This is a genomic window from Calditrichota bacterium, assembly GCA_013112635.1.
Taxonomy (GTDB): domain Bacteria; phylum Calditrichota; class Calditrichia; order Calditrichales; family J004; genus JABFGF01.
In genome coordinates, this window is sequence record JABFGF010000008.1 from 1 (window position 1) to 57,671 (window position 57,671).

45 protein-coding genes (1 of these 45 running past the window's edge) are annotated in these 57,671 nt (G+C 36.2%); 22 read left to right on the forward strand and 23 right to left on the reverse strand.

Features of this window, described 5'->3' with window-relative positions; translation table 11 throughout:
* Positions 1-118: 118 nt before the first annotated feature.
* The 3 genes from HND50_17930 to HND50_17940 form a co-directional block, all read right to left on the reverse strand.
* Entirely contained in the window at positions 119-1,054 is a 936-nt protein-coding gene (locus HND50_17930; protein NOG47126.1) for a TIGR01212 family radical SAM protein, read from the reverse strand.
* A 64-nt stretch (positions 1,055-1,118) separates the two neighbouring features.
* Positions 1,119-1,802, reverse strand: a complete 684-nt coding sequence (locus tag HND50_17935) for a response regulator transcription factor (GenBank protein NOG47127.1) — start codon at positions 1,800-1,802, stop codon at positions 1,119-1,121.
* A 7-nt stretch (positions 1,803-1,809) separates the two neighbouring features.
* Positions 1,810-3,630: a HAMP domain-containing histidine kinase gene (locus HND50_17940; GenBank protein NOG47128.1), complete on the reverse strand. Its 1,821-nt coding sequence runs from the start codon at positions 3,628-3,630 to the stop codon at positions 1,810-1,812.
* A gap of 273 nt (positions 3,631-3,903) precedes the next feature.
* On the opposite strand from HND50_17940, the gene HND50_17945 reads away from it, so the two are divergent.
* From HND50_17945 to HND50_17980, 8 genes are all read left to right on the forward strand, one after another.
* Positions 3,904-4,437, forward strand: coding sequence for a PDZ domain-containing protein (locus HND50_17945; protein NOG47129.1), 534 nt, complete (start codon positions 3,904-3,906; stop codon positions 4,435-4,437).
* Positions 4,406-5,935, forward strand: a complete 1,530-nt coding sequence (locus HND50_17950; GenBank protein ID NOG47130.1) for a hypothetical protein — start codon at positions 4,406-4,408, stop codon at positions 5,933-5,935. The genes HND50_17945 and HND50_17950 overlap by 32 nt, the downstream gene beginning before the upstream one ends.
* A gap of 130 nt (positions 5,936-6,065) precedes the next feature.
* The gene (locus HND50_17955; protein NOG47131.1) at positions 6,066-6,800 is read left to right on the forward strand and encodes an ABC transporter ATP-binding protein; all 735 of its coding nucleotides are present in this window, start codon (positions 6,066-6,068) and stop codon (positions 6,798-6,800) included.
* A 181-nt stretch (positions 6,801-6,981) separates the two neighbouring features.
* Positions 6,982-8,385 carry an ABC transporter permease gene (locus HND50_17960; protein ID NOG47132.1) on the forward strand — a complete coding sequence of 468 codons (1,404 nt, stop codon included), beginning with the start codon at positions 6,982-6,984 and terminating at the stop codon, positions 8,383-8,385.
* Between the two features lie 31 nt (positions 8,386-8,416).
* Positions 8,417-9,880 (forward strand): ABC transporter permease subunit, encoded by a 1,464-nt coding sequence (locus HND50_17965; GenBank protein NOG47133.1) that lies wholly within the window; start codon positions 8,417-8,419, stop codon positions 9,878-9,880.
* Positions 9,881-10,074: 194 nt separating this feature from the next.
* Positions 10,075-11,130, forward strand: coding sequence for a PDZ domain-containing protein (locus HND50_17970; GenBank protein NOG47134.1), 1,056 nt, complete (start codon positions 10,075-10,077; stop codon positions 11,128-11,130).
* A gap of 114 nt (positions 11,131-11,244) precedes the next feature.
* Positions 11,245-12,840, forward strand: coding sequence for a HAMP domain-containing protein (locus tag HND50_17975; protein ID NOG47135.1), 1,596 nt, complete (start codon positions 11,245-11,247; stop codon positions 12,838-12,840).
* A gap of 88 nt (positions 12,841-12,928) precedes the next feature.
* A complete protein-coding gene (locus tag HND50_17980) occupies positions 12,929-14,284 on the forward strand; it encodes a sigma-54-dependent Fis family transcriptional regulator (protein NOG47136.1) in 1,356 nt (451 codons plus the stop codon).
* A gap of 9 nt (positions 14,285-14,293) precedes the next feature.
* Here the strand turns inward: HND50_17980 and HND50_17985 are convergent, their stop codons facing one another.
* The 9 genes from HND50_17985 to hslV all read right to left on the reverse strand — a co-directional run bounded on the left by HND50_17985 (position 14,294) and on the right by hslV (position 24,000).
* Positions 14,294-14,692 (reverse strand): hypothetical protein, encoded by a 399-nt coding sequence (locus HND50_17985; GenBank protein ID NOG47137.1) that lies wholly within the window; start codon positions 14,690-14,692, stop codon positions 14,294-14,296.
* A 50-nt stretch (positions 14,693-14,742) separates the two neighbouring features.
* Positions 14,743-16,887, reverse strand: coding sequence for a T9SS type A sorting domain-containing protein (locus HND50_17990; protein NOG47138.1), 2,145 nt, complete (start codon positions 16,885-16,887; stop codon positions 14,743-14,745).
* 214 nt (positions 16,888-17,101) lie between these two features.
* The gene (locus tag HND50_17995) at positions 17,102-17,647 is read right to left on the reverse strand and encodes an acyltransferase (protein ID NOG47139.1); all 546 of its coding nucleotides are present in this window, start codon (positions 17,645-17,647) and stop codon (positions 17,102-17,104) included.
* Positions 17,640-18,911, reverse strand: a complete 1,272-nt coding sequence (locus HND50_18000) for an oligosaccharide flippase family protein (GenBank protein ID NOG47140.1) — start codon at positions 18,909-18,911, stop codon at positions 17,640-17,642. The genes HND50_17995 and HND50_18000 overlap by 8 nt, the downstream gene beginning before the upstream one ends.
* The gene (locus HND50_18005) at positions 18,895-20,019 is read right to left on the reverse strand and encodes a glycosyltransferase (protein ID NOG47141.1); all 1,125 of its coding nucleotides are present in this window, start codon (positions 20,017-20,019) and stop codon (positions 18,895-18,897) included. The genes HND50_18000 and HND50_18005 overlap by 17 nt, the downstream gene beginning before the upstream one ends.
* Before the next feature lie 22 nt (positions 20,020-20,041).
* Positions 20,042-21,067 carry a GNAT family N-acetyltransferase gene (locus HND50_18010; protein NOG47142.1) on the reverse strand — a complete coding sequence of 342 codons (1,026 nt, stop codon included), beginning with the start codon at positions 21,065-21,067 and terminating at the stop codon, positions 20,042-20,044.
* Positions 21,068-21,092: 25 nt separating this feature from the next.
* The gene (gene argF / locus HND50_18015; protein ID NOG47143.1) at positions 21,093-22,007 is read right to left on the reverse strand and encodes an ornithine carbamoyltransferase; all 915 of its coding nucleotides are present in this window, start codon (positions 22,005-22,007) and stop codon (positions 21,093-21,095) included.
* Between the two features lie 39 nt (positions 22,008-22,046).
* A complete protein-coding gene (gene hslU, locus HND50_18020; protein ID NOG47144.1) occupies positions 22,047-23,405 on the reverse strand; it encodes an ATP-dependent protease ATPase subunit HslU in 1,359 nt (452 codons plus the stop codon).
* A gap of 49 nt (positions 23,406-23,454) precedes the next feature.
* Positions 23,455-24,000: an ATP-dependent protease subunit HslV gene (gene hslV / locus HND50_18025; protein ID NOG47145.1), complete on the reverse strand. Its 546-nt coding sequence runs from the start codon at positions 23,998-24,000 to the stop codon at positions 23,455-23,457.
* A gap of 450 nt (positions 24,001-24,450) precedes the next feature.
* Between hslV and HND50_18030 the strand changes: the two genes are divergently transcribed.
* The gene (locus HND50_18030) at positions 24,451-26,388 is read left to right on the forward strand and encodes a hypothetical protein (protein ID NOG47146.1); all 1,938 of its coding nucleotides are present in this window, start codon (positions 24,451-24,453) and stop codon (positions 26,386-26,388) included.
* A complete protein-coding gene (locus HND50_18035) occupies positions 26,381-27,688 on the forward strand; it encodes a hypothetical protein (protein NOG47147.1) in 1,308 nt (435 codons plus the stop codon). The genes HND50_18030 and HND50_18035 overlap by 8 nt, the downstream gene beginning before the upstream one ends.
* Before the next feature lie 73 nt (positions 27,689-27,761).
* Here HND50_18035 and HND50_18040 read toward each other — a convergent pair whose 3' ends face one another.
* The 8 genes from HND50_18040 to HND50_18075 form a co-directional block, all read right to left on the reverse strand.
* Positions 27,762-28,838 (reverse strand): alkaline phosphatase, encoded by a 1,077-nt coding sequence (locus tag HND50_18040; protein ID NOG47148.1) that lies wholly within the window; start codon positions 28,836-28,838, stop codon positions 27,762-27,764.
* A 70-nt stretch (positions 28,839-28,908) separates the two neighbouring features.
* Positions 28,909-30,378 carry an RNA polymerase factor sigma-54 gene (rpoN, locus tag HND50_18045; GenBank protein NOG47149.1) on the reverse strand — a complete coding sequence of 490 codons (1,470 nt, stop codon included), beginning with the start codon at positions 30,376-30,378 and terminating at the stop codon, positions 28,909-28,911.
* A gap of 132 nt (positions 30,379-30,510) precedes the next feature.
* Entirely contained in the window at positions 30,511-31,596 is a 1,086-nt protein-coding gene (locus HND50_18050; GenBank protein NOG47150.1) for a histidinol-phosphate transaminase, read from the reverse strand.
* Positions 31,597-31,760: 164 nt separating this feature from the next.
* The gene (locus HND50_18055; GenBank protein NOG47151.1) at positions 31,761-32,645 is read right to left on the reverse strand and encodes an alpha/beta hydrolase; all 885 of its coding nucleotides are present in this window, start codon (positions 32,643-32,645) and stop codon (positions 31,761-31,763) included.
* A gap of 34 nt (positions 32,646-32,679) precedes the next feature.
* Positions 32,680-33,999 carry a BamA/TamA family outer membrane protein gene (locus tag HND50_18060; GenBank protein ID NOG47152.1) on the reverse strand — a complete coding sequence of 440 codons (1,320 nt, stop codon included), beginning with the start codon at positions 33,997-33,999 and terminating at the stop codon, positions 32,680-32,682.
* Between the two features lie 16 nt (positions 34,000-34,015).
* Positions 34,016-35,608: a PHP domain-containing protein gene (locus HND50_18065; GenBank protein ID NOG47153.1), complete on the reverse strand. Its 1,593-nt coding sequence runs from the start codon at positions 35,606-35,608 to the stop codon at positions 34,016-34,018.
* 128 nt (positions 35,609-35,736) lie between these two features.
* Positions 35,737-37,029 carry a HAMP domain-containing histidine kinase gene (locus HND50_18070; GenBank protein NOG47154.1) on the reverse strand — a complete coding sequence of 431 codons (1,293 nt, stop codon included), beginning with the start codon at positions 37,027-37,029 and terminating at the stop codon, positions 35,737-35,739.
* Positions 37,022-37,507, reverse strand: a complete 486-nt coding sequence (locus HND50_18075; GenBank protein NOG47155.1) for a hypothetical protein — start codon at positions 37,505-37,507, stop codon at positions 37,022-37,024. The genes HND50_18070 and HND50_18075 overlap by 8 nt, the downstream gene beginning before the upstream one ends.
* A gap of 228 nt (positions 37,508-37,735) precedes the next feature.
* Here HND50_18075 and HND50_18080 point away from each other — a divergent pair, with 228 nt between their 5' ends.
* Together HND50_18080 and dnaK are read left to right on the forward strand one after the other, a co-directional pair.
* Positions 37,736-39,268, forward strand: a complete 1,533-nt coding sequence (locus HND50_18080) for a Do family serine endopeptidase (GenBank protein ID NOG47156.1) — start codon at positions 37,736-37,738, stop codon at positions 39,266-39,268.
* A gap of 240 nt (positions 39,269-39,508) precedes the next feature.
* The gene (gene dnaK / locus HND50_18085) at positions 39,509-41,455 is read left to right on the forward strand and encodes a molecular chaperone DnaK (protein NOG47157.1); all 1,947 of its coding nucleotides are present in this window, start codon (positions 39,509-39,511) and stop codon (positions 41,453-41,455) included.
* A gap of 57 nt (positions 41,456-41,512) precedes the next feature.
* On the opposite strand, the gene HND50_18090 is transcribed toward dnaK, so the two are convergent.
* Positions 41,513-45,358: a hypothetical protein gene (locus HND50_18090; GenBank protein ID NOG47158.1), complete on the reverse strand. Its 3,846-nt coding sequence runs from the start codon at positions 45,356-45,358 to the stop codon at positions 41,513-41,515.
* Between the two features lie 8 nt (positions 45,359-45,366).
* The gene (locus HND50_18095) at positions 45,367-46,467 is read right to left on the reverse strand and encodes a hypothetical protein (protein ID NOG47159.1); all 1,101 of its coding nucleotides are present in this window, start codon (positions 46,465-46,467) and stop codon (positions 45,367-45,369) included.
* A gap of 96 nt (positions 46,468-46,563) precedes the next feature.
* Between HND50_18095 and HND50_18100 the strand changes: the two genes are divergently transcribed.
* From HND50_18100 to HND50_18140, 9 genes are all read left to right on the forward strand, one after another.
* Complete coding sequence (locus HND50_18100; protein NOG47160.1) at positions 46,564-46,725, forward strand: hypothetical protein; 162 nt, start codon at positions 46,564-46,566, stop codon at positions 46,723-46,725.
* A gap of 166 nt (positions 46,726-46,891) precedes the next feature.
* Positions 46,892-47,356 (forward strand): hypothetical protein, encoded by a 465-nt coding sequence (locus HND50_18105; GenBank protein NOG47161.1) that lies wholly within the window; start codon positions 46,892-46,894, stop codon positions 47,354-47,356.
* A complete protein-coding gene (locus HND50_18110; GenBank protein ID NOG47162.1) occupies positions 47,356-47,610 on the forward strand; it encodes a hypothetical protein in 255 nt (84 codons plus the stop codon). Before HND50_18105 ends, HND50_18110 begins: the two co-directional genes overlap by 1 nt.
* 20 nt (positions 47,611-47,630) lie before the next feature.
* Positions 47,631-48,386: an alpha/beta fold hydrolase gene (locus tag HND50_18115; protein NOG47163.1), complete on the forward strand. Its 756-nt coding sequence runs from the start codon at positions 47,631-47,633 to the stop codon at positions 48,384-48,386.
* A 141-nt stretch (positions 48,387-48,527) separates the two neighbouring features.
* The gene (locus HND50_18120) at positions 48,528-51,797 is read left to right on the forward strand and encodes a protein kinase (protein ID NOG47164.1); all 3,270 of its coding nucleotides are present in this window, start codon (positions 48,528-48,530) and stop codon (positions 51,795-51,797) included.
* Between the two features lie 117 nt (positions 51,798-51,914).
* The gene (locus HND50_18125) at positions 51,915-52,820 is read left to right on the forward strand and encodes an ROK family protein (GenBank protein ID NOG47165.1); all 906 of its coding nucleotides are present in this window, start codon (positions 51,915-51,917) and stop codon (positions 52,818-52,820) included.
* A gap of 51 nt (positions 52,821-52,871) precedes the next feature.
* Entirely contained in the window at positions 52,872-53,576 is a 705-nt protein-coding gene (locus HND50_18130; protein ID NOG47166.1) for a glycosyltransferase, read from the forward strand.
* A complete protein-coding gene (locus tag HND50_18135) occupies positions 53,557-54,111 on the forward strand; it encodes a polysaccharide deacetylase family protein (GenBank protein ID NOG47167.1) in 555 nt (184 codons plus the stop codon). Before HND50_18130 ends, HND50_18135 begins: the two co-directional genes overlap by 20 nt.
* A gap of 19 nt (positions 54,112-54,130) precedes the next feature.
* Complete coding sequence (locus HND50_18140; protein NOG47168.1) at positions 54,131-55,045, forward strand: hypothetical protein; 915 nt, start codon at positions 54,131-54,133, stop codon at positions 55,043-55,045.
* Positions 55,046-55,088: 43 nt separating this feature from the next.
* Here the strand turns inward: HND50_18140 and HND50_18145 are convergent, their stop codons facing one another.
* Positions 55,089-55,673 carry a hypothetical protein gene (locus HND50_18145; GenBank protein ID NOG47169.1) on the reverse strand — a complete coding sequence of 195 codons (585 nt, stop codon included), beginning with the start codon at positions 55,671-55,673 and terminating at the stop codon, positions 55,089-55,091.
* A 241-nt stretch (positions 55,674-55,914) separates the two neighbouring features.
* On the opposite strand from HND50_18145, the gene HND50_18150 reads away from it, so the two are divergent.
* Positions 55,915-57,671: the 5' portion of a protein kinase gene (locus HND50_18150; protein ID NOG47170.1), read on the forward strand. 1,612 nt of this gene lie beyond the right edge of the window; only the first 1,757 of its 3,369 coding nucleotides appear in the window; its start codon is at positions 55,915-55,917; the stop codon falls past the right edge of the window.

The following is a 57,671-nucleotide window of genomic DNA, read 5'->3' on the forward strand; positions in this document are numbered from 1 at the left end:
TTTTTCAGGTATTCTTTTTTAGAATGACCACTCATAATTTTAGACTCCAGTTTTGGGTTACATAAATTATGAGTCAACGACTACTTTTTGAAATGGCCAGGGTTACATTTAATTTGATTCAAGTCGCCCCCTGTAACACATCTTGCAAAGCCATTTGGTCTTCAATATATTGAACAGGACGCATTTTTTCTTTCGCCCAGGCTGGAGCAACAAGTTCATCCCATCGGTTCGCAACAGCGGTTAACCTATTAACAGCCACATCCGGTGAAAGGTGCCGTAAAAATAAAACTACCCGGCGGGCATACTCTTCCAGAGAAACAGGTGCAAATTTATTCTGGTGATACAAATCAGCCAAAGGCGTATTAACCAATACATGCAAGTTATGTAATTTAACCGTGTCCACAGGAAGAGAGTTAATCAAAATTGCGGTTTCAATCAACTGCTCATCACTTTCATCGGGCAAACCAAACATTAAATGAACTCCACTTTTAAGACCCGTTTCAGCATACACTTTTTTTATCGCATCAACAGAGCATTCTGCAGAATGGCCACGTTTTAGAAAATGCATTTGTTTATCATCAAAGCTTTGTACCCCAAGCTCAATTTGGATAAATGTTTTTTCTTTTAATTCCCTCAGCATAGGCATCAATCTTTTTGGCAGACAATCAGGCCGAGTGCCCAAAACTAACCCAACAATATCTTCCTGCTCCAAAGCAATTTTAAAACGCTTTTCAAGATTGGTTACGCGGTCAAAAGTATTTGTGTAGGACTGAAAATAGACAAGAAATTTTTTGGCCCTATAGCGTTTTCGTATTTTATCACGATTGGTTTTAATTTGGTCAATCAAAGATTTATCGCGATCCAGATGATAGGCCGCAGAACCCCATTCATCACAGAAAATACAGGTAGTATCCATTTTTAAATTTTGTCGGTTTGGGCAAGTTTCTGCAACACTTACTGAAACTTTGTATACCTTTTCTTTAAATATTTTTTGATAATACTGACTAATGGGATAAAAACGGTGGTTGTTCCAATTTTGTTTTATGTTTATCAAAATCTCTCCGCAGGCACTAAAAATGAAGTGGCAATTTCGGGGTTCTGTAATAGGAAATCAATAATTAACCAAGAAACTTATAACCGAGGCTATGGACTGTTACAAAAAATTGCGGGTGTTTGGCTTTTACTTCCAACTTTTGCCTAAGCCAGGCAATATGCACATCTACGGTACGTGTTGTTGGAGCTTCTTCATATTCCCAAACATTCTTTAATAAATATTCGCGGGACAGGATTTCATTTCTGTTTTCAATAAAAAATTTTAACAAGCGGAATTCCTGTGCAGATAATTCAACGGGATGACCGTTTTTAAATATTTCTGCACTTTTTAGATTTACTTTTATTGAGCCAAATGTATAGCCATCGCTATTTACAGAAACCGGTTTTTGTCCCCGGCGCAGTAAGGCTTCAACTCGTGCCAATAGTTCCAGCATTTCAAAGGGCTTTGTGAGATAGTCATCTGCGCCAAGTTTTAAGCCTACAATTTTATCTGGAAGTTCTCCACGTGCTGTCAACATCAAAATTGGTGTTTCAATATTTTTATTTCTCAAATCGCGGCAGACATCAAATCCATTTTTGCCGGGTAACATTACATCAAGAATTATTAAATCAAAATTATTTTGCAATGCTTTCTGATAGCCTTCATTTCCATCCACAGCAAATGCTGTTTTATAATTTTCTGATACAAGCCGGTCTTGCAGAGTAATTTGTAAGCCGGGCTCGTCTTCTATTATCAAAATATTATGCATAATTCTGTTAATCCTGCAAAGGGATTTTTATGGAAAAAATGCTTCCTTTTCCAGGTGTACTGGAAACATTGATTTGGCCATCATGCTCATCAACAATTTTTTTAACCAGGCTCAAACCGATTCCTGAACCTGCGATTTGATTTTCTTTGGCAAAATTTCCACGATAAAATGGATCAAATATATGAGCAAGATCAGATTCATCTATTCCACTTCCATGGTCTGTTATTTCAAAAGTGAAACTTCCATCCGGCTTTTTTAGAGCTACATGGACAAGTATATCCTCAGGATCTTTGCTGTATTTAAGTGCATTCGAAATTAAATTACGGACGATTATAGTCAGTGCATTTTTATTAAATTTAATATTTATTGTTTCAGCTATGTTGAGTTTGATTGACCGGTTACTAGCCGGGTCTAATTCGCGGATAATGTCATTGGTTAATTTTGAAAGATTAATCACCTCAATATTTTCATGTGAGCCATTGCTAATGCCGGCAAATTGGAGCGTTTGCTCAATCATATTTGAAAGCCGCAGATTTTCTTTATAGATAAGTCTGCCATATTTTTTTTGTTGCTCGGCCGAATCCAAAATACCATCTTTTAGGTTTTCGGCTGCTGAACGGATAGAAGCTAAAGGTGTGCGCAATTCATGCGTTAAACCCGCAACAAATTCAATCTGGCCACGTGCAATTTTTTTGGCTTTGTGAGATGTATAAAAGACAAAACCTACACTGATTCCTAAAATCACAATAATTAAATAACTAATAACCAGGTTTCTTAAACGGGATTCACGAATTAGGTTGTCAATATTTCCTGAGATGTTTTTTATATATAATCTCCAGGGTATTATCTTGGACATCATAAAACGGAACGATTCTTCTTTTTCTAGTGTGTCTACCTGAACAGACCAATATTCCTTTTTTTTCAGATCAATATTCAATGGATGATCGTGTTGGATGCTATCAATAATGCCAATTTTGGCGGTAGCAACCATAAGGTGACTTGTGCGCCATTTTGCTATTTCAACAGATTCATCAGAGTTAGATAAATAATAATCATCTGATTTGGAGGAGTCCGATTTGTAGAATGTTGTTTTGTTGGAATCTGCCTTGATTATAGCTGTGTTATAAACGGCCATGCTATCGGCATAAAAATATTTTTCATTCAAAGAATCAAGAAATCCGATAAGCTCAGAACGGTTTAGCGTAATAACAATAAAAGAAGTATTTCTCTCTTCATCAAGATTAATAAATGTGATTGGTGTTAAATTGATTATTATTAATGCATTTTTTTTATCCAAAATTGGTGCATGGCTTAGTGAAATTAAAGATTGTAAAAATGAAAAAGAGTCTTTTGTCAGTTGTTCTTTAATTTCTATCAACTCTTTAGGGAAATGGACATCAGCAGTAATTTGTTTTGGGATTTGCTGCTTAATAATAAACTTATTACTGTTTTCAATTTCTATTAGAAATGCCTTATCAATTAAAGCAGGGTTTGATAATATTTTATTCGCTCTTTCAAAAGCACCTTGTAAGTTGGAAAAATTAAGATCAGCGTGCGATTTAGCTTCACTAAATGAATTATAAATTTTTGTTAACTCCTCGTCAAAATCTTCTGCAAAACGTTGGGCACTTATTTTAAGATTGTTTTTTAAGCGTACTTTTTCACCCTCGCCAAGCTGGTCCAGCCAATGATATTGTAAAATTGCCAGGGCAATAAGCATTGAACCAAGGATAAAAACAGCAAACATGATTCCTTTATTGCCGGAATTAACAAACCCTCGTTTGGCCACAATATTTTTCTGTCGAAATTTTGAAATAATTTTCATCATGGCAGCAATCTAATAAAACTTTACAGAAACCGCATCTGTTTACAAACAATCCGAAAAAATTTTACATTCTTAACAATTCTTTTTCATCCTCTTAACAACCCGCATGGCTTAAGCAAAGTATTATCAGAAAAATTATTCAATTCATGTTTGGTTTCCGCTCACCATGCAGTATACGATTTTGATCCTTATAAGCAAAAACACTTCATCCTGAGCGAAGACGAAGGGCATTATTAATTGTCAATTGAAAACTTATTAACCAAGAAGGAGAGAGTCATGCGTTTATCAATTAAATCATTTATTATTTCGGTTTTACTATTTGTTTTTGTTCAAAACTTATCAGCACAAATGATGATTAAGGCTACTGGAGACGTTTTTAATTTGCCGGAACTATCGGCGGTGATTGTGGAGCAGGATAAGAAAATTGTGGTAATTGCCACCATGGCACATATGCGTCCGGCAGATTATAAAGATATTGATCTCGAAAACAATGATCAGATTTTTATGGCCAATGGCAAAAAAATCAAATCAGTGAAACAGTTGAAAAATATGTACAACGAATTAGCTGTTGGGGATAAGCTAAAAATGGCTGTCAAACGCGGTGATGAGAATCAGCTTGTTTCATTTGCAAAAGCCGATCCTGAAGACTTACCCAAAATGAAAATACAGACTAAAACACTTACTCCGGAAGAAGCAGCAGAAATGGAAAAAAATGGTGGCGGTATGAAAATAATGCGTAAAACTGTTGGTCCCGATGGCAAAGTAAAAACAGAAATCAATGGAAAAGAAGTTGATAAAAAAGATGACTAATTCAATCAGCAGGAAAAGCATTGCCTGTTTAATAATCTTTCTCGGTTTTTTGCAATCTATAAGTTTTGCGCAAAGCAGTACTAATTTCAACCAGCGTGATGATGAATATCGTATGCTTGGTTTAAAAAGGGCCAAAGCAGCTTTTGAAATGGCTGACACGGATTTTAAACGTGTAGAAAAACTTTTTAATGAAGGTTTTGTTGCTGAACAGGAACTTATCCAGGCAAAACAGAGAAGATCGGATGCTGAGGTAAATTATCAACAATCACTTTTAGCTGTGATTTTTGAAGACCAGTATGTGAGTGTTGATAAAGCTGTAAAATATCAAAAAACCGATGGCAGCAAGCGGGTTGCTTTAACTTTGAGAAATACTTCGGGTGGAGCGGAATTTGAAAAGCTGGTGGAGGTTGAAGATGCTTTGTTTAGAGCCTTGCAGCCCGATGTTGTTAATGATATTTACGTATCGCTGCTAAATAATGATGGCGCTATAATTAGCCAGCCTTATGAATTTAAAATTGAAAAATTAAAATATGGCTACCCACAAAAAATCGATTTTGAACTTCTGCAGGATGTGGACATGGTTACCGTCAATATTGTTTTTAGCAATGGAAAACAGCGCAGCCCCAAAATATATCTGCAAAAAGATAATAGCGCCAACCGGGTTATTTTTCAAAGCATGCAATTTGCGCAAGAAGTGGAACTGGGTGGTTCAGCGACATTTGATTTAAACCTGGAGCTTTTCTCCGGATTGGAAAATACGTTTCGCCTGGAAGTTGTAAACCTGCCACGTTCAATTAATCGCTATTTTCAGGATGCCACAACCAATGCACGGTTAAGCCAGATAAAATTTTCTGAGCGAAGTAATTCCCGATCTGCACAATTAAAAGTTTTTTTGCCGGAGCGGCCAACTGAAAATGTAAAAATTGATACGTCTCTTGCATTTTACGTTGTGGCAGTTCCACGTAATTTTAAAGGAGATTTTTTAAGTAAGCGGGATAAAATTTGGACGGCTGAAGAATTGTTGAAGCTAAATATCGGGTTTTCCAAACTGGAAATTAATCCGAGAGGAATTGGCAAATTGTTGGTTCGAGCGCAACAGCTTTTCTTTAATTCAACCGGCAGTAAAGCTGTGGAAGCAACAATTGAAATTACAAACGAGGGTTCAAGGCCGCTCAATAATGTTCAGATTGAAACGGATTTGCCATTTAGCTGGCGTAAAAGTATTGAGCCGCAGGTAATCCCGTTTTTGGAAATTGGCGAAGAACAAGTTGTTAAGCTGACCTTTCTGCCACCGGAAGATATTTCACCCGGCCGGTATGAAATTAGAGTCCGTACCCGTTCACTTTCGGATGACCAGCCGGTTGATGGTGAGGATAAAAACCTTACAATTGAAATTGCCACTGAAGCAAATATTTTGGGTACATTGTCTTTGGTTTTTTTAATTGTTGTTGTGATTGCCGGAATGGTCATTTTTGGAATAAGATTAACCCGCAGATAAGTAAATATGGGCTGAATCAACTGTCATCCTGAACGAAACACAGTGGAGAGAAGGATCTCCTAAAGCAAGAGGATTCTTCGCTCTGCTCAGAATGACAGCAAGAAAGCGAACGAAAAAACAAGGAGAAATAATGGAAAATGAATTAAAACTGGAAGCACGAGACTTGGGCAAAATTTATGAAGACGGCACCAAAGCTCTGGACAATGTTTCTTTCAAAGTGGAGGCAGGCTCAATCTATGCTATGCTTGGTGGCAACGGGGCCGGCAAAACAACAACAATAAATATCTTCCTGAATTTTATTGAACCTTCGGCAGGTGATGCTTTGGTTGATGGTATTAACTGTAGCGATGAGCCATTGAAAGCCAAGGCAAATATCGCTTATGTTTCAGAAAATGTAATGCTGTATTCAAATTTTACTGCCATACAAAATCTTGATTTTTTCTCCAGGCTTGCAGGAAAAAATAACTATTCCCGAACGGATTATGAAAATGTATTAAGACGCGTTGGTCTTCAGGATGAAGCATTCGATCGCAAGCTATCAACATTCTCAAAAGGGATGCGCCAAAAAAGCGGTATTGCAATCGCTATATTGAAAGATGCAGCGGTTATTATTCTGGACGAGCCGACATCAGGTTTGGACCCTAAGGCCGGGTTTGAATTCATCCGTCTGCTTGAAGATTTAAAATCCGAAGGCAAAGCAATTTTAATGTCAACACATGATATTTTCCGGGCCAAAGAAATAGCTGACACGATTGGTATTCTTAACAATGGTAAACTTGTTATGGAGCGCAACAAAGAAGAGCTTAAAAATGCGGATCTGCAGCAGCTTTATGTAGAACACATGGCCGGATATATGAATGCTTGAGACTTCGGGTAATCGGTTCTCATAATCTTACTCTTTATCATACTCGCTATGAAGTTTAATTTTTTTTCACTGTAAGTCTTAAAAAAGAAAACGAGCAAGATCAAGATAATGGGCATGAGTATGAGGTGGTTATTTCGATAGCAGATTGTCATAATCTATTTTCTCAAACCAAGGAATAACAATGTTAAAACTTATCATTTTTAAAGAATTAAAGGATATTATCAGCTCTAGCAAATTTGCCTGGACTTTTGCCATAATATCATTTTTGACAATTATGGTTTTTTATGTAAGCGGCAAAAATTACGAGCTTCAGCAGCGTAGATATGAGGCCGGACTTGCAGAGAACACTCGCCAAATGCAGGGAATAACCGATTGGCTTCAAATAAAGCATCATATTTATTTACCGCCTGATCCACTTTATACTTTGGTAAATGGAATTGATAATGATATTGGCCGCAATACAGAAATGTTTGGAGTTGGCGAACTGGTTAGTGATGACAGCCGTTATATGGAGGATCCGCTTTTTGCAACTTTCCGGTTCCTGGATTTGCGGTTTTTGTTTGTAATTATCTTTTCCCTGTTTGCCATAATGTTTGGCTATAACATGATAAATGGCGAAAAAGAAAGTGGGACTTTGAAACTGGTTTTTGCCAATTCGATACCTAAGGATACTTTTGTTTTAGGTAAAATGATAGGAGCTATTTCTGCAATTGCGATTCCGGTTTTACTACCCTTATCTATAGGTTCGCTTCTGCTTATTTTTATGGGCATCCCTATGGAAGCAGAGAGTTGGCTGCGTTTGGCATTTATAAATTTTGCGGGAATTTTACTTTTTGTTTTTTTCCTGGTTTTATCCATCCTTTTTTCAGCTTTAACCAAAAAATCATCCTGGTCTTTTTTATATATGATTGTTATATGGATATTTTTTGTTCTCATCTGGCCACGCAGTTCGGTACTAATTTCCGGACGGGCAGTTGATGTCCCTTCCGTGGATGAGGTGGCTTATCAAAAAGCCGCGTTCCAATCACAGCTTTGGCAGGAAGACAGAAAAAAGATGAACAACTATAAACCGGACACTCAGGACATGTCCAAAATGATGGAAGACTTTCAAAAATTTATGGCTGAAATATCGGACGAACGAAATACGAAAATGGCAGAATACAGCCAACGATTAAATCAGGAGCGTCAAAACCGGCAGGTTATTCAGGAGTCCACTGCTTTTTGGGTTGGGCGCTTGTCTCCGGTAACAGAGTTTGCATTGGCTGCAATGCAATTGGCAGGCACCAATATTGATCTGAAGAACAGGTACAGAGAGGAAGCGAAAAGGTATCAGGAAACATATGCGGGATTTTTAAAGCAACATACTGGTGGTCCGTTACCAGGTGGCGGAATCGTTATGCGCATGGTTGGTGAAGAAGAACCTGAGCCGATTGATCCCTCTGAGTTGCCGGTTTATCAATTTAAAAAATCCTCATTGTCAGAAGATATGTCAAAAGCAGCGATCGATTTTGGATTGTTGATTAGTTTTATTTTAGTAGGATTTGCGTCATCGGTATGGGCTTTTTCGCGCTTTGATGTTCGCTAAACTAATAAAAGAATAAATACCCGGAGTTATAATGATAAAAATATTAACCATCAAAGAGTTTAAAAATATACTGCTAAGCCCAAAATTTTCTGTTACATTTTTAATGACTTCAATTTTGATTCTTTTAAGTCTGTTTATTGGAATACAAGAATACAATATAAAACAGGTCCAGTTTGAAACCGGGAATAAAATGGCGGCACAACAATTAAGTGAGCGCACGCATTGGGGAGGTGCCAATACACAAATTTTCCGTGAGCCAAATCCTATGCAGATTTTTGTTTCTGGTGTCAGTAACGATATTGGCCGTTTCTCAAATATCAGCGAATATGATCCTGTGAAGTTGCGCAAAAGCATGTATTCCGACGATCCCGTTTTTGCCGTATTCAGATCCATTGACCTGGTTTTTATTATTCAGGTGGTTTTATCTTTGCTCGCAATACTCTTTACGTACGATTCGATAAATGGCGAACGCGAGGATGGCACATTAAAACTTGTTTTGGCAAACGCCATCCCACGCTGGAAGTATTTGTTTGCTAAATTTAGCGGCGCCTGGCTCGGTCTGATTGTACCATTATCAATTCCGCTTTTAATTGGTTTATTATTACTAATGGTTTATAACATTCCTATTCAGCCAATGGCAGCAAGGCTATCTCTGTTAATTGTAATGGGATTATTGTACTATACTTTTTTTATCGGCATCGGATTATTGATTTCGGCCTTAACACGCAACTCATCATCATCCTTTTTGTTTTTGCTTGTTTTCTGGGTAGTAGCCGTATTAATTGTACCGCGTATTGGTACAATGGCTGCGGGGCAAATAGTACCAACGATTTCCCAAAGTGAAATTGAAAGCCAGATTGAACAATTTGCAAACCAGCAATGGCAAAAGCACGAAGACTATCTGAAGGATGTTTGGAAGGAACGCAACCTGGAAACTGATGGGTTGAGCGCAGAAGAAAGGCAAGCTTATAAAGATGAAAAAATGTGGCAATGGATGGAAGAAGATGACAATGCCAGAAATGCCATGCAAAAAGAAATATCCGAATACAGCCGCAGGGCGAAGGAAAAAATGGTTAATCAAAAAAGCGAGCAGGAAAACCTGGGATTTAACCTGGCACGGATTTCGCCCGCGGCAACTTTTATGCTTTCGGCTATGAATTTGGCCGGCACAGACGTCCATCTAAAAAACCGGTATGAAAAAGATCTGGACACTTACAAAGAATCCTTTACAGATTTTACAAATAAGAAAGCCAAAGAAAGTGGAGATAGCGGCGGTATTCGAATTACAATGGATTCAGAAAGTGGTATGTCAATAAAAATGGCTGATATGAAAAAAACGCTTGATACCAGTGACATGCCCCGTTTTGTAAATCTTCCACGCAGAATGGCAACTGTTTTAAGCCAGACAATTATTGATTTTGGAATTTTAAGTACAATGATTTTATTAACATTGGGTGCCTCATTTTTGGCTTTTGTAAGATATGATGTAAGATAGTAATTAATTAAAATAGGTTTTATTATATTTTACCTCATTTGGGGTTAGTTTTTTACCTCATATGGGGTTTTTGTTTTTGTTTGATTTGAAAAACTGCAAAAAAATAGGCTTTGACCGTTTGGCATGGGAATTGTCTATATAGGCAGAGTAGATTAATCAGACAAACATTATATATTACATAAGGAGATTTTATTATGCGTAAATTTAGACCACTTTTAATTTTAGCTGTTATGGGTTTGTGGATTATTAATTGCACAGCAGCAGGACAAAAAAGATCTGAAAAGGAAATCATAATTCAAAAAGTAGGTAATGGAATAACACTTGGACTTGTGATTTCTAATTTAAATGATGAAGATAAAAAGGAATTAAAAAGTGAGATCGGTGCTAAGGTTTTACATGTTTTAGAAGATAGTAATGCTGAAGAAGCAGGTTTTAAAGATAATGATGTTGTGGTTGAATTTGAAGGTGAAAAAATTGAAGATGCAAAAGAATTAAATGACATTGTAGAGGCTATTGAAGGTGAAAAAAATGTATCAATGACTGTGATTAGGGATGGCTCGAAGAAAAGCATTAAAGCAACTATAAAACCAGATGATGATGAAAAACATGTTGATCTTAAAATTAAGGGTGAGAGCGATGGCCAAAGTTGGAGCTGGACAACGACTGAAGAAGACGGAGACCATGAAAGCCTGGTATGGGTTGAAGAAAAAGATGGTGATCACAACGTAATTGTAAAAGAATTTGCCGGAGTTCCTGGTGCTCCACATGCTATTTCAATTAGCGAAAGTGGTAGTAATAAAGGTGGTTTCCTGGGTGTGGTTACAGATAATATCTCTGAGCAAATGTTGGAGTATTTTGAAGTTGAGCATGGTGTGCTTGTAAAGGAAATCGTTGAAGATTCTCCGGCAGAAAAAGCCGGATTAAAAGCTGGTGATGTCATCACTTTTATTGAAAATCGCAAAATTGAAGACTATTCAGACCTGACACGTACAATTAGTTTTTATAACCCGGATGAAGAAGTAGAAATTAGTTTTGTACGAAAAGGATCTAAGAAAAATGTAGATGCTAAATTAGCCAAGAAAAAACATAGAGTGGATTTTATTGGCGGAAAAGGTAGCAATATGTTCATTTTTGAAGATGATGATCACGGCGTTCATTCTCCCCGTTTTAATGTAAAAACCAAAGGCAAGCCTTTTATGATGAAGAAATTTGGTATCGGGAAGCAATCAATGAATATTTACATAATCTGATGAATTTTGATAAATCTAAAAGGTCTCCTTAATGGGAGACCTTTTTTTATTTGTTGAAAACAAGTTTACTTTTTATCATGCTAAACAAATGAGTTTTAAAATCCTTGGATTAAGATGAAATTACAAAGTATTACAGTAAAATTTATTTTGATTGTATCGGTTCTGATGGCTTCAGTTTTGAGCATTCAGTTCTATTTTACAAACCAGGCTCATGAAGATATTTTATCGGAACTAAACCGCTTAACAAAATCAATAAATACAACAACAGAAAAAATACTTGTTGAGCGATTCGAAAATGAAGCAATTGGTTTCGGGTTAAATGATAGCAATCATTGGAAGGTTAAAGCACCAAACGGCCACCCTAATGAGTTTTGGCATGATATTGAAGAAAATGAAGTAATTGTTTCTAGTTCAGATAAAGCAAACCCAAGAATTGAGAAATGGATTTCAAAGAAAAAAGGCAGATCAGGCACCACCATTATTGACGGTGCGCAATCTTATGAGTTCCTGTTTTCTGAAGATGACAAAATGCATGTGCTTCAGGTCGATTCCAACAGGCTTAAGTTAGAAGTGATTGATATAAACCTTAATACCCCAAAGCCGGCTAGTGGTGTTTCTGTGCAATCCAAAAATAAATGGACAAAAGCAATAGGCCTCAAACCCAAGGCCGAAAGAGATCATATCTTATCGTTTGAGTTTCCAACACTCGTCTCTACATCTAATGCCCCTCAGCGTCTTAGATATAATTACAACACCGAGGTTTTTAGTTCAGTTCTTGATGATATTCGTGACCGCAATCTACTAATTACCCTGAGCCTTTTCGGGCTTTCACTTCTTGCAATTGCAGTCATTGCCGGCAAGTTCCTGAAGCCGATTAAATCTTTGTATAACTCATTTGATAAGGTAGTCCAGGGAGATTTGGATGTTACTGTTAAATCAAAATCAAAAGATGAAATTGGCGAATTATCAACATCTTTTAACCACATGGTTAAGGAGTTAAGGAAAAATAAAGACAAAGAAGCTATTATGCATCGCCAGGAACGGTTGGCTTCTCTTGGACAATTGGCAGCCGGAGTAGCACATGAAATAAAAAATCCTTTAAACGCAATTAACCTTACAATAGAGCACCTAAATGATAAGTTCATTTCCGAGAAAGAGGAACAGGCATCCGGTTATATCCGAACGATCCAAAAAGAAATCAGGCGGCTGGATAAAACAGTCAACAACTTTTTAAGCTATTTGCGAAGTGAAAACCTGAACAAAAAAGAAGCGAATGTAAATAATTTGCTGGATGAAATATTGAATTTATATGAGCGTGAAATTTCCAACAGTAAAATTAAGGTTAGCAAAAACTATAGCAAAGAGTGCATAATTAATCTTGATACGGAGCGCTTTAAAACTGTATTGATGAATGTAATTATCAATGCAATTCAGGCTATGCAAAAAGGTGGTACTGTTGATATTTCAACAGATTCTGCAAGCGGTACAATTGTTATTAAAGATTCAGGTATTGGAATACCGAAGAAAGATCTGGAAAACATATTTGACCTTTTTTACACCACAAAAAGTGCCGGAACAGGGCTTGGTTTACCGACTGCACATAAAATTGTAAAGGAACATGGTGGAGAGCTTTCGATTGAAAGTGAAGAGAATAAAGGGACGGTAGTAAGAATCAGGATTAAAGATCAAAGAAAAAAAGTAGTTCAATAGTGTAAGCCGTGAGCAAGGGTAACGGGATGAGGGAAAAGACAGTAGCAGTAAGCAATGAACTCACTAATTCAATAATTCAAGTTATAACATGCACATACTCATTGTAGATGACGAACAAGCCCAGCGTAATATTTTGGCAGATATTTTAAAAGACGCCGGCTATAAAACAGATTTGGCTGAAAATGGAGAAGTTGCTTTACGTAAGTTTGGGGCTAATCAATATGCCATTGTATTAACAGATTTAAAAATGCCAGGGAAGGATGGGTTGGATGTATTGAAGCATATTCATAATTCTGACCAGGATACACAGGTTATTATTATGACAGCATTTGGTACAATTCCTGGTGCCGTTAATGCCATTAAAATTGGAGCGTATGATTATTTAACAAAGCCGTTTAAAAAAGACGACCTATTACAGGTTGTTGACCGTGCTGCTGAGAAAGTAAAATTGCTTAAAGAAAATGCACGATTAAAAAATGAAATATCCAATCGCTATCAATATGCAAGCATAATTGGCCAAAGCCCTGAGATGAGGCAAATATTTAGCATGATTGAGCGGGTTGCTAAGGTTGATGCCACTGTTTTAATTACTGGGAAAAGTGGCACGGGCAAAGAATTGGTGGCCCGGGCTGTTCACTATAATGGCAACAGAAAAGAAGGCCCTTTTGTAGCGCTTAATTGCGGCGCGATCCCGGAAACCCTAATAGAGAGTGAATTGTTTGGACATGAAAAAGGTGCTTTTACAGGTGCTGCCAAAACCTACATGGGTAAATTTGAGCAGGCACAAGGCGGGACGATTTTTTTAGATGAAATCGGTACCATGCGTCTTGATTTGCAAATTCGGTTGTTACGAGTTCTTCAGGAAAAAAAGGTGCAGAAACTTGGGTCAAATCAATCTATAGATTTAGATGTACGGGTAATTGCGGCCTCAAATGAAAACCTTGAAGAATTGATTAATGAGAAGAAATTCCGCTCTGATTTGTATCACCGGTTAAATGTTTTTTCGATTGCTTTGCCGTCACTTAAAGATCGATTCCAGGATATTCCATTGCTGGTTCGGCATTTCCTGGAAAAATATGCTGATCAATATAAAAAAGAGATCCCGGCGCTATCCCCGGATGCATTGAACAAACTTGAGAAATATCCTTTCCCGGGGAATGTGCGAGAATTGGAAAATATTATTGAGAAGACAATTATTCTTACAGACCATAATCCAATCCTGGCAGATGACTTAATGCTGCCGTCAACGAAACCGCAAAACAATAATGTAAAGGAAATAGATTCCAACGGCTCTTTGACAGATATTGAATATAAGCTGATCAGTGATGCGTTAATTGAGAGCAATGGCTCAATCAAAAAGGCATCGGAAGCTTTGGGTATATCTTATAAAACTCTTCAATACCGCATGAAAAAATTTAATATGCATAAAAATGATTTCAGATAATTTTAGATATTATTCTTCGTGAAAGGCCCTTAAATTTTTAACTGCAAAATTTGGATAATCGGATTCATTATATTTTGAAGAAGAGAACCTTAATTCAAAAATAGTTGTTTCATTTTTAGCAAGAGAGTAATTGATGCTGGTATTATCCCCACCTAACTTTAACGTAAAGGAATTGTCTGAATAAAAATCACCTTCAACATACCAAAGCGGCCTGACGGTGGATTTGTTTTTATTTTTTACAATTCCTTTTACATATAATTCATTTCCCCTGTTAATTTTATCTGTAATTGTAAATTCAATGTTTTTTATAAGCCGAACATCGGCGGAACCTGTTACAGAATTTTCTCCACAACCACTACTGTTTAACAAGAAAAAAGTGGCGACAAATAAAACCATTTGTTTTAACATTTTTCTTTCCTCCGTTTTAAATAATGTCTGATATCATGTTTAATTGATATTTATTTTATCATAAGAAGTTTTCTAACAATTTTTAGTTGCCCATTGTTTGCGATAAGGAAATATGTTCCACTTGAAACTGAGCTACCAAGGTTATTTTTACCATCCCAAGTAATATTTAATTTTCCAGATGTATTTATTTCAGAATTAAAGTCCTTTACTACCTGGCCTGTAATATTATATATCTTTATTGAAATATTCTTGAGGTCATTAAATTTTTGCAAGTTGATTTGAATTTTAGTCTGATTATTAAACGGGTTGGGGTAAACATTTATTAATGAATCACTGTTTACATCTTGGGACTCATATAAATCTGTGATTAAACTTGATTCATCTAAACAATCATAACAGACTTCACCACCTCTGGATGGCTCAAGACATAAAAAGGCCGTATATAAAGATAAAACACGCTCTTCTAAACTTTTAGCAACAATTTCACCAACAATATCGTTTGTCTGCTCTTCTTTTTCGAGTGAGTGAATATATTTACCTGACCAAATTTCTTCGTTTAAACTATCAGTATTGAATATATCCGTCTCATTAATAGTAACTTTACTGGAGAAAGGTATGTTATTAAATTCTCCTGCAATGTCAATTTTAAAAGGAAGTTCACCATTATATTTACCAACCTGCAAAATCGGCTTGTTTAAATAGATTGTTTGATTCGGATGAAAATCAAACCTACCATAACAGAAACCATTTTCAAGACTTGTATGCAGATCAAAAGAAGTCATAAAACCACCAAGAGATTGCGAAAGTTCTAAAAGTAGCTCTGACAGGGATTGTCCGGTACGAGTTGTTTTATAATTAGCAGATGTTAATCGAGTGATGTTTGTATAAAAATACTCATTTCCGCGATAATACCGCCCACCAATCCAATTGTATCCTATTGACCAATTTGCATAATCTGTTACATGGATTGGAAGGGTAGGATTCATTTTTGCCAATAAATCATCGATCAAATCGTTAGCCACAGAACTTTCTCCAAACTGTTCAGAAGAAGAAAGAAGAAATAAACTTCCATCATTACCATTGTTTTGAACAAAATCAATTCCGTTAGATAATAATGCAGGCAGGCTGCTGTAGTTCGAAATGATATCATCTTCCAGATTTGAAAAAACCGTTTCTATTGTTATAGAATCTGCTGAAACCCAATGGTTACTGACACGTTCTATATCTAGATTGGTAAAAAATAGGTTAAAAGAGTCCTGCGATGTAAAATTTGAATATAAAACTTCTTTAACATTAAGTAATAAGTCATTTGCTTTAATGTCTGTTTTTGAAGATTGATGATCAAATAAAAAAGCCACTTTTTTTGAAGCAGTACCTAATTCAGCAATTTGTGATGGCAATAATGCAAGCTGGTAATAGTTTTCGTGTTCTCCGGAATATTTATTAAGGTAAATACCATTATCAAAAGGGGTATCAATTGTATAGTTTAAACTTGATTGGGTGGATTCAACAGGGATGTCAGCCCTAAGATAATTTCCAAATTCTTCACTATCATATGGTCGAAATTTGTTATCCGGAAATTCAGAAATTTTTGGGTTTTTCCACTCTCCATTTACCCAACTTAAGATATTGAAAGTTGATATTGGATATCTTGATACATTTAGCATATTTACCGGTAGGGTGCATGAAACTGAATTTGCGTTCCAGTTTGTGGGTAGTAAGAATGTAATTTTTACTTTTCTTGATTCATTGCCTGCCATTGGGAAAATTCTTAATTCGTATTGCGTTTTACTATTTTTAAATAAAATAGAAGGATCACGCCGACGTTTTACTATATCTTCATAGATCGATGCAGCTGTCCATTTATCCAGTAATTTTCCTCTTATAATTTCATCTTCTACCCAAAGCCAGGAATCATGTACAATGGCCTCCTCAGGAAGATCAAAATAATATTGAATTTCAAGAGTATCTGCTGATGAATACCCTAAGCCTTTTCCGGAAAGAGTTAAATAAAGGCCACACTCCATATATAATCCTCTTGGCTTTACTGAAATGACTGCTTCTTCAATCGTCCCTTTACCATACTTCCACCATGACTGGGGATCCTGTACTCGCAGGTAGTTTGAAGCGGTCGAAAATGTTGCCGTTAATATTAAAAAAAACAATACCGTCAGTATAGGTCTGTTTGTGATCATTTTATTCTCCTTCACCAATTTAGGTTTAACGGTTTTATATAATGATATATACAAAATTTATACCAGATTTGAAAGGGGTTTTTAATCGATAAGTAAGCTTAAGATTTATATCTAATAAGAATATAATTCGTGCACTATGAATAATATTCGTAGGTAGGTGTGTGAAGATTTTGGAGCGTTCACTTGAATAGCAAGTCACTGTTGGACTACCTGATTAGGTAGTTGAGTTCTGTTCGTTGTATGGCCCAAGCTTTTTTACAATTTTCGCCGGGTTACCAGCGATTACCTGGTTATCGTTTGGAAAAGATTTTGTTACAACCGCCCCTGCCGCAACGATGGTATGTTCGCCAAGTTCTACGCTGGGCAAGATAATACAATTAGCAGCAAGCCAGGAGTTTTTTCCAATTCTTACAGGATCGGATTTTATGTATTTTTTGTAATCTTGATTATCATGGTTCATGCTTATAATTGAAATATTGGGGCCAGTCCAGACATTTTCCCCTAAAATAATTCCATTGCGGGCATCCAGATAACAATTCTTGCCCATTCCCGGTGCACGTGTACCATTATCAATTTTTTCAAAGTCTATAATCTGGCTGGTATGATGTACAGGCCAGGGCACTTTTTTATTAGGTCCAAAAAACTTTTGGCGAAGGGCGTATCTAAACAAAATCCGTGGAGCATATTTTTCATGTGGAAAATTTTTATAAGCGCGTTTTATGAAAAATAAAAAAAAGGGTGTTAATATTTTCTTAATCATTATTTTTACCGGAATTGTTTTTTAAAATTCTATAGCCAACATAAGCCAAAACAGTGTACAGCACCGATCCAACAAAGGTGAAAAAATGTAACAACAAATTAATACTTTGATCTTTAAATAAAAAGATAACAAATAAACCGCTTACCAAATAAAAAGATTGCCAGCCAAGAAGTATTTCATTTTTTCTGGTTGCAGAAAATACATCGCTGACATTGCGCATAGCAAAACTTGTTATGGCCAACGGTGTGATAATCCCGGCAATTTTTCCTGCTTCTGTCCATTCAACTCCAAAAACAAAAGCAAATAATAAATCACCCCAAAAAATGACTGGTATTAAAATTACGGTAGAAATAATCAAGCTGCTGAAATACGAATATGTATATAGTTTCAGTTTATTATTTGTAACATTTAGTCTTTGGTAAAATACGGATGTAAAAGATGATGTTATAAAATTTAGTGGATAATTTAAAACGCGAAAAGCGTGTGAGTAAAATCCAACTAATTTTGCAGAGAAAAATATGCTAAAAACATAAATCAGTAAATTCCCTGAAATTGAATTAAGGAAGCCCATCGGCATGGAAAAGTATGGGAAATTCTTATAATCAATCAATTCTTTTAAAAGCACTTTTTTTGTTATATCCTCTTTTACAGATTGAATATCTTTAATCCATTTTTTTACCAGATAAAATGAAGAGAAGAATTGTCCGCTTAAATTACCGCTTAACAATCCAGGAGTTCCAAAATTTAAAAACCCGAAAAGTATATTTAGCAATGATGTTGAAGAGCTTTGAATAACACGTGTATTGGCCAAATAACTAAAATTTTTGTTGCGACTGGACCAATGATACGCTGTCTGGTTTAATCCAAAAAAAATAATACTTAATGGTAAAAAATATAAAAGATAGGTCACATCATTTATATTAAAAAAACCGGCTATTGGTTCACTAAATAATAAAACAATTATTGTAGAGATTATGGCAGTTATCATTACAAAAATTGCACTGATAACAGACACAATCATTGCATTAGAATTGTTTTTTGGCAGCATAATGGCCAATTCATATCGACCGGTAGAAATAGTTGCCAATACTTTTGCAATGCCTAAATAAACTGCAATATAACCAAACTCGGTAGGCGTAAAATATCGGGTGATAATTGGAAGCGATGCCAGGGAGATCAATTGAGAAATTGTAACGCCTTTTAATAACACAAAGATATTTTTTAGAAAACCGTTGTTAAAAAGGCTTTTAATCTTTTCTGTCACTTGGGTTTGAAATCTCATAATATATGTTTTTAAGTTTCTTTGATTCATTTTCCCAGCAAAGTTCTTTTGAAGCCTTAAAGCAATTCGCACTAAATTTTGTAAATAAATTAGAATCTGATAGCATTGTTTGGAGTTTTTCTGCAATGTCATCAATAGAATTTGGATTTGCTGTTAATCCCACCTGGTATTTTTCAACATATTCCATTAGCGTTGGTATATTACTTGCCAGAACTGGTATTCCTGCCTGAATATATTCAAAGAATTTATTTGGAAGAGCATATTTTCTATTGATCGAATCAGCTTCAATTAAAGCAATACCCAGGTCTTTTGTTTCTATTTTATTCAAAAGTTTTCCACTTTCAACCATTGGTTCAATAGATATTTTATCACTCATATTGTTTTTATTTATTTCTTTTTTTAGCTCGTTTTCAAGAATCCCTTCACCAATAAGTGTTAAATGGAATTCTGGATTTTCAATTTTTGAAGTGGCCTGAATAAGCTGAATTAATCCTCTTCCAGGTAAAAAATAGCCGTGGAAGACAATTTCTTTTATTTTTTTATCATCAACTTTTTTTTCAATTTTTGTGATATGTTGTTTAGGTAAACTGCGAATTATGTCAAGCCTTTTTATATTTGGATATAGCTTTTTATAAAACTCACCAAGGGGTTCGGAAACGGTAATGAAAGAATCTATTTTTGAGACGGCTGCTTTTTCTAACTTTAACCAGGTTAACCTTCGCCACAAATGATTTTGGAACAACTCATGCCCGGCAAAAAATTCATGCGCATCATAGATAAGTTTGAATTTTTTAAAAAATCGAAAAACCAAAATGGACGGCAGTACCCACAATCCTCTGGCATGAATTATATCTACTTTTTCTTTTTTTAAAATATTGAAGGTTTTTAAATTAAAATGCAGAAACTTTAAAGGTCCCTTTTTAAATGGCCGGTTAATATAAAAAACAGGAAACCCGGCCTTATCTTGAATATGTGGTCCGACGCTAATAGCGCTTACATTCCAACCCATATTTTTTGCTGTCTCAATCTGGTTTATTACGCGTCTTCTATGTATAAGAGGATCTATTGAGATGAAGAATATATTTTTCATATTTGGATTAAAACAATGCAGCTTAATAAAATGACTTTAACTTTCTTTTAGCCTTATGAATAATTAAGCGTGATAAAAAGATTGGCTTGATTGTTAGATTACGGGTATAATTTACTTTAAAATATGGCCCAAGGTTGCCGCCAAAGCTTCTTTTAAATTGCTCGAAATATTGTGTATTAGCACCAAGGAAATCAAAATTCTTTCCAATAAACTCAGGTTGGATTAATATAAAAGTATGCAGTAATTCGCTATTTATTTCATTCCTTGCTGTTTTTGAAATTCCAGAAAAAAGTGCATAAATAGTTTTGTTGTCTGATAAGATGAAAATACCTGCAACCGGTTTCCCATTTGAATGTTGATAAAATAATCGTCCGATTTTATTTTCAATGCAATTATCCATAAACGCTTTCAGAAGGGGTTGGGAAATTGCAGGAGACGTGTTGTGTTTTTTATAGCTATCCATTACAAATTGTGCAACCAGCTTAGTTTCGGTTGATTCCTTAAACACATTTTCACTATTTAATATTTTTTTTATTTTCCTTCTAAGATCCTGGCTGAATTGCTTTTTTAGCATTTCAAAATCAATAATAGGAAAAGTATATGTGTATGATGTTTTTGCCTTAAAGCCTGCCCATTCAAAAGGGCGAATATCAACAATCCCGGGTGACAAGGGTATGTCAATCAGGTGAAATTCACTTGTAAGTTTATTTAAAATAATTTCTACTTGTTGTTGGTATTCTGCATTTACTGTAGACGATTTGGTTGAAATGGGTTGTTGAAAAATTATTCCCTGATATGTTGTATTTGGGATATTTGTGATAGCATTAAGAAACATCACTTTTTTTGGCCAATAAAGGATTCCAGCACATATGTGATCATTTTTGTTTAAGACCAGAATTTCAAAAGATCGCTTAAAAACGTGCTCAATTATCCTTGCCCATTGTGTTGTATGGAATAATGTCCCTTGTGGAGATAATTCTACAAAAGTGTCCCAGGAAGGATACTCTTTCTCGTCCAGAATTTGAAGATTATATTTTGAATTAGTCATGGATAATGGTGGAACCTGTGAAAGCTTATTTGTTTAACAAAACAGAAATAATTGCTTTTTGAACATGCATTCGGTTTTCAGCTTCATCAAAAACAATGGATTGTGGCCCATCGATTACTTCATCGGTAATTTCATCACCGCGGTGAGCAGGCAGACAATGCATAACCAACGCATCTTTATGAGCGTGTTGCATAAGTTGGCTGTTAACCTGGTATGGCATAAAAATCTTACGTCTTTCAGCAGCTTCTTCTTCCTGTCCCATGCTGGCCCAAACATCCGTATAAATCACATCAGCATCCTTAACCGCCGCAACAGGATCTGTTAAAACTTCAACTGTACTAATTCCTTCATTCCGTGCATATTCAAGTGTGTCAGGATCAGGCTCATAACCACCCGGTGAACAAATCACTAAGTGCAAAGGTAGTTTAGCTGCAAGATTGATCCATGAATTGGCAATATTATTTCCATCTCCGATATATGTAATCTTAAGATCTGTGTGCCTTCCTTTGTGTTCTTTTACTGTGTAAATGTCCGCCATAATCTGGCAGGGATGGTTATAGTCGGTTAAGCCGTTTATTACAGGTACAGAAGCAAATTTGGCCATTTCAACCATGTGGGCATGCTCAAACAGGCGCGCCATAATTACATCATTATAACGGGAAACAACCTGTGCAATATCTTTTACGGCTTCACGTTTGCCAATGCCAATGTCATTGGGTGAAAGGTATAATGCATAGCCGCCAAGCTGGTACATTCCGGTCTCAAATGAAATTCGCGTACGTGCTGATGGTTTGGCAAAAATCATCGACATGGATTTGCCCTCACACACGTGATGTTCAGTGCCTGCTTTGGTTTTGTCTTTTAAATCTTTGGTTACATCAAAAATGTGTTCAATCTCTTCACGAGAATAATCTGCGATTGAAATAAAATCCTTGTTCACTTTTCCTCCAAATACTTTTGTTTCTTTTTTCCGTTATTCCTATAAAATATATTTACTCAAATCTTCATCTTCTACAATATTTTTCAACTTCTCTTTTACCATCTTTGCATCAAGCGAGATTTTGTCCATCTGGATATCTGGTACATCAAAAAGAATTTCTTCCAGCAGTGAAGAGAGAATAGTATGTAAGCGCCTTGCACCAATATTTTCGGCACGTGTATTAACCACAGCAGCTAAATGTGCAATCTCTTTAATAGCGCTCGCTTTAAAAGTTAGATCAACACCTTCAGTTTCGAGCAGGGCACGGTATTGTTTAATTAATGCATTTTTAGGTTCTGTTAAAATCTTTACAAAATCTTCTTCTTTAAGGCTGGTTAATTCAACACGGATTGGAAAACGTCCTTGTAGTTCCGGGATCAAATCTGATGGTTTACTGACATGAAAAGCCCCAGCCGCAACAAAAAGAATGTGGTCAGTTTTGACAACGCCAAATTTAGTTGTTACCGACGTTCCTTCAACAATTGGCAACATATCGCGTTGAACACCTTCTCGCGATACATCCGGTCCATGTTTTCCACTGGACCCACCGGCAATTTTATCGATTTCATCAATAAAAACGATACCGGAATTTTGAACACGGTCGATGGCTTTGCGCACAACCTCATCCATATCGATTAATTTTTGTGCTTCTTGCTGGGTTAAAACGATAAAAGCTTCTTTAACTGTAGTTTTCCGTTTTTTAACCTTTTTTGGCATCATCCCGCCAAACATTTCCTGTAAGTTCATGCCCATTTCTTCCATACCCATCGGCGAGAAAACCTGCATCATCTGCATATTTTCACTGGGGATATTTATCTCAACAGAGCGGTCATCCAGCTTTCCTTCTAAAAATTGAGCGCGCAATTTTTCCCGTGTGCGTTCATGTCGCAATTCAAGTTGATCCGATTCATCCATCTCACCAACCGGTTTTTTCTTAGCGGAGATTGGTGGCAACAATAAATCAAGGATACGTTCGATGGCATGTTCCTTTGCTTTATCTTCTACTTTGGCAGTTTGTTCTTCCTGGACCATTTGTACGCCAATGCCTGTTAAATCACGGATAATGGATTCTACATCCCGGCCCACATAGCCAACTTCTGTAAATTTAGATGCTTCAATTTTTGTGAATGGAGCGCCGGCCAGTTTAGCTAATCTGCGCGATATTTCAGTTTTTCCAACTCCTGTTGCACCAATCAGGATAATATTATTGGGCATTATTTCTTCTTTTAAATCACCGGCTACCTGTTGGCGGCGCCATCTGTTTCGCAAAGCAATAGCCACCATTTTTTTTGCAGCATCCTGGCCGATGATGTATTTATCGAGTTCGTTTACAATTTGTTTTGGTGTTAATTCTTTCATGCAATTCCAATCTTTGTCTTCTGTCTAAGTTTTTCTTTATCGCCTTTTTTTACAATTCCTCTACAGCAATATTAGTGTTTGTATAAATGCAAATATCCGCCGCAACCTGTAAGGCTTCTTTTGCAATCTCTCCGGCAGAAAGTTTTGAATATTTGACCATTGCACGAGCGGCAGCTAATGCATAGGAGCCTCCGGAACCGATTGCAGCAATGCCATCATCGGGTTCAATAATATCGCCTGTGCCGGAAATGATAAAAGTATTTTTGTCATCCATTACTATAAGCAAAGCTTCAAGCCTTCTCAAGTAGCGATCGGACCGCCAGTCTTTTGCAAGCTCTACGGCTGATTTTGGTAAATTGCCGGAATAGCGTTCCAACTTCTCCTCAAATCTCTCAAAAAGAGTAAAAGCATCGGCGGCAGCGCCAGCAAACCCGGCAATAATTTTGTCATTGTACAAGCGCCTAATTTTTCGTGCCGAATGTTTCATTACAGTATTGCCAAGAGTAACTTGTCCATCGCCGGCAAGCGCAACTTTATCCTTGTGCCTAATTCCGCAAATGGTTGTTGCATAAAATGTGTTTTCAGAGTGCTGCATAATTTTCCTGGTTTTGTTTTAATACGTTCAAACAATCTTATCAAAATATAATAATTGAGGAATATACAATATTTTGTGAAAAAAGTTAAATACAAAACCTTAGATCTAACATAAAAAACAGCAATCTATTGTACGGCAAGATTTGAAATTTAATGTTTTTAACGAAACTTAGGGTGCAGTGTTTTTTCATTTTGTGTGCGCATGCTCATTTTATAGGCAGAATCCGTCCACTATTTTGACATAATTATGTTTTATTGGTTAGGATTTAGACATTTTAACCGAACATGTGGATGCCATAAAAAATGGAAAGGAATTATGCTACAGAAATTAATCCCAAGAATATTCCTTTTAGTCATAACTTTACTCATATTTTCCTGCACAATAAACGAACCTTATCTCCCAGCCTGGGACACACGAGTTAAACTCCATTTCCGGGAAGATCAATTTTCAATGAGCGAAGTACTGACCGAAAGTTCATTCAAAGACAGCTTAAACAGCACACTCGGCGATACACTTATTTACGTTTCAATTTCCGATAGTACAGAACCACAAGCCATCAGCGAGGATGACCTGGCTTTTAAATCAGATGATGATCAGATTGTTGAGACAATGGGCACAATTAGTTTAGATGCCCCATCTCCACAAAATACACCCGATGTTACATTATTAGAATTATTCCCGGACCTGCCTCCCGCAGGAAACCAAATTCCACCTTTTGATTCTGTAACAATAGAACCACCCGGTAATAATGTTAAGTTTGATTCTTTTGAACGCGTTGTAATTGAGACTGGACAAATGCATCTGGTTTTTCATAACAACCTAATTTTGGAAATCGATTCCGGCCTGGTTGTTTCAGTTTTTGACAGCGTTTCTACCTTATTGATTGGACAATTTCTTTTCTCAGAAAAAATATCTCCGGGAACTTCAAAACAAAGTTCAACTCTGGACCTGGATGATCAAACACTCTCCAACACATTTATTTTGAATTATTCCATTCCGTTTACCGGAACTGATACGGTGCACACGATAAAACAAAGTGATCTGGAAAGCAGTTTTACAACTGAAGTTGTTCTTTCTGCAATTGATGTAAGCAGCGCAACAGCAGAAATCCCTGAACAAATTGTGGAAAGGGAAGACACCTCGCCAATAAATACTGAAGACAAAACAGTCACTTTGGCAAAAATCAGGGAAGGTGGTTTAACGCTAAACATCCAGAATAACCTTGAGATAAATTCTGACCTGGTTATTGAGATTTTAACCATGGTTGATGACCTTGACCAACCTAAAACTGTAAATGTTGACCTGTTCGCAAATCAAGCAACCGTAAAACAAATCGATATAAAAGGTTTTACAATAAAAAACCATTTAACACCAGGTGCCGCGGTTGATGAAATTGCTTATAAAATAACAGCCACAACCCACCCAAGTGATGGTTTTGCAACCGTCAGTTCTACCGATGATATTGTTGTCGATATGACCATGGATTCAACTTTTGTGTCCTATTTCGAAGGAAGTGTCTCCAATGTGAAAATTGATATTGATCCTGTTGAGCAGGAAGATTTGGTTGACCTGACTGATCTTGACGGTTCTTTTAAATTGCCGGATCTTGTTTTTACTCTCAACTTTTATAACCAAATAAATTTTGATGTAGACTTAGACCTGACTTTGACCGGTATCAATACTCGAGATAATAAACAGGTTGTTTTAAATGTAGATGAAACCCTTTTCGCAGGAAACAGCGACAATCAGAAATTGACTGTTATAACTTTGAATAAGGATAACAGTAACATTGTTGATTTGATGGCCATTTTGCCGACATCCATAAAAATGGAAGGCTCAGCATTAATAAATGGGTCGGGTAGTGTGGCAACCTCTGATGCCATCTGGTCTGATTACTCCATTGAATCGCCTTTGAAAGTAAAAATTGATGAAGATATCTCAATCAAAACAGATAAGGATTCAATTGCTGCAGATGACCTTGAGGATGATGTTCGTGAAGGAATAACTGAAGATTTAAATGATGTCTTTATTCATATCAACACAGAAAACGGATTACCGCTTGGTGCCAGCTTTAAGTTTTTCCTTGCTGCCGATTCTACAACTCTTTACGATGAGACCATTCTCGATTCAACAAAAAAAGTAATAATTTCTGCAGATCTTATCCCCGGTGAAACAGATGAAAATGGGCTGGTTACTCTGCCCGCTAATGAACCAATTAAACTTGGCCTTTCTCAACAGCAACTCCAAATATTTAATACAAAGCCAATTTATTATGGTGCAGTGATAAAAATAAATGCCAATGAAAAGGCAGTGACTTTCAGGAAACATGATCTTCTTAAATATGGCGGATTTATTGATATTAAAGTAAGGGTAAACTCAGATGAATAGTTTAATAAAACTTGGAATGATATTAATCCTTTCCAGCGCTGCCTTTGCCCAAAACTTTAATGCAACAGGATTGGCCCTGGGAAACAATTTTCTTTCATATAGTAAAGGCGTGGATGCTTTTAGTGTGAATCCAGCCAACCTTGGTTTTAATAATAGAGTGGAGCTTAAATTTATTTCTCCATTGTTTGCTATTTCGAATAGTTCGATTTCCATAAATGATTATAATCGGTATTTCACAAAAGAAGGCAATAAAGGCGAGTGGGATTTAAATGACAAAAACTCGATTATTGATTTTTTTGCTGATGACGGTTTGGACGTCAACGCTGATGTAAATATGAATATTTTTTCGATGGCGTATAATAATTTTGGCTTTGGAATTGATTTGCTTGTAAGTGGTGGTGTAACCCTGAAACCAACTCAAACCCTTAAAGCTGCACTTATTGAGCTTGATCTTACTCCGAATTATCAATTCAAAGAACCAGGTTTTGCGACCGGATCTTTCTATTCTGCAGTAAAATACTCATTTTCATATGCACATTTGTTGAAAGCCAAAATAAGAAAATTCGATATCGACAATATTTCAGTCGCGGCAAAATTAAATTATTACTCCGGGATTGGAGTATTGGAAGTATTAGATTCTGATATGCATATAAAAAGATTTGAAGAAATGGCTGATGGCACTGAAGAAGAAGGGGCTTATCAAAGAGTAAATTTTAAAACACGTCGCGCCTATCCAAATGGCGGTGTTAGTGCCGGTGGAGGAATGGGATTTGACCTTGCAGCTTCTGCTGTTTACGATGACGACTGGCATTTTTCTGTAATGTTGGAAAACATTTTTGCTTCAATAGATTGGGATGTTAATACTGCTGTAATACAATTCAGCGCTTCTGATTCAATTTTATTTGATGATGACAATGTAGACCGTTCTACGGAAACTGACACGACCAGGGATGTTGGTTCGTTTAGTACATCTCTTCCGGTTAACCTGATTTTTGGTGCACATTATCAATTAATTGATGAATTGGATTTGACTGCTCAGTGGAAGCAGGGACTTTCTAAGGATTTTGGAAATGTGTTTACACCACAACTTGGAGTTGGCGCAGAATATAGGCCGATACCCTGGTTGCCACTACGGTCCGGTTTAACTGTTGGCGGCAGGGATGGATTTTTGTTTGCTCTTGGAGGCGGGTTAGATTTTGATGTTTTTGAGTTTAATCTGGCCTATGCCATGCGCGAGGCTCTTTGGCCAACATATTCCAATGGAGCTTATTTTGCCTTTGATTTTAAATTTGGATTTTAGTCCTAAATAATAATCCTACTAAATTTAATTTAAAGCCTGCCAGGATTCAAAACCTCGCAGGTTTTTTTATTATCTACCTATTAAATTCAATAATTTTCTTCCCAACAAATGTGTTATCATGAATCCCGCCAAAAATTTCAGCTTGTGGTCCATATGAAAATATTGGCACCATGGTTCCTGTATGGTGTGTACTTGTGAAAGCTGCTTCGGAAATGATTTTTTCTTCCACAGAACCATTTACTAGTGCAAACCCACCTGTCTCATGATCAGCAGTTACAATAATTAAAGTTTCTTCATTTTTTAATGCAAAATCCAATCCGCTCCCAACGGCTTCGTCAAACTCAACTATTTCTGATATGATGTAATCATGATCATTATCATGACCACCCCAATCAATTTGTGAACCTTCAACCATGAGGAAAAAACCGTTTTCATTTTGGGATAATACCTCAATTGCCTTTTTGGTCATTTCTTTTAAGGTCAGAGGCCTTTGGCCGGCTTTTTTAGGGCTTTCCTTTGAATAGAGATAGGCGAGCGTTCTTTCGTTGGTAAGTTCCTTAAATGTTTTTACTGAAGTCACAACTTTCATTTTCTTTTGAAGCTGTCCTAAAAGATCCAAATCATCTTCGCGCAAGCTGCTGTCATGGCTTTGCGGTAGAAAATTACCCAATCTTCCGCCAATTAAGACATCAACACTTGCATCTGCAATGTGCCGTGCTATTTCATTATATTTCCATCGGTCATCAACATGTGCTACAAAGCTGGCCGGTGTGGCATGATTAATTCCGGATGTGACAACAAGTCCGGTAGCCTTACCTTTTTCCCCAGCATATTCAATAACTGTTTTTAAAGGTTTTTTTTCTGGTGATAACGCTACAAAATAATTATTTGTTTTTTGGCCAGTTGCCATGGCAGTGGCACCAGCTGCAGAATCTGTTACATACTCATCCGCAGAGTGAGTTGTTAAGAAACCCACTGTTTTAAAACGTGCCAAATTGGGCTGACCGGTAACTGTTTTTAAAGCTGAAATTTGCGATAGACCCATTCCATCACCAATAAAAAGAATGATGTTTTTTGGGGCCTGTTCTTTATTTGAAGTGTTGCAGGAAAAGAAAAACAAGAATAGAATCAGAAGCAGAGGTTTTGTCATTTGAGTAAGCACCTTGTTTGTTAACCTGATGTATAAGTTGGGTATATTTATTGGTTTGGTTGGATTAGTGTTACATTCCTTTTCGCATTCTGGCAACAGGGATACCTAATTGCTCACGGTATTTTGCAACTGTCCTGCGCGCGATAGGAAAGCCTTCAGTTTTAAGCATTGCGGATAATTTGTCGTCACTAAACGGTTTTTTGGAATCTTCTTTATCGACTATTTCCTGGATACGTTTTTTTATTCTTGGGGTGGCAATTTCTTCACCGTCTTCATTTTCAATCCGCTCATTAAAAAAGTATTTTAATTCAAAAACGCCATAATCTGTTTGAACATATTTCCCATTGGAAACCCTGCTGACCGTTGAAATATCCATTTTAATAATTTCAGCAATTTCGCGCATTATCAGGGGTTCAATAAAATCCGGTCCTTTTTCAAAAAATTGAATCTGTTTGCTAACTATGGCTTCCATAACTTTCATCATGGTCATTTTTCTTTGATAGATTGATGTGATAAACCAACGTGCATTCTCAACTTTTTTGCGGATATAACTGCGTGTTTCTGTATCAGTATTCTTTTTATCCAGTAACATATTCTTATATGTATTACTAATTCTCAATGGAGGGATATTCCAATCGTTTAAAGAAACAACAAACTGGCCTTCAACTTTTTCTACTGCAAAATCCGGAGTAATATAATTAGTTTGTGTTTCAAAAAGTTCACGACCCGGTTTTGGATTTAGCTGTTTTATTTCATCAATGGCTTCCTGCAAACGTTCTTTATCCGCATCAAGTATTTGCATCAATTTGTCAAAACGCCTGTTCTTAAAATCTTCAAAATTATCTTTAATAATACTAATAGCCATCGGATCTGGTAGAAGTTGTTCTTCAAGCTGCGCTAAAAGACATTCTCTTAAGTTTCTTGCACCAATTCCGACCGGTTCAAGATGCTGAATATGTTTTAAGACTTTCTCAACAACATCAATATCTATTTCAAAATCTTCAGTTAATTGAATAAAATCCAGATTAGTGTCAAGGTATCCGTCATCGCGAATATTCCAGATTAAATGCTCGCCAATACTATATTCCAACTCTGGTAAACTTAATGTATGGAATTGATCGAGAAGGTGCTGGTGCAGGCTGGATTGACTTACTTCGGGGCGTTCAAATTCTTCAGTATTTTTATCCTTGGGGATTTTTATTTCAAATGTATCTTCATCTTTGAACAAGTTTTCGATGTCTGTATCATCTTGCGCTTCTTTTATCTCTTCCTTATCAAATTCGTCCTTATTTTTTTCCTGCTCATGAAGCTTTAATTCCTCTTCAACCTGTTCAATTTCATCATCATTGGCTTCAATGGTTTCTTCAAGGCTGTCCGGATCATCTTCACCTTCTTCCAAAACCGGATTCTGTTCAAGCTCACTTTTTATTCGTTGCTCCAGGCTAAGCATAGGCAACTGCAAAAGAGTAGATAATAAAATCTGCTGTGGTGTCAGCTTCTGTTCTAGTTTAAGATACTGTCCTAAATAAATCCCACTCATTATTCTTTTTTTATCCTGTAAATCGTAATTATTGTTTTGGCATGATTTATGTAGCAATATTAGAACTTTTTAGAAATGTAGTCAAGCGGAGTTTTACTTAATGTAAAAATAATTGGTTTTAAATCCCGATTGCTAAATAACATTTCTAAAGTTTTCCGAGAAAAATTCATTTTCCTCCATCAGTCCGGTATTTACGCGAATGCAATTTGGTAATCCAAACGCTTTTAACGGGCGGACAATAACGCCTTTTCTTAAAAGTTTATCATTTACTTTGTTAACAATATCTTCATTCTCAAAAATAATGGTCACAAAATTTGCATGTGTTTTTATATATCGAATTCCAAGTTTATCAAACAAATCATAAAAAAACTGAATCCCGTCTAAATTGAGTTTAAGATACTTTTCAAGAAATTGCTGATCTTCCATCGCAGCTAATCCTGCGGCTTGGGCTGGAATGCTTGGTTCAAATGGGAGTTTAACTTTCATTAAATTGCAGATAAGCTGATCATGGGCAAAACCATATCCAATACGGATTCCGGCTAATCCATAAGCTTTGGAGAAAGTCCTTAATGTAATCACATTATCAAGACGGTACTTCATTGAGTCCGGGTAAACCGGGTTTTCATAACAAAATTCAAAATATGCCTCATCCATAATAATCAAAACATTATCCGGTACTTTTTCTTTAAACTCTAAAAATTCACGCACTGTAAAAATTGTTCCGGTTGGATTGTTGGGATTGGCCAGATAGATTATTTTGGTTTTGTCATTAATATTTTCAGCAATAGCATCTAAATCAAATCGATAATCTTTTAAAGGTACCATTCGCAGTTTAATTCCACGAGATTGAGCTAATACTTTGAACCCGATAAATGTGCCTTCTGATGTTAGTGCCTCTTCATCATCCAGCATAAAAGTACGCATAATCAACGACATAATTCCCTCTGAACCATGCCCGGTAATAACGTGATCGACCTTCACATCAAAACGCTTTGCTAAAGCAGAACGCAAATCCAGCGAAGCCGGATTGGGATAGCGGTGCAACGCGGTTAATGAATCTTGCATAGCTTTAACAGCCATTGGGGAAGGGCCCATTGGATTTTCATTGGAGGCCAGTTTTACAATTTTTTTTGGTTTGTATTCTCGTTTTAAATCTTCAATTGATTTGCCTGCTTTATAAGGGACAAGGTCTTTTATATGTTGTGGTACTAACGGCATGTTGTTCTCCATACAAATTATAAATTTCTTAAACGCTCAATAATTCAATCTGAGTGCTATGAACTTTAAAATAGATATAATTGAGATATTAAACTTAAGGGAAAAAATGTTAAAACTGTAGCATTAATTCATTAATATTTTTTAGAGAGGAATATTATTCTAGGCTAAATAGAATCATGCCAACGAACCAGGGCGTTTGCAAATTCTGCGGGTTTTTCAATGGGTAAATAATGGCCTGCCTGTTCAATCAGAAAAGTTGTGGTGTTTGGAATAGCTTTTTCCAGTTTGGTGCCCACTTTTTGCCATGGTTGGTAGTGATCATTTTTAGCCCAAATTAATTGAACAGGTATTGAAAGATTACTAAAGCTGTCTGCAACCTGGCAGCTTTTTTTATTATTCAGGGCTTTTAGGTGCCGGGAAAACTGTCTCCGGCCTTCTTCATTATATAGTTTTTCTGACCAGAATATTTGCTTTATTTTTTCTTTTGAGAGGATATCAGAGTCAAAAAAACCGGCTTTCATTTTGGATATGGTATATGGGTTTGGTACAAGACCTGCTTTTGCGATTGGGGTGTATAGCCCTAATTTGGCAAGGGCTTTAAAAATTTTTACAGGCAATACCGGGAATGATGAAGCCATTGGAGAGTTGCATAGTGTGAGTCTTTTTACAAGTTCGGGATTGGTAACCGCTAAAATCTGGGCAACAGCACCACCAATATCGTGGCCAACTATCCAGACAGCTTTACCAAATTTTTTTTTAATCCATTCTGCTATTAATTCTGCAGAACCTGCTAATGAATAATCACCATCTTTAGGCAAACGTGTTTTTCCATATCCGGCAAGATCAGGCGCATAAACACCAAAATTATCCTTGCTGGTCAATACCATAATTTCACGCCACAATTCTGCGCTGGACGGGATGCCATGTAAAAATATTATTGGGTTGTCAAAGTTTTGATCAATATAAAGATATGAGATTTGGTTGTCACCAATAGCAGTCTTGGCTCTTCGTATTGGGTGAGAAAATTTGTTAATGGGGCGCGTCATCATGCAATTCTATTTAAGACTATGCTTATCTAAAATATTACAACGCAGTACTAACCTCAAATATAAATTCAGAATTAAAATCTTCATCAAAGCCCATTTCCAGACGCGCAACCTCAATGTACGGCAGTCTGAAATGTAAGCCCGCTCCAAAACCAGATATAAAATCGTTGATATCAAACGCTTTTTTTAAAATGCCTTGATTGGGCTGATCTTTTTCTGACCAGGTTATACCGGAATCAAAAAACAAGGCGCCATTTAGTCCAAATTGGAGATTCTGAGTGGAACTTTCCGGCATAAAAGAGGACGGCAGACTAATATGTCTTATTGGTAAAATGGGAAAGCGCATTTCGAAATTGGTTAACAAGGATTGCCGCGAAGGGCCAATTACTTCTGAAAAATGACCACGAACTCTTTCTTTAAATCCAAAGTAAACCTGACGGTAAAGTGGTAAATCACCACTTGTAAGCGATGAATAAATCCGTCCGGCAAAAGTTACTTTTCCAAATGTCTGGTATCTGCGAACATCAAAGATATATTTTGAATAATCAATTTTTGGTTCAAAAAAACCGTTTTTAATATATGAAAAACGTGTATACCAACCTACGGCTGGGTAAGCAATCAGGTCACGATTATCGTATGCTATTGTGAAATTTATTCCTGCAAATGTTTCTTGCCGATTACCGGAAATCATAGAATAACTGAATGCATTTGTCGAATCAGTGGCCCATTTTTTTGGAACAGTTACATCATCGAATGAGAACCCGACATAAGTTGAAAAATGCCGAGACCAGTATCTTCCAAGAACCCAGTTTACTGCAAGATGCTCTTCATCCAGATCCAGAGTTTTATGAAGCGTGCTGTATTTATGGATTATTATATCGCTGGTATAACGGTTTTTTTCACCAATCCAAGGATTGTAATATTCCAATTGAAATCCGGGTCTGTAGCCAAATAAAACTTTGCCAATAAGTTTCTCGTTACGTCCGCGAAAATTTAGGTGGGCAAGACCAAATCCATAAGTGAGCTTATCCCAATCGCGGTCTTCAATTGTAAAAGCAGGAAAAGGGTATAAGTAGAATCGCTCTGTTACGTTGACCAGGAGAGACAAATTGTGCTCATCCGGAATAGGGATAATTTCCACATGGTTAAACAAAAATAAGTTGCTAACCCGTTTCTCGGACAAAACACGTAATGAGTCGCTATAAGAATCACCAGGCTGTAAAAGAATTTCTCTTTTAATTACATCTTCATGTGTATCGTCATTACCTACCACTAAAATCGTTGTAATTTTTTTGTTATTAAAATCCTGGGCAAACAATGAAACAGTAAAACATAGAACTGAAATAATAATTTTCAACAATAACTCCTAAAATCTATTTTAGCGGCCTAAACCAAATGGGATTTGTAAAAGCAAAATGCTCTCCTTTTGGCCCGCTGCTCTGCACTTCGGCACGCATATAAAATTGTGATGTGTTTTCTTTAATATCAAAATCAAAATTTAGTTCGAAAATATCTTTATTGAGCCCTTTTGTCAAATGGACTTCTTCTTGGCCGGAATTTAATTGTCCCTGGTAAATAACAATTTTAGTTAGCCCGCCAAATTCCCGGCTGGATTTTGCTGTGAGTTTTCCGGCTACCGGTTTTAAACTTGACTCCTGGCCCATATTAATGACAGTTTTCTTATCGTCAAAAATTTGAAAATCAACAGCTGGCCCGTTACTGGCCGAGTAATTTCCATTTTTTAGCAATTCAATAATATTGTTAACTGTTTTGCTTGTTTTACCCAAAAACAAATCTGTGCGCCATTTGCCAAAAAGCTGTGTATAGCTTTCGTTGATTTTAACAAAGGGAATTGAAAGATAACGGTTGCGGCCAAAATTGCCATGTCCATCATTGCCGGCAAGCAGAAAACTTTTCTGACCTTTTAAAAGCAAAGTTTTCCAAAAGGAAATGGCATCATCTATTTTATTAGTACCGTGCCCGTTAAAAATTTGTACACCGCAAAGTCTTTCATCGGAGGCATCTTGCTGCGACCAATGCCCACGGTTTAATAAAAACCGATGTACAGAAGGAACCCGGTCGGCTGGATGGGATGCAAAAATTAAACTTTGTTCAGAAGAATTGTTTAGCACATCATCTATTGAAAGTTCGCTGAAATAGCGAAACCATTTCTCGCCGCTATCACCACATCCCGGGAAATATTTTTTATCATTATAAACAAGTAAATGCACCGTTTTATTTTGAGAATTCCGAACACTGACTTCCTCACCGGGAATTATCATTACATTATTATCCTGTTCATTTATGGTTTGAACATTTTTTTGAAAAGAATGCCATTTTTCAAGTTTTGGATCATTTTTTAAAAAATTATCAGGATAATCATCCAGGTCATAAGAATGATCGGTAACGGCATAATAACTCAATCCAAGGGCGTCTGCCATTTCCAAGGTTGCACTAAGCGATGCTCCAAATTCAATCTGATCATCCGTATTGTTGGAATGGCTGTGCATATCTCCGCCAACAAATCCATCTATAACAGGCAAATCAGAATTACTAAAATAAACCGGGAAAGCATCATGCGAAGTTGTGCGGTAGTTGTCATTATAACAATTGAAAATCTTATCTTTAAACTTGTAAGATATTTTAATGTCAATTTTATGAAAACCGGTTTCATATTTTGAAACATCAATTTTTAAAACCTGATCCCAATAATTTGTTGTAATTTTTTTGTTTATTTTACTGATTTGAATTGATTTTTTGTCAACAAATATTTCAACATCAATAAGCTCGCAAGGAAAATGATTGGCATCTTTTATAATAATAAGAATAGGCAGCGAATTATTTTTATTAATTCTGTGAGGCACATCGGCCACAAATTGCGGGTGCCGTTTTTTGAGGTAGCTAAAAAAATATTTAAAGCGGTAAAAAGTAGAGGCATAGCCGATAGAGGGTAACAATAAATTCATATCTATTTCTTTAGCTGTGTTGAGTTGCCGTTCGAGGTCAATTCCCGATAATAAAATATTATCATGTCGCTGTCAGGAAATTCTTCTATTGGCAGGAATGCTCTCCTGAGCATCAAAATAACAATATTCTATTTTTTTGAATTATGTGGCAGCGAAATTATAAACTCACTTCCAATACCAATTTCGGATTTAACTGAAATTGTGCCACTAAGCATTTCAATAATTCGCTTTGTAATTGCCAGGCCAAGTCCCGTTCCTTTTTCTTTTGTTGTAAAAAAAGGTTGAAAAATTTTCTTCAATTCTTCTTTTTCAATTCCCTTGCCACCATCTTTTATTATAAAGCGTATCTTATTTTTTGATTCTTCAATTTTAAGTTGAACGGATTTATCAGCTGCCGCCTCAATTCCATTCTTGATAATATTTAATAATGCTTGTTCCAGCAAATTTTCATCTGTTAAAATGCTGATACCCATTTTATTATTCTCTAAAATGATATTTTCTGATGGGTTTATTCCAACTTTGATTCTGGCTATTAGCGGCTCAAGTAAAAACTCAGTTTTATTAATAACAGGGGTTCGCGCAAAATTCAGGAAACTTTCAATAATATTTGTTAAACGAACTATTTCGCTGGGAATGAACTCAAAAATCTCATCATCCTGTTCGCCATATTTTTTTTTGATTAGTTCATTACTTCCTTCGATAATTCCCAACGGATTTCTTATTTCGTGTGCAACACTGGCAGCCATTGTTCCTAATTGAACCAGGTGTTCATGGTCTTTAATTGTGGCCTGGTATTTAAAAGCACGATCAGTCATCCTAAACAGGATTACGGCAATAATGGTTATTACAAGAAAGTTAATCAAGCTGAAAATAAGTAACTGGTTACGCAGGTTTTGCAAAGTGTCAAAATAGGTGGCCTTGGCTTCAATTTTTAAAATTGCCACAACATGCCCGTCAATATCTGTTACCGGCCCAAATGTGGATAAAAACCATTCACCGGAAATTTGAATCAGTTCTGAAGTTGAGTAAATCCCATCTTTGGCATTATTAAAAAAGATGCTATTTGGCTGACTAATTTCTTTTTGCAGGCCAAGAATTTCCGGAGCAGAAACCAGTATTTCGCCCTGCGTTGAAAGCAGTAATATCGATTGCAGACTGTCCTGATCCCGAATATCTTCTAAAATTTCGTGTATTGAAAAATACTCAAGCGAGTTTGTTTCTCCGGGAATAATCATGTCCAGCAAATCATAATCTATCAACCTGGCCAAAGATTTATTTGTGCTTGTTAAGCGGTTAGAAAGGTTTGATGCAAACTTGTCCTCAACCTGGTTTACATAAATCCACAACAGTAGATTAAGAACAAGGATTAGCAGGACTCCAATCCAGAAAAATATTGTGTAGCGTGTTTTGGAATTATTCACTGTCGTTCCCGGCTTCGAATAATTTTTTCCAGTAATCTACATCCACATTTTCGGGATTACTTTTTTTGTCCTGAATGTGGGTTTTATTTTTTTTGGCCGCGGCAGATTGTTTTAAAAATTGATCCGATTTAATGGCTTTTGCTCCAAGATCCTGAGCAGTAAAAATTATTTCATTATCTGAACTGACAACAAACCAGTTTTCAATATTTTTGGTTTTACGTATAAAATCGCGGATTATATCATCAGCCGTTTGCGGTTTCCTGCTAAAAATCAGTTTAATCCCGGCCATTTGCTGATGAGATTGTCCGGATTGTTCACGTCCATCAAAAACTATAATTTTTTTACCCGGACTTTTAATTTTGCTTAGAACAAAGCGAATGATCTGTTTAATGGCCAAATCGGTTTGCCCTTTTTTTATATTTTGGGCAATGTGATCAATTTTAAAGCCAAGATTGAAACCATCGATTATGTAATTCATCTAATTTTGCGAATTATTTTAAAAATGATTTAGTTAAAGTATTATGTGATGAGAACAAAATTATCCAAATATCGTTTATGAAAAAAGTTGAAAATTTTTAGCGATCAGATTTATTTTAATAAATGAATGGAACAATTTTTCAAAAATGAAAGTAATGAAAACAAATTTATTATTGCTAAAAACTTAAATTGTAAAATTATTCCCCCAAAATTGATGAAGGAGTAAAACATGAAACATCAAAAGAATCCATTTGCCTTAATCGCAGGTTTGATTACAATTGGAATTGTAATTGGCATTGTGATGACGGCTAATTTTAATTCTCATTCAAGTTTAAATGCAAATCCTGTTGATGGTAGTATTTATACAGAAAACAGCATTAAAACTGTTCAGAATAGTCAACCATTAACCGCCGGCAATTTTAACCCAAGCACTCAGTTTGTAAATATTGTTGAGGATGTCAGGCCTTCGATTGTTTCTGTTTATACTGTAAAAATGGTTTCGCAGGGAACCAATCCTTTTTATGAGTTTTTTGGTCGTCCGCGCCAGATGCCTAATGATAAAAACCATCAGCAGCGCCAGGGTGGTATGGGCTCCGGTATTATTATAAGCAAAGAGGGCTACATTTTAACCAATAATCATGTGGTAGATGATACGGATGAGATTAAGATTAAATTGATAGATAACCGTGAGTTTGAGGCTGAAGTTATTGGCCGCGATCCTAAAACAGATATCGCCCTTTTAAAAATTGATGCTGATGACTTACCAATTTCAGTTCTCGGGAATTCTGATAATGTTAAAATAGGCGAATGGGTGATGGCTTTTGGCAGCCCCCTTGATTTAACCTCAACAGTAACAGCAGGCATTGTAAGTGCCATTGGGCGTAATGTGCAAATCCTTGGTGGCGGCGATGCGATTGAAAATTTTATCCAGACAGACGCAGCGATAAATCCCGGAAATAGCGGCGGAGCACTGGTAAACTTAAATGGAGAAGTAATTGGTGTTAATTCCGCAATCGCCACCAGAACTAACTATTACATGGGTTATGGATTTGCTGTTCCAATAAATATCGCAAAGAGTGTTGTGGATGATTTGATGCAATATGGTGAAGTACGCCGTGGTTATCTTGGGGTTTATATCGAGGAGGTGACACCGGTTGTAGCTAAAGGTGTCGGGCTTGATAAACCAATGGGTGTTCTCGTAAACAGCCTTCAGGAAGGACGCGCGGCAGATAAAGCTGGAATCCAATCAGGCGACGTAATTTTAAAAATAAATGGTGAAGAAGTAAATAAACCCAATGAGTTGCAGGCCAAGGTTGGCACTTTTAATCCGGGTGAAGAAATAGAGGTTGAAATTTGGCGTGATGGAAGAAGCCGGAAAATGGATATCGTTCTTCAAAATAAAGATGGTAAGACACAGCTTGCTTCAAATAAAACTCCAAAAAAGGAAGAAAAAGATTTACCTGAATTGGGATTAAATTTACAAGATCTTACTAACCGTCAGCTTGACCAACTGGATTTGGATGGCGGTGTTGTAGTTGCTTCTGTTGACAGGTATAGCTCTGCAGCTGAGGCGGGCATTAGGCCTAATGATGTGATTTATGAAGTAAATAAAAAGAATGTTGAAAATGTAAATGATTTTAATGAGCAAATAGAAGATTATGAAAGCGGTGATGTGGTTAGAATAAAAGTACGCAATAAGCTTGAAAATAACGAAAATTTTGATCGCCTTGTATTTATGGAAATCCCCGATTCTAAAAACTAATATCATACCAACCTTCCGGGTTTGAAAATCTGGAAGGTTTTTTATTTATAAACCTGTCAAAAAAAACGGTGCTTGTCATTATGACAGCACTTCTCTTTCTTCTTAAAATCCTCGTAAGTTGTTGTTTTTTATATTTTTGCCCTAAAGCTATTTTTTGGCACAATGATTGCATATATGCGCGGCAACTAAAAATATAACAGAAAACTAAAAAAATCTTAAAACATTATGAGGAATTTTTAAATGGGAAAAATTATAGGAATTGACCTCGGAACAACCAACTCGGTTGTATCTGTAATGGAGGGTGGGGAACCGGTTGTTATTGCAAATGCAGAAGGAACACGTACGACACCTTCAGTTGTGGCTTTTACAAAAAAAGGTGAGCGATTGGTTGGAGCTCCGGCTAAACGTCAGGCAGTAACAAATCCCCAAAACACGGTTTTTTCAATAAAACGATTTATGGGACGTTTTTACAACGAAGTGAGCACTGAAATGAAAGAGGTGCCATTTAAAGTTGCCAAAGGTAACAACGACGTTGTAATGGTAGATGCTGGCGATAAACAATATTCACCACCTGAAATCTCTGCAATGATCCTGCAAAAAATGAGACAGACAGCAGAAGATTATTTAGGTGAAAAAATATCTGAAGCAGTAATTACTGTTCCGGCATATTTTAATGACGCCCAGAGACAAGCCACAAAAGATGCCGGTAAAATTGCCGGGTTGGATGTAAAAAGAATTATCAACGAACCAACTGCTGCATCTTTGGCTTATGGCCTGGATAAAAAAGAAGATGAAATGATTGCCGTGTTTGACCTTGGCGGCGGTACATTTGATATTTCTGTTCTTGAAATCGGTGACAATGTTGTTGAAGTAAAATCAACAAATGGTGACACACACCTTGGTGGTGATGATTTTGACCAGCGCTTGATTGACTATCTTGCAGAAGAATTTTTAAAAGAAGAAAATGTAGATTTACGTAAAGACCCGATGGCGCTTCAACGCCTTAAAGAGGCTGCAGAAAAAGCAAAAGTAGAATTGTCTTCTTCATCTGAAACAGAAGTAAATCTGCCATTTGTTACTGCGACAGAATCTGGTCCGAAACATTTAAATATATCAATTACCCGTTCTAAATTTGAGCAGATTGTTGATGATCTTATCCAGAGAACGCTGGAGCCATGTAAACAGGCGCTTAAAGATGCGGGAGTAAAGACTAGTGAAATTCAGGAAGTAATTCTTGTTGGTGGTTCTTCTCGTATCCCAAAAGTACAGGAAGTTGTAAAAGAGTTTTTTGGCAAAGAGCCACATAAAGGTGTTAACCCGGATGAAGTCGTTGCTATTGGTGCAGGTATCCAGGGCGGTGTTTTAACCGGTGATGTAAATGACATCCTTTTACTTGATGTTATTCCATTATCACTTGGTATTGAAACTCTTGGAAATGTCAGTACAAAACTGATTGAAGCCAATACTACAATCCCGACAAAAAAATCTCAGATATTTTCAACAGCGGCAGATAACCAGACATCTGTTGAGATTCATATCTTACAAGGTGAACGTGAGATGGCAGTTGATAACCGTTCGCTGGGACGCTTTATTTTGGATGGTATTCCTCCTGCGCAGAGAGGTGTTCCGCAGGTGGAAGTTACTTTTGATGTTGACGCAAATGGTATGTTGCATGTTTCTGCAAAGGACAAAGCGACAAACAAAGAGCAATCTATCAGGATTGAAGCATCAAGTGGTTTGAGTGAGACTGAAATTGAAAAAATGCGTAAAGATGCTACAGCTCATTCTGCTGAAGATAAGCGCAAACGAGAAGAAATTGATACAAAAAACCAGGCTGATTCTGTTGTTTATCAAACTGAAAAACAAATTGCAGATTTTGGTGAAAAGCTGGGCGAAGAAGACAAAGGCAAGATCGAAGCAGCCATTGGCCGCTTAAAAGAAGCGCAAAAAGGTGACAATGTAGATGAGATTAAATCTGCATTGGATGCTGTGAATACAACCTGGAACGAGATTGCCCAGAAAATGTATGCACAAGGCCAGGGACCTGAGCAACCAGGAGCACAGCCAGGTGCTGAGGGACAAGCTGAACAAGAGCCTGAAGCAGCAAAGGATGATTCTGCCGAAGAAGGCAAAGTTGAAGATGCTGACTATGAAGTTGTAGATGATAAAGAAGAAAAAAAGAAGTAAGGTTTTAAAAATACTTACAAATCTAAACCTTCCAGGTTGAAAACCTGGGAGGTTTTTTTATAAAAAAAACATTAAAAATCCTTCCCACCTGACCCCAAGATGTTTTGAATAGGAATAATACAATCCCGGTTGAGTAAAAGTATTTATACTATTCTTTAATTGGAAAGTAAAATATTCCAGGTTTGTATCTCTGTGAATACCTAAAAGCCACAACTCAAGATCCAAATAAGAAGTTAAATATAGATTATAAAATGATGTTTGCCATTCAATAATATTTTCCTGTTCGTAAAATCTAATCTGAGAAAAGAAGGGAAATCTATTGTAATTTGAAAACCCGCTGCCATATGAGTTGACTTTTTCAGGAAATTTATTATCAATGGTTATTATTGGATAGATATACATATTAGAATTTATTGGGATGTCAACCTTTTGCTGAAAGTCCCACCCGGATTGTAAAATATCAATCATAGCATTATATCGAATATTATTCCGGAAATTGTTTTGATAGTTTACTTTTGCATATTTAATCAATGAAGGTTTATAGTTCTCCATACTAAACGATGTGTTGAAATAAGAGTTATTTTTTGTCAACGCATAATAAAAAAATTGTTTTGACTGATCACCCAGAAAGTTTTGTTTTAAAAAAATATATTGATTACTAAAAGTAGCAGAAATATTGGTGTGAGCATTTGGAATCCGCCAAATATCGTCTTTAGATTTTGACATTTTTATGCTCTGGGAGTAGCCAATATTAGAAAAAGGTTTTAAATAAAAACTACCCAGATATTTATCACTTTCTGCTTGATACCCTTGAAGGTTAAATGAAAATCTATTCCAATATCCGCTAACAGATTCATTGTAATAAGTAGTTCCATTTCTATTTCTAAAAGATGTAAAATTGGTTGAAAAATTTTGAAGTTTGGTGTTGATAAAGAATTGGTTAATGTCTGAATTTTGAAACCATAACAAACCCGGATTTATAGTTAGAAAATCATTAACGTAGTTTGCATTAATTTGCTGGAAGTTATCTTCTTTATTTTTTGCATGATTGTAAAAAACATAGTTTTGATTGTTTTGATGTAAACGTATCGAGTGCGATTCTTGATTTTTAAAAAAACTCCTAAAGCGATAATGTAGTCCTCTTTCATCTGAGTTTTTGGCCTGAAAGTTTAAATTTCTCAGTTTAAGACCTTTTTCAGTAAATGTACCATCTTCAATTAACCTGGTCTCCCAGTCTGCTAAAGATATACTTTTATCAAAACGATGGGCAATATCAACAGATGAATATGTCTGGTCAGCAAATGTTTCCTGGATAAGCCCTGTGCTATTAAGTATATGCCTGAAAATCATTGGGTTTCCAAAAATATCACTACTTTTTTTCTGTGCTGCTTCATCAATTGCAGAAATTGTATTTCGAGTGACCTGATTCCTGAATATTTGTTTCTCATTATCAGTCCAATATTTGCTATTTTGAAGTAGCTTTGGCCTGTTTTTTAACCAATATAAAAAGTTGCTTTCATCATGAAATCTATAGACAGGGGTAATTCTATTATGAGTTGGACCTATTTCTATTATTCCGGATCCTTTTAAATTTATATTATATGAACTGTCTTTATCTTGATCCGTTTGAACCAATTGCCGGTTAAACCGGATCAATGGATCGAAATAGCCTTCAATTTTAATTGAATATTTATTCTCATGAGGTTCATAGATATAACCGTACCATGATCCGTCTTTATATTCAATAAACAAGTCTACCGGATATGGACTGGATATTTTGATATCATTGTGATTGAAAAAAGTGAAGTCTTTTAGAAAAATTGTTTTATGGCCATGAAGGTTATCTTGGTAAATAAGAATCCGGGCGTCTGTATGCCATAACTTGTTATCAACTTCAGATTCTTTATTCACCATAACCTGGTTTATTCCAGGCGATTCAAAATCATTTATCTCAAAAAGAGTAGCTTTTTTATTTAAAGCGGTTTGATGTATTTCAATTGGTCTGTCTTTTAGTGATGGATAAAACATGGTAAGAAGCGCACCATTCTTAACATTCATGTGTTCTATCTGAATAGATTTGATTGGTTGGGAGGGAATTGGTGGCGTTTTTAGTCCAAAATTATGTGTAATTAATGGAGGTGAAGGTTTGCTGCTTAAATGAATGATATTTAAATCAGAATTGTCTTTACTAATTTTATATTGATTCTCAAAGACATGTCTAAATTGCCCTTCATAATTTAAATTAAGAGAAAAGTCATGTGATGAGCTGCCATCAAATTCATCAATCATTAAGAAGAAACGCCGATTTATAAAAAATACTTTACGTTCAACCTGTACATGGCTGATTTTATGCTTCATAATGGCTGAAGAGTTTTTCTCAGAATAAAACATATCCATTATTTGGCTTCCGCTGGAATCACCCCAAATAGGATTCTTATACACGCCTAATCCATCAATTAAAATTCCGTTATGCGAGTAGGGGCTTGTGTACCATGTTGATCGGTCAAAATCTCCAATCCATTGTCCATAACCTCCCTCAACAATAAAATCTTCTCCATATGCTGATAATTCAAAACTCAAAGGATCTATATGCTCATGGCGGTCAGAGAACCATCGTTCACGCTCTGCAATAAAACTGCCGAAAATATCGGGATTTATAGATTTGTCCTTGAAAACTGCTTGACCGGATTCAGGATAAAAGGAATCTTTGGGTAAATGATTTGGCAGAAACGAAGCAACCGGACGATAGGTTAGAATCGCTTCTACCATATTACTATAAGCTCTATTACTCTTTGGGGTGGACTGATAATAATAATTCCAGAAAGGTGCTTGCTTTGAACCTGGAATTAGTAAAGGCATAAAGAAATCATTTGGCTGTAAAGCATCATCAATTGCAGTAAAGTGATTATTACCTTTATCATTTGCAATAGTCCAGTTTACAAGCCTTTCTAAACGTGGGTGCTGCATAAAATTAATTGCCAAAATATTCTTTAAGTATAAAGATAATGGAGCTAAATAGGTTAGAACAAAATGTGCATATGATGTCCCTTCTGCATAACCTCCATCTGGCGCAACTCGTCCCAAGGCCCTACTCAGGTTTCTTAATCCGCTGTTCCAGAGTTCAATGCGGTTATACGGAATATAATCTTCGGGGTGGTCATCAAAAATTGCCATTTCAAGAAAAGCGATGGAAATAACTGTTAGATGATTATTTGCCGGTGTATAAAGCAGGGATTCCTGAAGTTGTCCTGTAACAATAAGCATTTTACGACGGATGTCTTCGCGCAATTGACGGTTTAGATCATCATAAACAAGATCAATAGCAGGGCATAATGTGGCTATTGCTTGTGCAGATTCTAAAAACTCACCCCAACCCTCAAATTGGGTACCGCCCTGAAGATTTAAATCTTGTGGTGGCTCTGGAATAGCTTTTAACAAAGATTCAAATTTTCTCAGGTATTCAATATCTCCATCAATTTTATATAGCAGGGCAAGCATTTTTAAGCGATTAGAAAAATAGAAAACCGGCAAACTACTGTTGAGATTATCACGCTGCACTTCACGTTTTAGTTTTAAATACCAGTCACGATACGGCATTGTAAGTATTTTTGACTTTGCATTTTCGATTTCCTGTTGAGAGAAGAACCTGGGCCGCGAATTCATTTGCGGAAGGGTGATATCTAAAATTGGAATTCCATCTTTGGGGATGTATTCATTCCAGCCTGGTTTTTTATAATCTGCTTTTAGAATGCTTTTTAAAAAATCAGCAGGAAGGGATTTTATTTCTTTTTTTAATCTGTTTTCTGAGGCAAGGAGTGAGTCTTTATCAAAATGGCTTACTTGTGCATATAGTTGAAATTGTGAAAAAGAAAAAAGACATAAAGTGAGTAAGCATTTGCGCATAATAAATCTTAATGTGTTTTTCCTGTAACCAAACCGATGGGGAGATAAGCAAATGTTACTCCAATTTGAAAATTATCCCACTCTCCCAGCCCACCATAAAAGCCTGGCTCAAGTGGGCCAATTTTGAAAAACCCTGGGTAAACATTAAATCGAACATTATAAAACCGTGGCCCGGTAATTATTGCGGAAGCCATTAAAGAGTGGTTCCTATCGTAGAAAAAACTAATTGAACCATCAGTGTTCGGAGTTAAAAAACGAGTGTCACTTAACCGGTTCTCGTTCAAACTATTTACAACTGTTCCTGCACCAAACGAAAAATTATCCTGATCAGAGATTGGGATAGTTAAACCGGCAATGCCATAAATGCCCCAATAAACGAATCCTGTCATTGATGTTTCAAAGGGTAAATCAAACTTAGCTATAAACTGTTGCCCGGCATTTTCGATCTCCTGGTTTACGGGATTATAGACGGGTTGTAATGACCAATCGTAAAGCCTTATGGTTTTGCTAAAAAACCTATTAACGGAATCGAAACTGAATAAAAGATATCCTAAAGGATTAAAAATTAAAAGATCTGCAATAGGATCTACATTTGATCCGACATAATGATTATTTTCAATAACTTCATTCATATACTGATAGGCTGTTGCTGTAATAATGGAATAAAGATGTGGATATTTGAACCCATGATAATCAAACCATTCAGTCGTTTTTACATACAACATTCCTGCACCAATAACATGATGTGTATAATTTGGAATGTAGTGTGCTTTTTCCTTGCTTGTACTAATAGGAAAAATTTCTGTTGAGATAAAATTCTTCCACCCAAAACGATTAATGTGTTTTACCGGATCACTGATATTATTCCAAACTGTCCGGATTCCGGTCCCATAATCTAACCTAAAAATGTTTTTGGACTCCCCATTATTTTCGTGACTTCCATTACGCAAAATATCAAGGCTTCCATTTAGAAACATTGTTAAAGGATCAAAACTCAATTCCGAGCCATACTTTATCTCAGGATGATAAAAGTAATAATCCTTTTCCTGGGCAAAACTATTGCATTTGAGAAGTATTAATAACAGGAGTGTAAGTTTAACGGTTTTCATTATATATTAATTTAGTTTATCAGGCAGAATCAATCAAATATGTAATTTGGCATAGCAATTGTAATTATTTGCTTTAAAAATAAAGACGAGGTCAACATGGCAACTGATATAGACAAATTATTTAAAGGTTTTTCCATCAAAGAAATAGAAGATATCCTCTTTAATACAGCCGTTGGCGTAAAGAAAATTAAAAAAAGACGACCGGTTAATCTAATAAATATTCGTGAATATAAAGTAAAAGAACGTGTAACGAACTGAGAAATTTTTTTACATTAAATTCACATCAGAATTGTCATCCAAAAGACTTTATTATTTAAAGAATATGCTTTCTATTCTTTTTTTAATTTCATTATTAAATTTTCCTTCCTATTTTTGCTCATCAATTCTTTTTATAACTCCGTAAAATATATTAAAAAGAGGCAGAATGATGAGGCTGATTTTCCTGTTCACTTTTTTTGTTTCTGTTTCCCTACATGGCCAAAGCTTAAAAAATTTTGATTGGCTTATTGGCGACTGGCACCTTGATACAGGTAGTAAAATAATTGTTGAAAGCTGGAAGAAAGTTAGTGCTAATACATTTGAAGGATCGTCCTATTCAATCTCTAAAGAAAAACAGGATACAACATTTTCTGAGAGTTTACGACTGCTGGAAATGTCCGGCGCTATATTTTACCTGCCTTATGTAAGTCATAATCCTCGCCCCATAGCTTTTAAGCTTATTACAGTAAATCAGGATAGTTTAATTTTTGAAAATAAAGATCATGATTTCCCTACCCGGATTATTTATATCAAAAAAGGGGTGGACAATTTTACCGCGCGCGTGGAAGGAATTAGAAATAAAAAGCAGAGCATGTTTGAATTGCCCTACATAAGAAAAAAGAAAAACTAATGGGCTATACCTTTTTTGATTTTATTGGTAATCTTGGTGTTCTCCTTATAATTTCTACTTATCTATTGCTGCAATTAGGTAAAATTAAAAGTTCATCATTATCATATTCAGGATTAAATGCACTTGGGGCGGCATTTATTATTATTTCATTGCTTCTTCGCTTCAATCTATCAGCTTTTATTGTTGAATTATTTTGGTTGATAATAAGCTTATTTGGCATAATCCGATATTTTAAGTCAAAACAATTAAATTGAATTATCGAAAGAATAGTATAATGGCCAGTAGAAGCAGAGTGGAATTTAAAAACAACTCCGGTGAAACACTTTATGGTCTGTTTGAAGAGCCGGAACAAGCCGTTGGTTATGCCATCTTTGCACATTGTTTTACATGTTCAAAAGATATTGCTGCTGCATCAAGAATAAGCCGGGCTCTTTCCAATAAAGGCATTGCTGTTTTAAGATTTGACTTTACCGGCCTTGGTAACAGCGATGGCGATTTTTCTAATACTAATTTTTCGTCAAATGTTGAGGATCTTGAAAGTGCAGCCAGTTTTATGCGATCAAACTATCAGGCTCCGGGTATTTTAATCGGACATAGTTTGGGAGGAGCAGCTGTACTTGTTGCTGCGATGGAAATTCCTGAAGTGAAGGCTGTTGTAACGATTGGTGCTCCGGCGACTGCTTCCCATGTAAAACATAATTTTGCAGTTCATGAAGCAGATATTCTGGAAAAGGGTTTGGCAGAAGTAACACTTGCCGGAAGAAAATTTACAATCAAAGAACAATTTTTAAAAGATATTGATCAATATGATCGCAGTAACTATTTAGCCAAAATGCGAAAAGCATTACTGGTGATGCATTCGCCTATAGATGAAACAGTATCCATAAATGAAGCCGCTAAAATTTATACCAATGCTAAACACCCTAAAAGTTTTATCTCCCTGGATAAAGCTGATCATTTATTGACCCGAAAAGAAGACTCTGAATATGTGGCCGGTTTAATTTCTGCCTGGGTTGAAAAGTATATTTGAGGTTATCTCATTTTTGGAGATGGTTTAGTTTTTTACAACTGATTTTCGCAGAAATTCACAGATAATTATTTTACAAGTTTAGTCAGTATTAATCTGTGATCATCAGTGGTTAAGATTTGGTTATAAACAAACGTAAACACAATGATAAAAATAATTTTACTACTCCTATTTATTATAAATATTGCACTTCCCCAAAAACCTTCAATTCAATTTAAACATTTGAATGTGGAAGATGGGCTTTCGCAAAGTTCTGTGATGTGTATATTACAGGACCTGGATGGGTTTATGTGGTTTGGGACAGAAGATGGGCTGAACCGCTATGATGGATATAACTTTAAAATTTTTAAAAACGATCCTGCCGATTCCAACACACTTGGGAATAATTTTATTCGCGCCATCTACCAGGATTATAACAGGCAAATCTGGATAGGAACGGGCCGTGGATTGAATAGATATAATCCTGAAAATGGTAATTTTTACAGCTATGACAATATCCAGGCACTAAAAGGGCAATATATAAATACAATTAGCCTTATCAATAAAAACGAGTTGTGCATAACTACCCGCGATAACGGATTTGGTTTTTTTGATATTACAACTGAAACATTTAAAGCACACAATCCTGAAGATTTCCTGGATGAGCCTTTGTCGTCCGGAGTGCGGTCAGCTTACCTGGCGAGTAGTGGTGAGTACTTTTTAGCAACTGCCGGTGGGATTGTTAAGTTTAATCGACAATCCGGAGAATATTTGTTGTTCAAAGTGAGTAATCTGGACAATAGTATAAGCGCTAAACAGATTGTTGAGGATGATACCGGAAACCTTTGGTTTGGGTCTTTTTATGATGGGCTCGTAAAGTTTAACTTAAAAAGCCACGCTATCTCATTTTATAAGAGCCACCCTGATAAAAAGAACTCGATTTCTGACAACCATATTATTTATCTGATGAAGGAAAAAAATAGACTTTGGATAGGAACTGAGTTTGGCGGGGTAAATATTCTCGATCTGAAACAGGAGCGTTTTTACAGCTATGAAAGCAAAGGACTGCCGGGAGATGATATAAGTGGTAATTATATCGAATCAATTTATAGGGACCGCTCTGGGCTAATATGGATTGGAACAAATGCGAGTGGTTTGAATGTCTACGATCCCAAACGAATAAAATTTATCCATTATAAAAACGAACCACTCAATTCTAATTCGCTTAGTGATGACGGTATTTACGCACTTTATGAGGCACCGGACAAAGTCGGACAGGAATTGTGGATTGGAACTGATAAAGCCGGACTGAACCGGCTTGACCGGGCTAATCAGAGATTTACGGTTTATAAACATGATCCGGCAAATAAAAATTCAATCTCAAATAATTCTGTACGGGCCATTTATAAAGACAAGTCCGGCATTTTATGGGTAGGAACTGCCGGAGGTGGAATTAATTTATTTGACCAAAATAATGAAGTTTTCAAACCACTCTCAAATTTGCCTTTGATGAAACAGTTATCTGTGAGAACAATATTGCCTGATCCGATTTCTGGTGAACAGGCAATGTGGATTGGAACAGCAGCTGATGGGTTAATAGAATATCATACATCGACAGGCAGGATTGTTAACTATTTGTCTTTACCGGATCAAAAAAATGGTCTTAACAGCAACGATATCCGTGCCTTCTATGCGGATAAAAAAGGGATTATCTGGTTAGGAACTTTTAGTGGTGGTTTAAACAGATTAGATCCCAAAACAGAAGTCTTTAAAGGCTATCCTGCAGATGCAGCAAACCCAAACAGCATCACCAATAATATTGTCTTGTCTATTTATGACGATCCCACAACCGATGACCAGGTTTTATGGCTTGGAACGGCGGGTGGCATAAATCGTTTTGATGTTAAGACGGAAACATTTACCCATATTACTGAAAATGAAGGTCTGCCAAATAATGTGGTTTATTCCGTTATGGGAGATGCAAACGGTGATTTGTGGATTAGTACAAATAAAGGTGTAACGCGTTATAATCCAAAGGATTCTACATTCCGAAATTATAGCATTAGCGATGGCCTGCAAAATGAGGAATTTAATGCCGGCGCTTATTTTAAAAGCAAAAGCGGGGAAATGTTTTTAGGCGGCATCGGAGGGTTTAATATTTTTCATCCTGACAGCCTGACTGATAATATGGAACCGGCTACGATTAAAATAACCAGTTTCAAAAAATTTGACAAAGAAGTTAAGTTGGAGCGAAATATTGAATCGATCCGGCAAATAAATCTTGCTTATAATGAGGATTTTTTCGCATTTGAATTTGTAAGCCTGGATTATGGTGCGCCTGAAAAAAATCAATATGCCTATAAAATGGAAGGTTTCGACAAAGATTGGATTTACTGTGGTACAAGGCGTTATGCCAGTTACACAAATCTTGATCCGGGAGATTATATTTTTCGGGTTAAAGGTACAAACAGTGATGGCTTTTGGAATGAAAAAGGCACATCGATTGAGATTTCAATTGAACCTCCGCCATGGCTAACCTGGTGGGCGTATATTATTTACCTTTTAGGATTGGTGTTACTGGCGCTTGGAGTGCGCTGGATTATTTTAAATTGGAAAAGCTTGCTGGCAATTCGCAAAAGAAAAATATCGCATTACAAATTAGTAGAACGCGTTGGTGAAGGGGGCATGGGAACAGTTTTCCGGGCTGTGGATGTTAACACCAATAAAATTGTAGCACTCAAAGTTCTTAAAGCGGAAATGTTAAAAGAGGAATCCAACAAAAAAAGGTTCCGCCATGAAGGGCATTTATTGACATCTCTGCGCAACGAAAATATTGTAAAGACCCACGAGATTGGTGAATCTGGAAATATTGGTTTTATTGCCATGGAGTTTTTAACCGGCGGTACTCTTGAAGAATATCTTGAAGCAAATAAGCCCCTTTCGTTGGAAGAAATAAAACGAATTTCTTTGCAGATTTGCAACGGGTTGATCGAAATCCATTCACAGAAAATATATCACCGTGATATTAAGACGGCCAATATTATGCTCGATGCTGACAAAAATATCCGCATTATGGATTTTGGTCTGTCGAAATCGCCAATTGTTACAACCATGACAAATCTCGGAACTGTGATGGGCACGCTGGGTTATGTTGCGCCGGAGCAGGTTACCGGTGTAAATGTTGATCATCGTACAGATATATTCTCGTTTGGTGTTTTAATTTATTATATGCTGACCTTAAAACATCCTTTTAACGGTGAAAATGAAATGGCCATGATCCATTCCATTTTTAATACGGAGCCTGAGCCGCCTTCAACTTTTAGGGAGGATGTTTCATCGGGATATGATCAGATCGTGAAAAAATGCCTGGAGAAAGATCCTTTACTTCGCTATGAAAATGCAGAAGACATTAAGGATGATTTATTGAAGATTTGAAATTTTGGAATACCGCTAAGACGCAAAAAATAAAATACATATTTTAGGATTTGTAAAATAGTTTAAACTTAGTGTCTTCGCGCCTTCGCAGTTTTTGAATTTAAATACAATAAGGTTATGAAATCAGAATTACTTTGGGGACTTGATCTCGGCGGGACAAAAATAGAATCGGTGGTGCTGGACAAATCCAGTAAAAAAGTATTGGCCAGAGAACGCATTCCTACGGAGGCCGCAAAAGGTTATCATCATATTTTAAATCAAATCACAAAACTTGTTGAGCTGACTTCAAAAAAAATAAATAGTACTCCCCAAACAATTGGAATCGGAATGCCCGGCGCGCTGGATTCTCAAAATAAAATGGTCAAGAACAGCAACACAGTTTGTCTAAACAATCAACCTTTAAAAAATGATCTTGAAAAAATGCTGGGGTTTCCCATTGTGATGGCAAATGATGCAAATTGTTTTGCCCTTGCAGAAACAAAAATGGGTATTGTGCCACAAATATATCCGGAAGCGCAAGTCGTTTTTGGAGTGATAATCGGAACAGGCGTTAGCGGCGGCATTGTTGTAAACGGCAAAATTATTAATGGCCGCCATGGAATAGCGGGCGAGTGGGGACATAATTTTCTGGATGAAAGCAGCGGCCCTTGCTATTGTGGACAATTTGGTTGTGTGGAAAATATTATATCAGGTCCGGCGTTGGAAAAATTTTATTATGATCTTTCAGGAAAGAAAAAATATCTTCCAGAAATTGTGAAATTGATTAAAAAAGATGATAAAGCTACACAAACCATAAATCGCTTAAACGAGATGTTTGGCAAAGGCGTGGCAGCAGTTATTAATATTTTGGACCCGGATGTAATTATAATTGGCGGCGGTGTTGGAAATATCGATTCGCTTTATGACGAAGGAAGGGATCATATAAAAAAATATCTGTTTAATGACTGCCTCGATACACTAATTGTAAAGCCCAAACTTGGCGATAGCGCGGGTGTTTTTGGTGCAGCAATGCTTGCGGATTGAACAATCTCTTTTTGATTCTGGATACTAATTCGATATGAGAGAACCAACTAAATGAACAATGTTTCTGTTGTAATTCCAAGTTTGAACGAGGAAGAATTTATTGAAAGATGTTTGGACGCAGTATCAAGACAAACCCTCGGATTAGTTAAAGAAATTATTGTGGCAGATAATAATTCAACAGATACTACTCGGGAGATTTGTAGGAAAAAAGATGTCATCCTGGTAAATGGAGGGCTACCTGCCGTTGGAAGAAACCGGGGAGCAGAAGAGGCAAGTGGTGAATACATATTGTTCCTCGATGCTGACACAATAATCCCTGAAAATTTTTTACAATCATCGCTAACTTTGTTTGAAGCAAAATCACTTGACGTAGCCTCTTTTTTCTTTACACCTCAACCTTTGTCCAATTGGTTTAATGTTGTTTTTGGGACATACAATTACTTAGCTTATTTAGCCTCCGTTTTACAAGGCCCATTTTTCCTAACATCAGGTTGCTGCATTTTGACTAAAAGATCTTGCCATATAAATGTGGATGGTTTTGATGAAAATATTGTTGTGTTGGAAGAGTATGATTATATAAAAAAGATTAAGAAAAACGGAAATTTCCGCGTACTGCCAGTTGCGGTAAAAACATCAACTCGTAGGTTTACAAAAACAAATAAGTGGTCAAGTGTTTTGGCTCTATTTAAATGTTATTTTAAATGGGTTTTTAAAAGAAAAATCGTGGATGATAAATATGGCTACTGGAAACAATGAACCAATAATATTAACATTTGATGATGGGCCACATCCACAATGGACTCCCAAATTATTAAACATCTTATCTGCCCATAATATAAAAGCTATATTTTTTATGATTGGCTCAAATGCAGCGAAAAACGGTGGTATCGTAAAAGATGTAATAGCGGAAGGGCATAGAATTGGTAACCATACATGGTCTCATAAACCTTTGCTTGCACTAAGCAAAAAAAGCATATTTGAAGAAATAAACAAAACGCACCAGTTTTTTCTCGACTGCTTTTCATACAAAATTAGTTGCTTTCGACCTCCATGGGGGATTATTCGAAAAAGTCATCTTGAACTTATTGAAAGTAGATTTAATTACGAATCAGTTTTTTGGGATGTTGACTCAAGAGATTATTTTTTACCATTTCCAATAAGGGACAAAAAAAAACTTAAAACAAAAACTATTTATTTATTTCATGATGGGATAAAATTCAGCCCAGTTTTCAGTAGAGAGCACACCTTGTTATCGGTGGAAAGGTTGATTAAAATCCATACCTGTAAATAAAAACTTGTAAAAAAAAAGTATGAATGAAATAAAGTCCACTTTCTCAATAACTATATGTCCAAAGTTACATTTTGATTTTGAGGCCACTGTTACAACCCATGGATGGCTTTCTCTTGCGCCATTTATTTGGAATGCTGAAAATGCGATTCTTTCAAGAGTTGAACAGCTTAATGATGGAAAGCTTGTGCGGCTAAATATTTCTGCAACTGGCTCAACTGAAAATCCTACACTCTCAATTGAAATTCATTCAACTTCTATAATAAATGAAGGCAACAAGCAGGAAGTGGCCAAGCTTGTAACCCATATTCTACGGCTTGACGAAGATTTTGAAGAATTCTATCAATTATGCACCCAGCAAAATGGAACTTGGAATGACATCAAGAAAGGCAAAGGGCGTTTGCTTCGTTCGCCAACAGTTTTTGAGGATTTAGTAAAAACAATATGTACAACTAATATTCAATGGGGTGGTACAAAACGCATGGCGCAGGAACTTGTTGATAAATATGGGCAATCGTTTGCTGAAAACCCAACATTAAAATCATTTCCTAAAGCTGAAGATATCGTGTCTGATTCCTTTGAGGAATTTACACAAAAAGTAAACCTTGGTTACCGTGCAGATTATATTTATCAATTAGCAAAAAACGTTTCTGCCGGAACAATTAATCCTGAAGATTTTCTTGATCAGCAACTTTCTACAATCGAGCTAAAAAAGAAATTACTGGCCATTAAAGGAATCGGCAATTATGCTTCTGCTACCATGTTAATGCTGCTTGGCAGATATGATGAGTTACCTATTGACAGTGTTTTTAAGGATTTTGTATCTGGAAAATATTTTAATGGCAAGAAGTATTCTGAAAAGAAAGCCCGGAATATTTATAAGAAATGGGGCAGATGGCAATATTTAGCATACTGGTTTGATATGGAGAAAAGCTAAGTGATAAAGAATTGACATTTGCCTGAATTTGTGAACATATAAATTATTCTTTCTGAAAGGTTTTTTCAAATGCGCTATATGGGTGGCACCCAATGATGGCCTTTTTTCCCCACATAAAACCCGGTAAAGTTTTTATTCCTAATTGCAAAGCGTTATAGCGCCGCTTCTCTAATCTTAGTTTATAATTTAAATTCTCAAACGCTGAGGTTGCAGAACTTCCATCCATTCCACATGCTGTAACAATTTGGCTTAAGATTAAGTCATCTTCTATGTTGACATTTTCCTGCCAGTAAGCTTTATATGCGAGGTTACGAAATTCTTCAAGTTTATCTTGTTCGCGGGCATATTCCGCTACAAGAAGGAGCTTATGAGTATTATAAACAAAGTCAGGGATCTTTAGGCGATCCATCCCAAAATCTGCTGCAAACTTTTGAACGTAATGCCGAAAATCTGAATAGCGCGCATCATTAATCAATACCCCGCCGATAGATGTTTCAGGATGCAGCTCCATACCAAGCCATAGGAAAGAGACAGATTTTTTTATAGCAAGTTGCTTCATTACTGTCTGCTCGGCGATATAACAGAACGGGCAAATTACATCAGAAAAAAGACGAATTGTTAAAGACATAATCTCACTTTTTTTAAGAATACTTCTATTTTTAACAAAGTGTAAATAAAGCGATTTTTATTATTATCACAAATTAATTAAGAGTTTATAGTATTATTTAAGTAGAAAGCCATTGTTTTAGCCCTTAAATATTTGAAAATAATTATTATTCTTTTAGATTATATCATCTATGAGGCATATATTCTTCCTTTTTTTTATAACAATATTATCCCCGCTATTTGCATCCATTCAGGGTGATTCTTTGTATTTTTCGCCGCACATCCCCTTTGAAAATAGTGAATTTGCTTTTAGCATTTCTCCTCTTAGTGAAAAATCAATTTGGTATGGTACCAATCTGGGTGTTTTTCATTTTGATGGGGATTCTACAAAAAAACACTTAGACAAATCTGTTTTTGCAAAAAAAAATTTGGAGATGCTCAATGTTGTTGCACTTAACGACAGCAATGTTTGGGCAGTTGCCATTGAACCTGAAAACTGGGAAAAACGCATGTTTTTCTACAATGGGGAAAAGTGGCAAAGACAAGCCTTCCCGCAATATGATGATGATCCAACGGATGATCTTGCTATATTCCGGCTGGATATTGTTGAAGACCAAAATGAAATTATTGGTTATGTTGCAGGCCAGGGAGGTCTTATTTATGTGTATAAAAACCAATCTTGGGAAATAGTTGAACCGTTTGCCAAAAATACTTTCCGGGCCTTGCATATTCAAAATAAAAACAGTGTCTGGATTGGTGGATCAGCAGGAGCTATTTATCATTTTAATGGACAAAGCTGGCTAAAATCGCAAACAAAAAATGTTGATTCGACCAATTATATTCTGGATATAGATTTCATTTCAGATGCAAATGGCTGGGCAGTGGGCTCTAAGGAAATATGGCATTTTGATGGCTTAAGCTGGTCAACCGTCGACAAACCAAAATCTTCTTATTTACGCGATGTCGAAATGATTTCCGGTTCTGAAGGCTGGGCAATGAGCCATGATGGGGAAGTACTTTACTATGATGGAATTGATTGGGCTTTATATGATAAAATTGCCAGTACAATTCATTCAACGCAAATTGGGCTTAAATGGACGGGTAATGAATTTGGCCAAAAGATTTTTATTGCCGGAACTCAGGGCATCTATTTAAGCAATTATGGAAACCTGCCAACATTTCGCGATATAACAGAATTCGCAAATATTCATAAAACTAAAGGAACCCCAATTGTTGCGGATTTTGATCAAAATGCAACTTTGGATTTACTTGTATCAGGCTTTATGGATGAGCCGCTTCGTTTATATTCAAACACAGGCGATGGATTTTTTTCTGAAGTAACTGAGAAGTTAGACCAGGATTTAACTTTTAATACAAAATCAATTCAGGTGGCTGATTTAGATAATAACGGCCTTCCGGATATTTATCTTTCACGAAGTCCTCAAAGTGATATTTGGTTTCAAAACAAAGGAAACTGGCAATTTGAAGAACGGAAATCTCCTATTTCATCCTCTCAAAAATCTGTACGAAGTAAAGTCTTTTTTGCCGATTTTGATAATTCGGGCAGTCTTGATCTTTTGCATCTAAAATCATACCAAATGGGTCATGACAGTGTAATGGTGATTTACATAAATGATGGTGTTGCAAATTTTAAAGAAGCAGTTCGCTTTGGCAAAAGTGATTCGAAATCATCTGCAACAGGTTGGATTTTTTTAAGGGATTTTAATAACGATGGTTTGATTGATATTTACAAAGTAAACCTTGCTGAGCGTTTTCAACTTTATATTAACCGGGATAATTTGGTTTTTGAAGAAGTCGCTGCCATTTCCGGACTGGATGCATTGGACTTATCACGTGCTCCTTATGTTTCCGGTGTGGACGCTGCAGATTTAAATAATGATGGAATTTTGGATATTTCTATAGTTGAGCGACATGGAAAAACAGGGATATTTCTGAGTGATAGTACATTGAATTACTCTTTATCTTACACTTTTAACAATAACTTTGTTGATATTAAAGC

Coding starts and splice junctions, on each gene's coding strand:
- HND50_17935 (NOG47127.1), bottom strand. CDS start 1,802: ATGCATAATATTTTGATAATAGAAGACGAGCCCGGCTTACAAATTACT.
- HND50_17940 (NOG47128.1), bottom strand. CDS start 3,630: ATGATGAAAATTATTTCAAAATTTCGACAGAAAAATATTGTGGCCAAA.
- HND50_17945 (NOG47129.1), top strand. CDS start 3,904: ATGCGTTTATCAATTAAATCATTTATTATTTCGGTTTTACTATTTGTT.
- HND50_17950 (NOG47130.1), top strand. CDS start 4,406: ATGGAAAAGAAGTTGATAAAAAAGATGACTAATTCAATCAGCAGGAAA.
- HND50_17955 (NOG47131.1), top strand. CDS start 6,066: ATGGAAAATGAATTAAAACTGGAAGCACGAGACTTGGGCAAAATTTAT.
- HND50_17960 (NOG47132.1), top strand. CDS start 6,982: ATGTTAAAACTTATCATTTTTAAAGAATTAAAGGATATTATCAGCTCT.
- HND50_17965 (NOG47133.1), top strand. CDS start 8,417: ATGATAAAAATATTAACCATCAAAGAGTTTAAAAATATACTGCTAAGC.
- HND50_17970 (NOG47134.1), top strand. CDS start 10,075: ATGCGTAAATTTAGACCACTTTTAATTTTAGCTGTTATGGGTTTGTGG.
- HND50_17975 (NOG47135.1), top strand. CDS start 11,245: ATGAAATTACAAAGTATTACAGTAAAATTTATTTTGATTGTATCGGTT.
- HND50_17980 (NOG47136.1), top strand. CDS start 12,929: ATGCACATACTCATTGTAGATGACGAACAAGCCCAGCGTAATATTTTG.
- HND50_17985 (NOG47137.1), bottom strand. CDS start 14,692: ATGTTAAAACAAATGGTTTTATTTGTCGCCACTTTTTTCTTGTTAAAC.
- HND50_17990 (NOG47138.1), bottom strand. CDS start 16,887: ATGATCACAAACAGACCTATACTGACGGTATTGTTTTTTTTAATATTA.
- HND50_17995 (NOG47139.1), bottom strand. CDS start 17,647: ATGATTAAGAAAATATTAACACCCTTTTTTTTATTTTTCATAAAACGC.
- HND50_18005 (NOG47141.1), bottom strand. CDS start 20,019: ATGAAAAATATATTCTTCATCTCAATAGATCCTCTTATACATAGAAGA.
- HND50_18010 (NOG47142.1), bottom strand. CDS start 21,067: ATGACTAATTCAAAATATAATCTTCAAATTCTGGACGAGAAAGAGTAT.
- hslU (NOG47144.1), bottom strand. CDS start 23,405: ATGAAAGAATTAACACCAAAACAAATTGTAAACGAACTCGATAAATAC.
- hslV (NOG47145.1), bottom strand. CDS start 24,000: ATGCAGCACTCTGAAAACACATTTTATGCAACAACCATTTGCGGAATT.
- HND50_18030 (NOG47146.1), top strand. CDS start 24,451: ATGAGCGAAGTACTGACCGAAAGTTCATTCAAAGACAGCTTAAACAGC.
- HND50_18035 (NOG47147.1), top strand. CDS start 26,381: ATGAATAGTTTAATAAAACTTGGAATGATATTAATCCTTTCCAGCGCT.
- HND50_18040 (NOG47148.1), bottom strand. CDS start 28,838: ATGACAAAACCTCTGCTTCTGATTCTATTCTTGTTTTTCTTTTCCTGC.
- rpoN (NOG47149.1), bottom strand. CDS start 30,378: ATGAGTGGGATTTATTTAGGACAGTATCTTAAACTAGAACAGAAGCTG.
- HND50_18050 (NOG47150.1), bottom strand. CDS start 31,596: ATGCCGTTAGTACCACAACATATAAAAGACCTTGTCCCTTATAAAGCA.
- HND50_18055 (NOG47151.1), bottom strand. CDS start 32,645: ATGATGACGCGCCCCATTAACAAATTTTCTCACCCAATACGAAGAGCC.
- HND50_18065 (NOG47153.1), bottom strand. CDS start 35,608: ATGAATTTATTGTTACCCTCTATCGGCTATGCCTCTACTTTTTACCGC.
- HND50_18075 (NOG47155.1), bottom strand. CDS start 37,507: ATGAATTACATAATCGATGGTTTCAATCTTGGCTTTAAAATTGATCAC.
- HND50_18080 (NOG47156.1), top strand. CDS start 37,736: ATGAAACATCAAAAGAATCCATTTGCCTTAATCGCAGGTTTGATTACA.
- dnaK (NOG47157.1), top strand. CDS start 39,509: ATGGGAAAAATTATAGGAATTGACCTCGGAACAACCAACTCGGTTGTA.
- HND50_18090 (NOG47158.1), bottom strand. CDS start 45,358: ATGCGCAAATGCTTACTCACTTTATGTCTTTTTTCTTTTTCACAATTT.
- HND50_18095 (NOG47159.1), bottom strand. CDS start 46,467: ATGAAAACCGTTAAACTTACACTCCTGTTATTAATACTTCTCAAATGC.
- HND50_18100 (NOG47160.1), top strand. CDS start 46,564: ATGGCAACTGATATAGACAAATTATTTAAAGGTTTTTCCATCAAAGAA.
- HND50_18105 (NOG47161.1), top strand. CDS start 46,892: ATGATGAGGCTGATTTTCCTGTTCACTTTTTTTGTTTCTGTTTCCCTA.
- HND50_18110 (NOG47162.1), top strand. CDS start 47,356: ATGGGCTATACCTTTTTTGATTTTATTGGTAATCTTGGTGTTCTCCTT.
- HND50_18115 (NOG47163.1), top strand. CDS start 47,631: ATGGCCAGTAGAAGCAGAGTGGAATTTAAAAACAACTCCGGTGAAACA.
- HND50_18120 (NOG47164.1), top strand. CDS start 48,528: ATGATAAAAATAATTTTACTACTCCTATTTATTATAAATATTGCACTT.
- HND50_18125 (NOG47165.1), top strand. CDS start 51,915: ATGAAATCAGAATTACTTTGGGGACTTGATCTCGGCGGGACAAAAATA.
- HND50_18130 (NOG47166.1), top strand. CDS start 52,872: ATGAACAATGTTTCTGTTGTAATTCCAAGTTTGAACGAGGAAGAATTT.
- HND50_18135 (NOG47167.1), top strand. CDS start 53,557: ATGGCTACTGGAAACAATGAACCAATAATATTAACATTTGATGATGGG.
- HND50_18140 (NOG47168.1), top strand. CDS start 54,131: ATGAATGAAATAAAGTCCACTTTCTCAATAACTATATGTCCAAAGTTA.
- HND50_18145 (NOG47169.1), bottom strand. CDS start 55,673: ATGTCTTTAACAATTCGTCTTTTTTCTGATGTAATTTGCCCGTTCTGT.